50 protein-coding genes and 1 pseudogene (2 of these 51 running past the window's edge) are annotated in these 55,556 nt (G+C 64.7%); 24 read left to right on the forward strand and 27 right to left on the reverse strand.

The genetic code is table 11. From position 1 onward, the window contains the following. The 3 genes from ACROSR_RS04330 to ACROSR_RS04340 form a co-directional block, all read right to left on the reverse strand. Positions 1–1,943 carry the 5' portion of a sarcosine oxidase subunit alpha family protein gene (locus ACROSR_RS04330; protein ID WP_432682547.1) on the reverse strand. Its footprint begins 991 nt before the window's first position, so 1,943 of the gene's 2,934 nt are visible here — the first part of the coding sequence; the start codon lies at positions 1,941–1,943; its stop codon lies beyond the left edge, outside the window. Next, positions 1,940–2,227: a sarcosine oxidase subunit delta gene (locus ACROSR_RS04335; RefSeq protein ID WP_432682548.1), complete on the reverse strand. Its 288-nt coding sequence runs from the start codon at positions 2,225–2,227 to the stop codon at positions 1,940–1,942. The genes ACROSR_RS04330 and ACROSR_RS04335 overlap by 4 nt, the downstream gene beginning before the upstream one ends. 69 nt (positions 2,228–2,296) lie before the next feature. Next, complete coding sequence (locus ACROSR_RS04340) at positions 2,297–3,547, reverse strand: sarcosine oxidase subunit beta family protein (protein ID WP_432682549.1); 1,251 nt, start codon at positions 3,545–3,547, stop codon at positions 2,297–2,299. Between the two features lie 156 nt (positions 3,548–3,703). Here ACROSR_RS04340 and ACROSR_RS04345 point away from each other — a divergent pair, with 156 nt between their 5' ends. Continuing rightward, on the forward strand, positions 3,704–4,597 hold the full coding sequence (locus ACROSR_RS04345) for a GlxA family transcriptional regulator (protein ID WP_432682550.1): 894 nt from the start codon (positions 3,704–3,706) through the stop codon (positions 4,595–4,597). Here ACROSR_RS04345 and ACROSR_RS04350 read toward each other — a convergent pair. The 3 genes from ACROSR_RS04350 to ACROSR_RS04360 form a co-directional block, all read right to left on the reverse strand. Then, positions 4,582–5,373 carry an ion transporter gene (locus ACROSR_RS04350; RefSeq protein ID WP_432682551.1) on the reverse strand — a complete coding sequence of 264 codons (792 nt, stop codon included), beginning with the start codon at positions 5,371–5,373 and terminating at the stop codon, positions 4,582–4,584. The genes ACROSR_RS04345 and ACROSR_RS04350 overlap by 16 nt on opposite strands. A 79-nt stretch (positions 5,374–5,452) precedes the next feature. After that, positions 5,453–5,833, reverse strand: a complete 381-nt coding sequence (locus ACROSR_RS04355; RefSeq protein ID WP_432682552.1) for an HIT domain-containing protein — start codon at positions 5,831–5,833, stop codon at positions 5,453–5,455. Between the two features lie 8 nt (positions 5,834–5,841). Next, complete coding sequence (locus ACROSR_RS04360; protein ID WP_432682553.1) at positions 5,842–7,419, reverse strand: DUF5928 domain-containing protein; 1,578 nt, start codon at positions 7,417–7,419, stop codon at positions 5,842–5,844. A 156-nt stretch (positions 7,420–7,575) separates the two neighbouring features. On the opposite strand from ACROSR_RS04360, the gene ACROSR_RS04365 reads away from it, so the two are divergent. The 8 genes from ACROSR_RS04365 (at position 7,576) to ACROSR_RS04400 (ending at position 19,023) form a co-directional block, all read left to right on the forward strand. Beyond that, positions 7,576–8,394: a sulfotransferase family protein gene (locus ACROSR_RS04365; protein ID WP_432682554.1), complete on the forward strand. Its 819-nt coding sequence runs from the start codon at positions 7,576–7,578 to the stop codon at positions 8,392–8,394. Positions 8,395–8,704: 310 nt separating this feature from the next. Further along, entirely contained in the window at positions 8,705–8,968 is a 264-nt protein-coding gene (gene rpsT / locus ACROSR_RS04370) for a 30S ribosomal protein S20 (protein WP_432682555.1), read from the forward strand. A 482-nt stretch (positions 8,969–9,450) separates the two neighbouring features. Continuing rightward, positions 9,451–10,809 (forward strand): chromosomal replication initiator protein DnaA, encoded by a 1,359-nt coding sequence (gene dnaA, locus ACROSR_RS04375; protein WP_432682556.1) that lies wholly within the window; start codon positions 9,451–9,453, stop codon positions 10,807–10,809. Between the two features lie 146 nt (positions 10,810–10,955). Continuing rightward, positions 10,956–12,074, forward strand: coding sequence for a DNA polymerase III subunit beta (gene dnaN, locus ACROSR_RS04380; RefSeq protein ID WP_432682557.1), 1,119 nt, complete (start codon positions 10,956–10,958; stop codon positions 12,072–12,074). A gap of 53 nt (positions 12,075–12,127) precedes the next feature. After that, complete coding sequence (gene recF, locus ACROSR_RS04385) at positions 12,128–13,237, forward strand: DNA replication/repair protein RecF (protein ID WP_432682558.1); 1,110 nt, start codon at positions 12,128–12,130, stop codon at positions 13,235–13,237. Further along, on the forward strand, positions 13,234–13,854 hold the full coding sequence (locus tag ACROSR_RS04390) for a LysE family translocator (RefSeq protein WP_432682559.1): 621 nt from the start codon (positions 13,234–13,236) through the stop codon (positions 13,852–13,854). The genes recF and ACROSR_RS04390 overlap by 4 nt, the downstream gene beginning before the upstream one ends. An 88-nt stretch (positions 13,855–13,942) precedes the next feature. Further along, the gene (gyrB, locus tag ACROSR_RS04395; protein ID WP_432682560.1) at positions 13,943–16,360 is read left to right on the forward strand and encodes a DNA topoisomerase (ATP-hydrolyzing) subunit B; all 2,418 of its coding nucleotides are present in this window, start codon (positions 13,943–13,945) and stop codon (positions 16,358–16,360) included. A 143-nt stretch (positions 16,361–16,503) separates the two neighbouring features. After that, complete coding sequence (locus ACROSR_RS04400) at positions 16,504–19,023, forward strand: heavy metal translocating P-type ATPase (RefSeq protein WP_432682561.1); 2,520 nt, start codon at positions 16,504–16,506, stop codon at positions 19,021–19,023. Positions 19,024–19,077: 54 nt separating this feature from the next. On the opposite strand, the gene ACROSR_RS04405 is transcribed toward ACROSR_RS04400, so the two are convergent. Next, complete coding sequence (locus tag ACROSR_RS04405; protein ID WP_432682562.1) at positions 19,078–20,409, reverse strand: ammonium transporter; 1,332 nt, start codon at positions 20,407–20,409, stop codon at positions 19,078–19,080. 19 nt (positions 20,410–20,428) lie between these two features. Then, on the reverse strand, positions 20,429–20,767 hold the full coding sequence (locus tag ACROSR_RS04410) for a P-II family nitrogen regulator (protein ID WP_432682563.1): 339 nt from the start codon (positions 20,765–20,767) through the stop codon (positions 20,429–20,431). Between the two features lie 256 nt (positions 20,768–21,023). Here ACROSR_RS04410 and ACROSR_RS04415 point away from each other — a divergent pair, with 256 nt between their 5' ends. Beyond that, positions 21,024–23,177 carry a transglycosylase domain-containing protein gene (locus ACROSR_RS04415; RefSeq protein WP_432682564.1) on the forward strand — a complete coding sequence of 718 codons (2,154 nt, stop codon included), beginning with the start codon at positions 21,024–21,026 and terminating at the stop codon, positions 23,175–23,177. Positions 23,178–23,222: 45 nt separating this feature from the next. Here ACROSR_RS04415 and ACROSR_RS04420 read toward each other — a convergent pair whose 3' ends face one another. Together ACROSR_RS04420 and ACROSR_RS04425 are read right to left on the reverse strand one after the other, a co-directional pair. Further along, complete coding sequence (locus ACROSR_RS04420) at positions 23,223–23,828, reverse strand: MlaC/ttg2D family ABC transporter substrate-binding protein (RefSeq protein ID WP_432682565.1); 606 nt, start codon at positions 23,826–23,828, stop codon at positions 23,223–23,225. Then, a complete protein-coding gene (locus ACROSR_RS04425) occupies positions 23,818–24,600 on the reverse strand; it encodes an MlaA family lipoprotein (protein WP_432682693.1) in 783 nt (260 codons plus the stop codon). The genes ACROSR_RS04420 and ACROSR_RS04425 overlap by 11 nt, the downstream gene beginning before the upstream one ends. A 300-nt stretch (positions 24,601–24,900) precedes the next feature. Here ACROSR_RS04425 and ACROSR_RS04430 point away from each other — a divergent pair, with 300 nt between their 5' ends. Genes ACROSR_RS04430 through ACROSR_RS04445 form a run of 4 tightly spaced genes read left to right on the forward strand, consistent with a single transcriptional unit; the run spans position 24,901 to position 27,657 of the window. Then, entirely contained in the window at positions 24,901–25,362 is a 462-nt protein-coding gene (locus tag ACROSR_RS04430; protein ID WP_432682566.1) for a RidA family protein, read from the forward strand. Next, positions 25,359–26,126 (forward strand): glycerophosphodiester phosphodiesterase family protein, encoded by a 768-nt coding sequence (locus ACROSR_RS04435; RefSeq protein WP_432682567.1) that lies wholly within the window; start codon positions 25,359–25,361, stop codon positions 26,124–26,126. Before ACROSR_RS04430 ends, ACROSR_RS04435 begins: the two co-directional genes overlap by 4 nt. A gap of 50 nt (positions 26,127–26,176) precedes the next feature. Further along, positions 26,177–27,364, forward strand: coding sequence for a GNAT family N-acetyltransferase (locus ACROSR_RS04440; RefSeq protein ID WP_432682568.1), 1,188 nt, complete (start codon positions 26,177–26,179; stop codon positions 27,362–27,364). Next, positions 27,361–27,657: a 4a-hydroxytetrahydrobiopterin dehydratase gene (locus ACROSR_RS04445; RefSeq protein ID WP_432682569.1), complete on the forward strand. Its 297-nt coding sequence runs from the start codon at positions 27,361–27,363 to the stop codon at positions 27,655–27,657. The genes ACROSR_RS04440 and ACROSR_RS04445 overlap by 4 nt, the downstream gene beginning before the upstream one ends. A 110-nt stretch (positions 27,658–27,767) precedes the next feature. Here ACROSR_RS04445 and ACROSR_RS04450 read toward each other — a convergent pair whose 3' ends face one another. Continuing rightward, positions 27,768–28,256 carry a peroxiredoxin gene (locus ACROSR_RS04450; protein WP_432682570.1) on the reverse strand — a complete coding sequence of 163 codons (489 nt, stop codon included), beginning with the start codon at positions 28,254–28,256 and terminating at the stop codon, positions 27,768–27,770. Between the two features lie 90 nt (positions 28,257–28,346). Here ACROSR_RS04450 and ACROSR_RS04455 point away from each other — a divergent pair, with 90 nt between their 5' ends. Further along, on the forward strand, positions 28,347–29,552 hold the full coding sequence (locus ACROSR_RS04455) for an NAD(P)/FAD-dependent oxidoreductase (protein ID WP_432682571.1): 1,206 nt from the start codon (positions 28,347–28,349) through the stop codon (positions 29,550–29,552). Continuing rightward, entirely contained in the window at positions 29,549–30,109 is a 561-nt protein-coding gene (gene rsmD, locus ACROSR_RS04460) for a 16S rRNA (guanine(966)-N(2))-methyltransferase RsmD (RefSeq protein WP_432682572.1), read from the forward strand. The genes ACROSR_RS04455 and rsmD overlap by 4 nt, the downstream gene beginning before the upstream one ends. 17 nt (positions 30,110–30,126) lie before the next feature. On the opposite strand, the gene ACROSR_RS04465 is transcribed toward rsmD, so the two are convergent. After that, a complete protein-coding gene (locus ACROSR_RS04465; RefSeq protein WP_432682573.1) occupies positions 30,127–31,344 on the reverse strand; it encodes a UbiH/UbiF/VisC/COQ6 family ubiquinone biosynthesis hydroxylase in 1,218 nt (405 codons plus the stop codon). Between the two features lie 88 nt (positions 31,345–31,432). Between ACROSR_RS04465 and ACROSR_RS04470 the strand changes: the two genes are divergently transcribed. After that, positions 31,433–32,782, forward strand: coding sequence for an amidase (locus ACROSR_RS04470; RefSeq protein ID WP_432682574.1), 1,350 nt, complete (start codon positions 31,433–31,435; stop codon positions 32,780–32,782). A gap of 42 nt (positions 32,783–32,824) precedes the next feature. On the opposite strand, the gene ACROSR_RS04475 is transcribed toward ACROSR_RS04470, so the two are convergent. Genes ACROSR_RS04475 through hisF form a run of 3 tightly spaced genes read right to left on the reverse strand, consistent with a single transcriptional unit; the run spans position 32,825 to position 34,194 of the window. Beyond that, a complete protein-coding gene (locus tag ACROSR_RS04475; protein ID WP_432682575.1) occupies positions 32,825–33,115 on the reverse strand; it encodes a Dabb family protein in 291 nt (96 codons plus the stop codon). A gap of 3 nt (positions 33,116–33,118) precedes the next feature. Beyond that, positions 33,119–33,433, reverse strand: a complete 315-nt coding sequence (locus tag ACROSR_RS04480) for a phosphoribosyl-ATP diphosphatase (protein ID WP_432682576.1) — start codon at positions 33,431–33,433, stop codon at positions 33,119–33,121. Beyond that, on the reverse strand, positions 33,430–34,194 hold the full coding sequence (hisF, locus tag ACROSR_RS04485) for an imidazole glycerol phosphate synthase subunit HisF (RefSeq protein WP_432682577.1): 765 nt from the start codon (positions 34,192–34,194) through the stop codon (positions 33,430–33,432). Before hisF ends, ACROSR_RS04480 begins: the two co-directional genes overlap by 4 nt. Positions 34,195–34,296: 102 nt before the next feature. Between hisF and ACROSR_RS04490 the strand changes: the two genes are divergently transcribed. Then, on the forward strand, positions 34,297–34,749 hold the full coding sequence (locus ACROSR_RS04490) for a DUF302 domain-containing protein (protein WP_432682578.1): 453 nt from the start codon (positions 34,297–34,299) through the stop codon (positions 34,747–34,749). 12 nt (positions 34,750–34,761) lie between these two features. On the opposite strand, the gene hisA is transcribed toward ACROSR_RS04490, so the two are convergent. Then, positions 34,762–35,484, reverse strand: a complete 723-nt coding sequence (hisA, locus tag ACROSR_RS04495) for a 1-(5-phosphoribosyl)-5-[(5-phosphoribosylamino)methylideneamino]imidazole-4-carboxamide isomerase (protein ID WP_432682579.1) — start codon at positions 35,482–35,484, stop codon at positions 34,762–34,764. Between the two features lie 239 nt (positions 35,485–35,723). On the opposite strand from hisA, the pseudogene ACROSR_RS04500 reads away from it, so the two are divergent. The 3 genes and pseudogenes from ACROSR_RS04500 to ACROSR_RS04510 all read left to right on the forward strand — a co-directional run. Then, a pseudogene (locus tag ACROSR_RS04500) lies at positions 35,724–36,005 on the forward strand (DUF2147 domain-containing protein); the annotation flags it as partial. 111 nt (positions 36,006–36,116) lie between these two features. After that, on the forward strand, positions 36,117–36,512 hold the full coding sequence (locus tag ACROSR_RS04505; RefSeq protein WP_432682580.1) for a DUF2147 domain-containing protein: 396 nt from the start codon (positions 36,117–36,119) through the stop codon (positions 36,510–36,512). Between the two features lie 63 nt (positions 36,513–36,575). Continuing rightward, on the forward strand, positions 36,576–37,010 hold the full coding sequence (locus tag ACROSR_RS04510; protein ID WP_432682581.1) for a VOC family protein: 435 nt from the start codon (positions 36,576–36,578) through the stop codon (positions 37,008–37,010). Positions 37,011–37,031: 21 nt separating this feature from the next. Here the strand turns inward: ACROSR_RS04510 and hisH are convergent, their stop codons facing one another. Further along, positions 37,032–37,670: an imidazole glycerol phosphate synthase subunit HisH gene (gene hisH / locus ACROSR_RS04515; protein ID WP_432682582.1), complete on the reverse strand. Its 639-nt coding sequence runs from the start codon at positions 37,668–37,670 to the stop codon at positions 37,032–37,034. Positions 37,671–37,733: 63 nt separating this feature from the next. Then, entirely contained in the window at positions 37,734–38,321 is a 588-nt protein-coding gene (gene hisB / locus ACROSR_RS04520) for an imidazoleglycerol-phosphate dehydratase HisB (RefSeq protein WP_432682583.1), read from the reverse strand. 239 nt (positions 38,322–38,560) lie between these two features. On the opposite strand from hisB, the gene ACROSR_RS04525 reads away from it, so the two are divergent. Beyond that, complete coding sequence (locus ACROSR_RS04525; protein WP_432682584.1) at positions 38,561–39,715, forward strand: MraY family glycosyltransferase; 1,155 nt, start codon at positions 38,561–38,563, stop codon at positions 39,713–39,715. A 150-nt stretch (positions 39,716–39,865) separates the two neighbouring features. On the opposite strand, the gene ACROSR_RS04530 is transcribed toward ACROSR_RS04525, so the two are convergent. From ACROSR_RS04530 to ACROSR_RS04540, 3 genes are all read right to left on the reverse strand, one after another. Further along, positions 39,866–40,261 carry a VOC family protein gene (locus ACROSR_RS04530; protein WP_432682585.1) on the reverse strand — a complete coding sequence of 132 codons (396 nt, stop codon included), beginning with the start codon at positions 40,259–40,261 and terminating at the stop codon, positions 39,866–39,868. A 177-nt stretch (positions 40,262–40,438) separates the two neighbouring features. Further along, positions 40,439–43,876: a pyruvate carboxylase gene (locus ACROSR_RS04535; protein ID WP_432682586.1), complete on the reverse strand. Its 3,438-nt coding sequence runs from the start codon at positions 43,874–43,876 to the stop codon at positions 40,439–40,441. Positions 43,877–44,030: 154 nt separating this feature from the next. Continuing rightward, the gene (locus tag ACROSR_RS04540) at positions 44,031–45,179 is read right to left on the reverse strand and encodes an alpha-hydroxy acid oxidase (RefSeq protein ID WP_432682587.1); all 1,149 of its coding nucleotides are present in this window, start codon (positions 45,177–45,179) and stop codon (positions 44,031–44,033) included. Between the two features lie 100 nt (positions 45,180–45,279). Here ACROSR_RS04540 and ACROSR_RS04545 point away from each other — a divergent pair, with 100 nt between their 5' ends. Then, entirely contained in the window at positions 45,280–47,616 is a 2,337-nt protein-coding gene (locus ACROSR_RS04545; RefSeq protein ID WP_432682588.1) for an ATP-dependent helicase, read from the forward strand. A 94-nt stretch (positions 47,617–47,710) separates the two neighbouring features. Here the strand turns inward: ACROSR_RS04545 and ACROSR_RS04550 are convergent, their stop codons facing one another. Together ACROSR_RS04550 and ACROSR_RS04555 are read right to left on the reverse strand one after the other, a co-directional pair. Then, positions 47,711–50,635, reverse strand: coding sequence for a valine--tRNA ligase (locus ACROSR_RS04550; protein WP_432682589.1), 2,925 nt, complete (start codon positions 50,633–50,635; stop codon positions 47,711–47,713). A gap of 144 nt (positions 50,636–50,779) precedes the next feature. Next, a complete protein-coding gene (locus tag ACROSR_RS04555; protein ID WP_432682590.1) occupies positions 50,780–51,214 on the reverse strand; it encodes an Lrp/AsnC family transcriptional regulator in 435 nt (144 codons plus the stop codon). A 115-nt stretch (positions 51,215–51,329) separates the two neighbouring features. On the opposite strand from ACROSR_RS04555, the gene ACROSR_RS04560 reads away from it, so the two are divergent. After that, positions 51,330–52,460 (forward strand): type III PLP-dependent enzyme, encoded by a 1,131-nt coding sequence (locus tag ACROSR_RS04560; protein WP_432682591.1) that lies wholly within the window; start codon positions 51,330–51,332, stop codon positions 52,458–52,460. Between the two features lies 1 nt (position 52,461). Here the strand turns inward: ACROSR_RS04560 and ACROSR_RS04565 are convergent, their stop codons facing one another. The 4 genes in view from ACROSR_RS04565 to ACROSR_RS04580 are tightly spaced (each overlapping or abutting the next) and all read right to left on the reverse strand, a layout consistent with a single transcriptional unit that may run on beyond the window. Then, positions 52,462–53,118: an adenosylcobinamide amidohydrolase gene (locus ACROSR_RS04565; protein WP_432682592.1), complete on the reverse strand. Its 657-nt coding sequence runs from the start codon at positions 53,116–53,118 to the stop codon at positions 52,462–52,464. Continuing rightward, positions 53,115–53,873 (reverse strand): ABC transporter ATP-binding protein, encoded by a 759-nt coding sequence (locus ACROSR_RS04570; protein ID WP_432682593.1) that lies wholly within the window; start codon positions 53,871–53,873, stop codon positions 53,115–53,117. The genes ACROSR_RS04565 and ACROSR_RS04570 overlap by 4 nt, the downstream gene beginning before the upstream one ends. After that, positions 53,870–54,853, reverse strand: a complete 984-nt coding sequence (locus tag ACROSR_RS04575) for a FecCD family ABC transporter permease (RefSeq protein WP_432682594.1) — start codon at positions 54,851–54,853, stop codon at positions 53,870–53,872. The genes ACROSR_RS04570 and ACROSR_RS04575 overlap by 4 nt, the downstream gene beginning before the upstream one ends. Continuing rightward, positions 54,850–55,556: the 3' portion of an ABC transporter substrate-binding protein gene (locus ACROSR_RS04580; protein ID WP_432682595.1), read on the reverse strand. It continues 136 nt past the right edge of the window; only the last 707 of its 843 coding nucleotides appear in the window; its start codon lies beyond the right edge, outside the window; the stop codon is at positions 54,850–54,852. The genes ACROSR_RS04575 and ACROSR_RS04580 overlap by 4 nt, the downstream gene beginning before the upstream one ends.

A 55,556-nucleotide genomic window follows, 5' to 3' on the forward strand; every position in this document is an offset into this window, starting at 1 on the left:
TCGATCTTGCCCAGGGTGGTGACGTCGCAAATCCCGACCGAGGCGCGTGTCGTGCGGACCTCGCGATCGACGGAATCGCGCCAGCCCGCCTCGCCCGGCCCCGCGAACCATTGCGCGCGCAGCCAATTGCCCACCTCGACGAATGTCGCGCCATTGGCCTTTGCCCAGTCATGCGAGGGTGTCAGGCGGTAGGGACGGAAATCACGACCGCGCGCGCGCCCGGCCAGCGCGCCGATGGGCACCGGCGTGTAGGGCGGGCGGAACATCGTCGTGCCGGTCTCGGGAATGGTCTTGCCAGTGCACTCGGCCATGATCGCCAGCGCCGGGATGTTGGCCGTCTTGCCCTGATCGGTGGCCATGCCGAGGGTGGTGTAGCGTTTCAGGTGCTCGACCGCGCGAAAGCCTTCCTGATGGGCCTGCTTCACGTCCTTGACGGTGACGTCGTTCTGCAGATCCAGCCAAGCGCGGGCGCGGCTGTCCTTGACGTGCCACATCGGCGCGCATTCGCGCGGTTCGTCCTCGGCCTCGGGCAGCGGGGCGGTGTCGGCATATCCCATGTCCTGGGCGGCGTCGCGCCCGGTGCGCAGCGCGGCGCCGAGTGTCATCGCACCATTCGCGGCGCCGGCCACGACCATGCCTGGCGGCAGATCGCCACCCGGCACGAAGGCCGAAAGGTCGTCGCGCCACGCGGGCCGCCCGCGCTGGTGGCAGGTGAGATGAACGTTCGGGTTCCAGCCGCCCGAGACGGCAAGGCAATCGACATCGATCATTTGCCCGTCGGTTAGCGTGATCCGCCGCAGGCCCTTGCGGCCTTGGGTGTTGGCCATCAGACCGGCGCGCACATGGCGGGTGCCGGGAAGGTCCATGGGTGGCAGCCGGTCGCGGCTGTCGATCACCGCGGGCACCTCGATGCCGCGGGCCATGAGGTCGGCGGCGGTGCGCCAGCCGTCGTCGTTATTGGTGAAGATCGCCACACGTCGCCCAGGTGCCACGCCCCAGCGGTTGGCATAGGCGCGCACAGCGCCGGCCAGCATCACGCCGGGCCGATCGTTGTTGCCAAACGCGATGGGGCGCTCTGTCGCGCCCGCTGCCAGCACCGCGCGCTTTGCGTAGATGCGCCACAGGATTTGCCTCGGCTTGCCGGCGCTGTTTGCAAGGTGATCGGTGCAGCGTTCCAGCGCGCCGTAGGTGCCGTGATCGTAGGCGCCATAAATGGTTGTGCGGGGCATCAGCCGGACATTGGCCATGGCGGAAAGTTCCGCAACGGTTTCCGCCGCCCATTCGGCCCCGGCGCGGCCGTCCACCGCCAACGTCTCTGCGTTGAGGCGCCCGCCCATGAGGAAATCCTCGTCGGCGAGAATAACGCGGGCGCCCGCGCGCGCCGCCGTCCGCGCCGCCATCAGACCCGCCGGCCCCGACCCGATCACCAGCAGGTCGCAATGCAAATATCCCTTGTCGTAGATGTCGGGATCGTTCTGTCCCGACAGCCGCCCGAGGCCGGCTGCGGCACGGATGGCCGGCTCGTACAGTTTTTCCCAGAAGGCGCGGGGCCACATGAAGGTCTTGTAGTAAAACCCTGCCGCAAGGAACGGCGACAGAAGGTCCGTCACCGCCATCAGGTCGAACCCGAGCGGCCCGCGATGGTTCTGGCTGCGCGCCTCGAGCCCGTCGAAGAGTTCGGCCGTGGTGGCACGGGTGTTGGGTTCCTGTGCGGCGCCGCGGCGCAGCTCCACCAGCGCGTTGGGTTCCTCGGATCCGGCGGTGAAGATGCCGCGCGGGCGGTGATACTTGAACGACCGGCCCACGAGGCGTTGCCCGTTGGCCAGCAGCGCCGAGGCCAGCGTGTCGCCGGGATGGCCGTGCATTGTTCGGCCGTTGAAGGTGAAGGTAATCTCTGTACTGCGGTCAATTTTGCCGCCGGTGATGCGGTTTGGTTGCATCATCTGCTGCGCCCCCGTGCGCGGGCCACATCGCGGGCCAGTTCGACCTGTGTGATCTCGTGGGTGACGGTGTCGCGGGTCACAACCAGCCACGACCGGTCGCCCTGCTCGTGATACCAGAGTTCGCGGTGCAATCCGGCCGGGTTGTCGCGCAGATATCCGTAGGCGTGGAACCGCTCGGCGGCGTCGGGCGCCTGCCAGTCGGGCCGGTCGATGAGGTCCGCATCGCCGAGATAGATGAATTCGGCGGCGTCACGCGGCCCGAGAAGGGGGTGGGCGATGATCATGACGCTATCCCAGTGGCCGGCGTGCCGTATTGAGTATTTTTGGAAAGATGAAGCCGCATGTCGCGTCCCTCAATGCAGGTTGGGCTGGTTGCCCATACCCTTTTCGTCGATGAGATTGCCGCGCGCGAACCGGTCGAGCCGCATCTGCGCGGCCACCGGGTGCGGCGCGTCGCGGGCCAGCAGATGCGCGTAGCAAAAGCCCGAGGCGGGCGTCGCCTTGAACCCGCCATAGCACCAACCGCCGTTGAAATAGAGCCCGTCGACAGGGGTGCGGTCGATGAAGGGCGAGCCGTCCATCGACATGTCCATGATCCCGCCCCATGACCGCAACAGCCGCGCGCGGCCGATCATCGGCATGATCGCCATGCCGCCTTCGGCCACATCCTCGACCACCGGCAGGTTGCCGCGCTGGGCGTAAGAATTATAGCCGTCGATATCGCCGCCGAAGACCAGCCCGCCCTTGTCCGACTGGCTGACATAGAAATGCCCGGCGCCGAAGGTGATGACGCCGGGGATGACCGGTTTGAGCCCTTCGGTGACGAAAGCTTGCAGGACGTGGCTCTCGATCGGCAGGCGCAGGCCCGCCTTTTCCATCACCCGGCTGGAGGAGCCCGCGACGCAGACCGCCACCTTGGCCGCGCGGATCGGGCCGCGGGTCGTTTCCACCCCGAGGCAGCGTCCATCGCGGATATCGAAGCCCGTCACCTCGCAGTTCTGGATGATGTCGACGCCGCGCGCATCCGCGCCGCGCGCGTAGCCCCAGGCGACCGCGTCGTGCCGGACCGTGCCGCCGCGCCGCTGATAGAGCCCGCCCTTGATCGGAAACCGTGCATTGTCGAAATCGAGGAACGGGAGGTCGGCGCGCAGTTGATCGGCGTCGGCCAGTTCGGCATCGGCACCCGCGAGCTGCATCGCGTTGGCGCGCCGTACGAAGGCGTCGCGCTGACCGTCGGAATGAAAGAGGTTCAGGATCGACCGCTGGCTGACCATCGCGTTGTAATTGAAATCCTGTTCCAGTCCCTCCCACAGCTTGAGGGACATCTCGTAGAACGGTTCGTTTCCCGGCAGCATGTAGTTGGAGCGGATGATCGTCGTGTTGCGCCCGATATTGCCCGATCCAAGCCAGCCCTTTTCGAGCACCGCGATGTTGCGCATCCCGAATTCGCGGGCGAGGTAATAGGCCGTGGCCAGACCGTGCCCGCCGCCGCCGATGATGACGATGTCGTATTCGGGTTTGGGCTCTGGCTCGCGCCAGACGGGGTTCCACCCCTTGTTGCCGGTCAATCCTTCGCGGAGGATCCTGAAGGCAGAGTAGCGCATGGCAGACATATCCGTTGTGTGACTTTGATCATTTCTGAAAGACGGTCACTAGACTTGTCCAAGAAAGTCAATAATATGTCATTTATGGACATATCGAATGAAGATTGCCCAGAGCCATACAGGATCGGCATTCTGCCCATCCCAGGATTTGCGCTGATGTCGCACGCGGCCACGACCGAACCCTTGCGCGGGGCGAACCTGTTGGCCGGGCGCAGGCTTTATGACGTGGTTCATGTCGCGCCGACGCGGGGTCCTGTCGCCAGCTCGGGCGCGGCGGTGGTCACGCCAGAGGCCTGTTTCGCCGACGATCTCGCGCTCGACTACCTGTTAGTCGTCGCGGGGGGCGATCCGGCTGGCTATCCGGGGCGCCCAGTCACGTCCTGGCTGTCGCGGCAGGCGCGCGGCGGTGTGATGATGGGGGGCGTGTCCGGGGGTCCGATCCTTCTGGCGCGGGCGGGGCTGATGCGCGACCGGCGAATGACCGTGCACTGGGAATATGCCGCGGCACTGGCCGAGGTGTCGCCCGACCTGCGGATCGAGCGCACCCTGTTCGTGATCGACCGCGACCGGATCACCTGTGCGGGCGGCACCGCGCCGCTGGACATGATGCATGCGTTGATCGCCTCGCATCACGGGGCCGGGTTTGCCCGCGCGGTCAGCGACTGGTTCATGCATACCGAGATCCGCCCTGCCGCCGGTCCGCAACGCGCCAGCCTGGTGGAGCGTGTCGGCTGCTGTGTGCCCGCGATCCTCGATGCGATCGAGGCGATGGAGGGCAACATCGCCGATCCGCTGACCTTGCCGCATCTGGCACGGATCGCCGGGCTGTCGCCAAGGCAGCTCAATCGGTTGTTCCAGCAGCATCTGGGCGAGACGACACAGGCGCATTACAGGCGGCTGCGTCTGGACCGGGCGCGCAATCTGTTGCGCAACTCGGCGCTGTCACTGACCGAGGTGGCACTGGCAACCGGATTTGCCAGCTCGTCGCATTTCTCGCGCGCCTATCGCGCGGAGTTCGGCGATCCGCCGTCGCGCTACCGCTCGTCCTGATCGTGGCGCTCGCGCAGCAGTTTTTCAAGTTCGTTCAGGCGCGTCAGGACCTCGTCGCGGTAGGTGTCGGTCTTTTCCATGTCCTCGGCGTGATGGGCGTCCTGCATCGAGTTAACGATCAGACCCACCAGCAGGTTCACCACCGCGAAGGTGGTGACCATGATGAACGGCACGAAAAACGCCCAGGCATAGGGGAACTGCTCCATCACCGGGCGAACGATGCCCATCGACCACGATTCCAGCGTCATGATCTGGAAGAGCGAATAGGCCGAGCTGCCTAGGTCGCCGAACCATTGCGGATAGGCGTCGCCGAACAGCTTTGTCGCCATGACCGATCCGATGTAGAACAGCATCCCCATCAGCAGGAACACCGAGCCCATGCCCGGCAACGCGTTGACCAGCCCCTCGACCACGCGGCGCAGCGAGGGCGCAACAGAGACGACGCGCAACAGACGCAGAATGCGCAGCGCGCGCAGCACCGACAGCCCCTGCGAGGCCGGCACGAGCGAGATGGCCACGATGATGAAATCGAAGATGTTCCAGCCGCGGCTGAAGAACCCCGCCAGCCCGCGGGCGTAAAGCTTTGCCGCGATCTCGATCACGAAGATCGACAGACACGCCGTGTCGAGCAGGGTGATGACCTCGCCGGCACGGTCCATGATCGGGTCCGACGTTTCCATGCCAAGGATCACGGCATTGAACAGGATCACGCCCAGGATCGTGTTCTGGAACAACGTGGTGTCGAGTATGGTGCCGATGCGGTTGCGAAATGTCATGGCCTGCCTGTGAGTTGTCGCTGCGATTGCGGATCATCTGGGCGCGACCCGACCGTGCCGCAAGCCGTGAACGACCGTGTCAGCCCTTTTGCAGCATCCGCCCGAGCGGACGCCCGCCAAGGATGTGCAGGTGGTAATGCGGCACCTCCTGCACGCCGTCGGTCCCGGCATTTGTGATTGCGCGAAATCCCCCACCGCCATCGCCCAAGGCGACGCCGGTACTGCGGCAGATCTCGGCCACGGCGCGGTTGAAATCGACGATTTCGGTATCCGACGCCTCGGCCGCGAAATGGTCGTAGCTGACATAGCGCCCCTTGGGGATCACCAGCACGTGCACCGGTGCCTGTGGCTCTATGTCCTCGAAGGCCAGCGTGTGGTCGGTGTCCAGCACGGTCTTGTTGGGGATATCGCCGCGCAGAATCTTGGCAAAGATATTCTCGTCGTCATAGGAATAGGGCATGGCTGTCCTCAGTCTGCAAACAGATTGTCGATCTGTGCGATCTCTTGCGCTTTCTGGGGCGGAATATCAAGAAAACGTGCCAGGAGATCAGGATAGCGCGCAGGATCGTCACCTTCGCGCAGGATGATGTGGTTTTCGAACCCCGCATCGCGGATCAGGTCGCTTTCATGCGTGATGTCACCCCGGATGGCGGGCAGCAGGCCCCCGAGGGTCTCGGGCCGCGCCTGTGCGCCAGCCAGGCCCAGGCGCATGGCATGACCCGCCAGATAGTCATCGGAGAAGCTGCACTGGATTTCGAGAACTCTCGTGATCGACCTGTCGCCGCAGAAGTCCTGCAACAGGTCGATATTGGCAGGGTCGATGCAGATCATCAGGCGATCGGTCCCGTAGTAGTTGAAAAGCATCCGCATCAGCGCGCGGCGGTGTCGTGTGCGCTTGCCGAGCGACGCCTGAATGCCGCCGAGGTCGGGCATCGATGTGGCGTCCTCGTCGAACAGGTATTCGACGCTTGGCAGATCCGTCAGGTGCCCGATGCGTCTGAGCAACCGCTTGGCGACATGCCATTTCTTGCAAACCACGATCATCAGGACCCGGTCACGGCCGAGGGATGATTCCGTGTCCCAGAAGCGGGGCGCGAAACGGCGGCCCTCGCGTCCGCGTTCGGTGAGGAACCGGAACAGTGTGCGACCCTCGTTGGAGATATGAAAGCGGGCGTCGCGGTCGTGGTAAAGCTCGCCGAGCCGGCGCTTGAGGTCATGCGCCTCTTGGCTGATCTTGCGTGCAAAAAGGCAATCCTGACCCAGCAGCATCTCGTAGTGGTCATTGTAGAACGTCACCGGCAGGCCGTAATCGGTGAACATCAGGAAAGTCAGCGTGCGCGTCTCGATCTCGGGCTCGGGGACAAGGTGGCGCACGAGGGTCTGGAAAAAGGTCTCGTCGGGAATCCACGTCGTGCGGAAAAACCGGACCACGTCGCGGCGATGCCGTATGAAGTCTAGGATTGCCTCGACGGTGCGCCGGCGCAGGCACCACCACTGGCTGCCGATCTGCACCCGGATATCCTGCGGGATCGCACGGGCCAGACGCAATTTGCGCTGCAGGTGATAGGATCCGTAGAAGCGTCTTGGCTGCGTCCTTTCGTTGAAGACGTGACGATAGATCAGGCGTTCTTCCTTCATTCCGGTCCTGATCCAGTCGCTTTCGAAGTAATCGAAGCTTTCGATGTAATCGACGGCGTGCGCGTCCAGGACATCATGCATGTAGCTGACGGATTTGATCGGCGCGCAATCGCCCGAAAGCATGTAGAAATGCGTGGCGCGTGGAAAGTGATCGATCGCGGCCTGAACGGCATGGAGCGTGGCCTGCACCAGCGACCATTCCCCCCACCCGCATTTGATCCGCTTTGTCGCGAAGGTCACGTTCGGGTTGTCCGCGAGGGCGTCGCGGATTCTTTCGAAGGCCCCGGGTGCGGCGCGCGCGTCGAAATGGATCGACATGCAGTCACCCGCGGTTGTCAGCATCTCGGCCTGCCGGATGATGGCGTCGGGATCCTTGTGACATAGCAGAATGAACGCGATTTTTGCCATGCCGGACCCCGTGACACCCTTTCTTCGGACTGTGTTTGTAGTACTATCGCCATAAATCATCTGGATAAACAGGTGTCTTCGGGTCTTTGACCGCACTGGGCCGTCCGGCGCGCGCATGATAATCCCCGGCAAAAGAGAAAGGCGAAAGTCAAGGTCATGGGGTTCCCGGGCACGTGGATGACGGAAAGCGAAAGCGTGGTGTATCGCGTGGTGCCGAAATGCGCCTGCTCTACCATCGGGCAGATCATGTACTATTCCGATCACGGCGAATTCTACGATGGCGACATCCACGACGCCACCACGGGGCTGCGCAAATGGGCGCGCGAGGACAACCAGAAGCGGATCGCGGCCAACGTGCGCGGCCACGAATCCTATGCGTTCACCTGCGTGCGCAACCCCTATACCCGCATCCTGTCGTCATTCTTCGACAAGGTTTGCGGCATTCAGCGCAATGGTCGGCGGTATCGCGGCAAGCTGGTGCCGACGATCATCCAGAAATACGGAATCGAGGTCGGCGGCGCGGACGGAACAGAGGAGTTCGACCAGATCAAGAGCTTTCGACGGTTCCTTCTGTTCGCACGCGACACGATCCGATGGAAGCGCCCGATGGAGCCGGACATCCACTGGTCCGCGATGTCCGCGCATATATCGACCTTCATCGTGAATGGCGGGACGTATGACAGGATCATCTGGACAGAGGATTTTCTCGACGGCATGGGCGCGGTGCTTCGGTCGATCGAGACGCGCCATCCGGTCGATCTTGCGTCCATTCCACGGTTCAACGAATCCGGGGGGACCGGCCCCAGCCGCGCGCATCCCGTCGAGGACTATTTCGATGACCTGTCGATGCACCTGGTCTATGAAATCTACAAACGCGATTTCGAGCTGTTCAAATACGATTTCGCCGACCCCTCCAACCGTCAGCCGGTCAGCGAAATCGACCTTGACGAGGTTCATGCCAAGCTGGGCACATGATAGGGTGTCTGGATGATGGGCGCCTGCGGCGCGCAGCCTGTCTCGGCGTCGCCCTCCGGGCTCTGCCTCGGGGGCGGCGACCTTTTCGGGGGATGAGACGCCGATCCGGCGATAAAGGTGCGTTTTTCCTGTCAGGACGCGCCGGGCACTGGATGCAGGGGCTTGAATTCCTGGCGCCATTGCGTCAAACGCCCACCATACATGCGCGTGATGCCCGCTCAGGCACGACTCATCCCCCGGCAGGCCGGGGTCTGTTCGGGATTACGTGTGACACCAGTAAACACCGAACCACGAAGGGGTCCTGAGCCAGATGGCCAATACAGTTCAATCGAAGAAGCGCGCACGCCAGAACGAGAAGCGGTTTGCAATCAACAAGGCCCGCCGCTCGCGCATCCGGACCTATATGCGCAAGGTCGAAGAGGCGATCGCCTCTGGCGACAAGGAAGCGGCCGCGGCCGCGCTGCGCACGGCTCAGCCAGAATTGATGCGCGGTGTGACCAAGGGCGTGTTCCACAAGAATACCGCGGCGCGAAAGATCTCGCGCTTTGCCGCTCGGGTGAAGGCGCTCGACTGATCGGTCGTGCCAAGTTGTTGAAATTGAAAGGCACCGCAATCACGCGGTGCCTTTCGCGTTTCAGCGCCCGTGTGACAGCGCCGGATTCTTTTCATGGAAAGCTGCTGTCAAGCGCAATGATAAGTTGCCCGCGCTCACATGACGTTGCTAATTTCAGCCAGCGATTCACGCTTGGGGGGACAGGCTGGACTGGCGCCGGGTGACGTGGCTGTCACGCGAGCTGGCACCGGAACGGGATCAACTGGTCTCGGCCTTGTCCATGACGATGTGTCTTGACGGCTTTGTATCGGGGACGGGTGACCGTCCCTTCCGGTGCTTTCGGGACTGATGACGACTTGCAGATGGCCGGTTCGACCGTTGCAGCGTTGCATCGGTGCGGGTTGCTATGTGCCCCCAGATCCGTCGATCGCGCGAAGAGGTAGAGATTACGCGCGGGTTCAGCCGTGTGGTCGGCGGCGACAAAGCAGCGGAAACGGGGTATCATGACGCAGGATCAATGGGGGCGGCTGAAGGAAAAGATTCAGCAATCCATCGGGCACAGCAATTTCAGGAACTGGATCGAACCGCTTGAGTTCGCGGACGTGACCGAGGGCGTCGCGCGGTTCAACGTGCCGACGAGTTTCATCGGCAATTACGTGTCGCGGCATTACGGCGACCTGATCCTGTATGAGATCGCAAGCCTCGACTCGCAGGTGCGCAAGCTTGATTTCCAGGTGGCGGCGAATTGTGCCGCACGCCCGTCGCAGTCCGAGGCCACGCGCGCCGATGCCGCCCCGCAGCCCGCCCAGCGTGACATCAACCTGCCATCCGCACCGCTTGATGACCGGTTCCGCTTTGAGACGTTTGTCGTCGGCAAGCCCAACGAGCTGGCACATGCGGCGGCCAAGCGCGTGGCCGAAGGCGGGCAGGCGACATTTAACCCGCTGTTCTTCTACGGCGGTGTCGGCCTTGGCAAGACGCACCTGATGCATGCGATCGCGTGGGAATTGACCACGACGCGGCCTGACCTGCACGTTCTGTACCTGTCGGCCGAACAGTTCATGTATCGGTTCGTGCAGGCGTTGCGTGACCGAAAGATGATGGACTTCAAGGAGATGTTCCGGTCGGTCGACATCCTGATGGTCGATGACGTGCAATTCATCGCGGGAAAGGACAGCACGCAGGAAGAGTTTTTCCATACCTTCAACGTGTTGGTGGATCAGAACAAGCAGATCGTCATTTCCGCGGACCGTGCGCCGGGCGAGATCGCCGGGCTCGAGGACCGGATCAAGTCGCGACTGCAATGCGGGCTTGTCGTGGACCTTCATCCGACTGATTACGAACTGCGCCTCGGCATCCTGCAATCCAAGGTCGAGCGCCACCGCGAACAATATGCCGATCTGCATCTTGACGATGGCGTTCTCGAATTCCTCGCCCACCGGATCAGCACCAATGTGCGCGTGCTCGAGGGTGCGCTGACACGGCTTTTCGCCTTTGCGTCGCTGGTGGGCCAGCCCATCACCATGGAGCTGACGCAGGATTGTCTGGCAGATGTCCTGCGCGCCTCCGAGCGCAAGGTGTCCGTCGAGGAAATTCAGCGCAAGGTGTCGGATCACTACAACATCCGCCTGTCAGAGATGATCGGTCCAAAACGACTGCGTGCCTTTGCGCGGCCACGGCAGGTGGCAATGTACCTGTGCAAGCAGATGACAAGCCGCTCGCTGCCCGAGATCGGCCGCCGCTTTGGCGGTCGCGACCACACGACCGTGATGCATGGCGTCAAACGTGTCGAGGAATTGCGCATCCAGGATGCGCAGATCGCCGACGACCTCGAGATCCTGCGCCGGACTCTCGAAGGCTAAGGGGGCCGCTGGCCCCCATGATCGCGCGTCGGCCCGTCAAGATACCGGATTTCGGTCATATATCGGCATAAAGCGCTTGAGCCGCGTTGGGAAATTGCTACCGTGCCCCTCCCGGCGCAAGATCGGCAGATGACAGGAGCGAGGGTATGAAATTCAGCATCGAACGCGGCACGTTGCTCAGGGCCGTGGCGCAGGCCCAATCCGTGGTCGAGCGGCGCAACACCATCCCGATTCTTGCAAATGTCCTGATCGAGGCCGAAGGCGAGGCGGTGCATTTCCGCGCTACGGATCTGGATATAGAGGTGGTCGACCGCGCGCCGGCGCAGGTCGAACGCGCGGGGGCCGTGACGGTGTCGGCGGTGATGCTGCACGAGATTGTGCGCAAACTGCCGGACGGCGCGCTCGTGTCGCTGGCCGATGACGGCGTGTCCGGGCGCTTGTCGGTGCAGGCCGGGCGGTCGAACTTCAACCTTGCGACGCTGCCGAAGGAGGATTTTCCGGTGATGGCATCGTCGGAATATGCCAGCAATTTCACCGCCCCGGCGCCGGTGCTGCGGCGTCTGTTCGACAAGTCGAAATTCGCGATCTCGACCGAGGAGACGCGGTACTATCTCAACGGCGTCTACCTGCATGTCGCGGAGTCCGATGGTGCTCGCGTGCTGCGGGGGGTTGCCACGGACGGGCACCGCCTCGCGCGGATCGACGCCGATCTGCCGGACGGCGCGGAAGAGATGCCCGGCGTGATCGTGCCGCGCAAGACGGTGGGCGAGCTGCGCAAGCTGCTCGAAGATGACGACATGAAGATCGCGGTCTCGGTGTCCGAGACCAAGATCCGGTTCGCCACACCGGACATCACGCTGACCTCGAAGGTGATCGACGGGACGTTCCCCGATTACACACGGGTCATTCCGCAGGGCAACACGCGCCGGATGGAGGTGGATGCGGCCGAGTTTGCCAAGGCCGTCGATCGTGTGGCGACCGTCAGCTCGGAACGCTCGCGGGCGGTCAAGCTGACGATAGACGAGGATCGGCTTGTCCTGTCGGTCAACGCGCCGGACAGTGGTGCCGCCGAGGAAGAGGTGGTCGTGGCTTATGGCGACGAGCGGTTGGAGATCGGGTTCAATGCGAAATACCTTCTGGAGATCGCCAGCCAGGTGGATCGCGAGAACGCCGTCTTCCTGTTCAATTCCTCGGGCGATCCGACGCTGATGCGCGAAGGCGATGACATGACGGCGGTCTACGTGGTCATGCCGATGCGCGTGTGACAGGGTTCGGAGCCTCCGGCGGGAGTATTTCGGGAAAGATGAAAGGGCCGTGAATGGCCGCCCTTTACCTGTCGGACCTGACGTTGTCGCATTTCCGGTCGCATAAATCGGCGCGGCTGGATCTGGACGCGCGACCGGTTGTCGTTCATGGGCCCAACGGGGCGGGCAAGACCAACCTGATCGAGGCGGTGTCGCTGTTTTCGCCCGGGCGCGGGCTGCGGCGGGCGGCGGCGCAGGATCTGGCGCGGCGGCCCGAGGCGCTTGGCTGGAAGATCACGGGCCTGCTTCGGTCGGCGGGTCGTGTGCACGAGGTCGAAACCCTGTCCGAAGATGGGGGATCGCGGCAGGTGCGCATCGACGGCAAACCCGCGGCCCAACTTGCGCTTGGCCGGATCGCGCGGGTGCTGTGGCTGATCCCCGCGATGGACCGGCTATGGATCGAGGGGGCCGAGGGACGTCGCCGGTTTCTAGACCGCATGACAATGAGCTTCACGCCCGGCCATGGCGACGTGTCGCTGGTCTATGAAAAGGCCATGCGTGAGCGTAATCGACTACTGAAGGACCAGGTGCGCGACGGGCATTGGTACATGGCGCTGGAGCGGCAGATGGCCGAGGCCGGTGCAGAGATCCACGCCAACCGCAAATCCGCGCTGGCGCGGATCATGGAGGCACAAAGGCAAGCCGAGACGGTGTTTCCCACAGCGGAGCTGGATCTGACGCAGACCGAGGGAGAGATGCCGGAGACCGAAGAGGATCTGCGTGCGGCGCTGGCCGAGAGCCGGTTCCGCGATCTTGTCGCCGGGCGCACGCTGGTCGGGCCGCACCGCGCGGATCTGTACGGCAGTTATTCCGCCAAGGGTGTGCCGGCCGCCGAGTGTTCCACTGGCGAGCAGAAGGCCCTGCTTGTCTCGCTGATCCTCGCCAATGCGCGCGGGCTGGCCCGCGATTTCGGTGCGCCCCCCATCCTGTTGCTCGACGAGGTCGCCGCGCATCTCGATGCGGGGCGGCGCGCGGCGCTTTATGACGAGATCTGCGCGCTTGGTGCCCAGGCATGGATGACCGGGACCGGACCCGAGCTTTTCGCCGAGCTGGGGTCGCGCGCGCAGCATGTTCATGTCACCGATACTGACGGTACAAGCCATGTCGAGCAGCACGCCCCATGACCCTCGCCTTTGCAGATCTCGCCCTTTACGCAGTGGCGATTTTCGTTCTTTTCCTGACGCCCGGCCCGGTCTGGCTGGCGCTTGTGGCGCGGGCGATGTCGGGCGGATTTCATGCCGCCTGGCCGCTGGCCCTCGGCGTGGTGGTTGGCGATGTGCTTTGGCCTTTCCTGGCGATACTCGGGGTCAGCTGGATCGTGTCGATGTTCTCGGGATTCATGCTGGCGCTGCGCATCGTCGCCACGGCGATGTTCGTGGTGATGGGGATTCTGCTCATTCGTAACGCGGACCGCACCATAAGCGCCGACAGCCGCCTCACACGGCCGGGGATCTGGGCGGGATTCATGGCCGGGCTTGCTGCCATCCTTGGCAATCCCAAGGCGGTGCTATTCTACATGGGCGTGCTGCCGGGCTTTTTCGATCTGTCGCGCATCACGCCCTGGGACATGGCGGCGGTGGTGGGCATTTCCTTTGCGGTGCCGCTTGTCTGCAACCTTGCGCTGGCGGTTCTCGTGGATCGGATCCGGCGTGTCATCACCTCGCCCCGGGCGCTGCGGCGCACCAACGTGATCTCGGGTGCTCTGCTGATCCTCGTCGGGCTCGTCATTCCCTTCACCTGAGAATGAAAGGCCGCAAAATATAGCGGTTGGGCGTGACATTGCCCCCAATAAACCGTATAAAATGACGAAATCACGAAGGAAGTCACGCATGTCCGAACCCGCCCTCGCACCCGACGAATACGGCGCCGATTCCATCAAGGTTCTCAAGGGGTTGGAGGCTGTCCGCAAACGTCCCGGCATGTATATCGGCGATACCGATGACGGGTCTGGCCTGCATCACATGGTCTACGAGGTCGTGGATAACGGCATCGACGAGGCGCTGGCCGGTCATGCCGATGCCGTCAATGTCACGATCCATGCGGATTCCAGCGTGTCCGTGCGCGACAACGGTCGTGGTGTGCCCGTGGATATCCACGAGGGCGAAGGCGTGTCGGCCGCCGAGGTCATCATGACCCAGCTACATGCCGGCGGCAAGTTCGACCAGAATTCCTACAAGGTTTCGGGCGGTCTGCACGGTGTTGGCGTGTCGGTCGTCAATGCGCTGTCGGACTGGCTGGAACTGCGGATCCGGCGCAACGGCAAGGAATATCTTGCCCGGTTCGAGGGCGGCTTCACCACCGAACATCTGCATGTCGTCGCCGATGCCGAGGGTCGCACCGGGACCGAGGTGCGGTTCCTGGCCTCGACGGACACGTTCAGCAACCTCGACTACAGCTTCGAGACGCTGGAAAAGCGGCTGCGTGAATTGGCGTTCCTCAATTCTGGGGTGCGCATCATCCTGCGCGACGAACGCCCTGCCGAGCCGCTGGAGGCCGATCTGTTCTACGAGGGCGGCGTCAAGGAATTCGTCAAGTATCTGGACCGCCACAAGACACCCGTGATGCCCGAGCCGATCTTCATCGGCGGCGAGCGCGACGGGATCACCGTCGAAGTGGCCATGTGGTGGAATGACAGCTACCACGAGACGGTTTTGCCGTTCACCAACAACATCCCGCAGCGTGATGGCGGCAGCCACATGGCCGGGTTTCGCGGGGCGCTGACCCGCACGATCAACGCCTATGCACAGACCACCGGCATCGCCAAGAAGGAAAAGGTCAGCTTTACTGGCGACGACGCCCGCGAGGGGCTGACCTGTGTCCTGTCGGTCAAGGTGCCTGATCCGAAATTTTCCAGCCAGACCAAGGACAAGCTGGTGAGCTCCGAGGTGCGTCCGGCGGTCGAGGGGCTGGTGAACGAAAAGCTGGGCGAGTGGTTCGAGGAGAACCCGCAAATCGCCAAGTCTGTCGTCAGCAAGGTCATCGAGGCCGCCCATGCCCGCGAGGCGGCGCGCAAGGCGCGCGACCTTACCCGGCGCAAGAACCCGATGGACGTGAATTTCCTGGCGGGCAAACTCAAGGACTGCTCGTCCAAGGACCCGTCGAAGACCGAGCTTTTCATCGTCGAGGGGGATAGCGCCGGCGGCTCGGCGCAGACCGGGCGCGACCGGGGTACGCAGGCGATCCTGCCGCTTAAGGGCAAGATCCTGAATGTCGAGCGGGCGCGGTTCGACCGGATGCTGGGCAGCCAGGAGATCGGCAACCTGGTGATGGCCCTCGGCACCGGCATCGGGCGGGACGAGTTCGACATCTCGAAACTGCGCTACCACAAGATCGTGCTGATGACCGATGCCGACGTGGACGGCGCGCATATCCGCACGCTTCTGCTGACCTTCTTCTACCGGCAGATGCCCGAGCTGATCGAGGGCGGGTATCTCTATATCGCGCAGCCGCCCCTCTACAAGGTGATGCGCGGCAAGTCCGAGGTCTATCTCAAGGATCACCCGTCGCTCGAGGATTACCTGATCGACCAAGGCACCACCGACGCCGCGCTGCGCCTCGGCAGCGGCGAGGAGATCGCGGGACCGGATCTGGTGCGCGTGGTCGAGGAGGCGCGGCACGCCAAGCGCATGCTGGAGTCGTTCCCGACGCATTACCCGCGCCACATCCTTGAACAGGCCGCGATCGCCGAGGCGTTCGTGCCGGGTCGCGTGGATGCCGACCTGCAAGGCGTGGCCGATACCGTCGCGGCCCGCCTTGACATGATCTCGAACGAGTATGAACGCGGCTGGCAGGGGCGCCCGACGCAGGATCAGGGCCTGCGCCTGTCGCGCACCGTGCGCGGCGTCGAAGAGGTGCGCACCCTCGACGGCCCCGTGCTGCGCGGCGGCGAGGCCCGCCGGCTTGCCCAGATCACCGAGCAATTGCGCGAGGTCTATCGCGATCCGGCCACCCTCGTGCGCAAGGAACGCGGGCAGCCCATTTTCGGCCCGCTCGACCTGCTGGCGGCGATCCTGAAAGAGGGTGAAAAGGGTCTGACCCTGCAACGCTACAAGGGCCTGGGCGAGATGAACCCCGATCAGCTGTGGGAAACCACGCTTGATCCGGACGCACGGACATTCCTGCAAGTCAAGATCGACGATGTGGCCGAGGCCGATGATCTTTTCACCAAGCTGATGGGCGATGTCGTGGAACCGCGCCGCGAGTTCATCCAGACCAACGCGCTTAACGTCGCCAACCTTGATTTCTGAGATCGTGTCGCCGGGCGGGGTCGTGTCGCACCGATAGCGTCGCCGCACGAGGGGCGAGGCCGTGCCCCGACGCGGGACCCCTTGACCCCGGCGCTTTGCGACGCCTTATCTGTATGGTCTGACAACAGATCCGAGGAGTCGGTATGACCAATCAGCGACAGGTGACACTATCCGTCGACGGCATGCATTGCGGGTCCTGTGTCGGACGGGTCGAGGCCGCGCTTCGGCCGGTTGACGGGGTCGAGGACGTTTCGGCGAACCTCGCCTCTGAATCCGTGCAGCTCGACATGGCCGACGGGGGCGACCTTGACGAGGTTCTCGCGACGCTTGACCGGGTGGGCTATCCCGTACGCCGGCAGACCGTGCGGATGACTATCACGGGCATGTCCTGCGCGTCCTGCGTGGGTCGGGTCCAAAGGGCCCTTGGCGAAGTGCCCGGTGTTATTGAGGCCGATGTGAACCTGGCCTCGGAAAGCGCCACGATCCGCTATGCCGAGGGTCTGACGCAACCGACCGACCTGATCGCGGCGGCGCGGGACGCGGGCTATCCGGCACAGATCGCCGATACCGGTGACAGTGCCGGCACCGCCGACCGCAAGGCGGACGAGGCGCGGCAGATCCGTCGGAACACCCTGATCGCGACAGTGCTCGCCCTGCCCGTATTCCTGATAGAGATGGGCGGTCACCTGATCCCCGGCCTTCAGACGCTGATCCACGACACGATCGGTCAGCAGGCAAGCTGGCTGGTGCAGTTCGTGCTGACCACGCTGGTTCTGGCCGGGCCGGGACGGATGTTCTATGCCAAGGGGGTTCCGGCGCTGCTGCGTGGTGCGCCCGACATGAACAGCCTTGTCGCGGTCGGCACGGGCGCCGCATATCTCTATTCTGTGGTGGCAACCTTCCTTCCCGGTCTTCTGCCCGATGCGGTTCGCGCCGTCTATTTCGAGGCGGCGGCGGTGATCGTCGTGCTGATCCTTGTCGGTCGGTATCTGGAGGCGCGCGCCAAGGGCCGCACCGGCGCCGCGATCCAGCGACTGATCGGGCTGCAGGCGCGCACCGCGCGGGTGATCCGTGATGGCACGCCGCAGGATGTTGCGATCGACGAGATCGCGATCGGCGACACCCTGCTGGTGCGTCCGGGCGAGCGGATCGCCGTGGACGGCGAGGTGACCTCGGGCGAGACCCGTGTCGACGAGTCGATGATCACCGGCGAGCCGGTGCCGGTGACCAAGGCCGAGGGCGACACCGTGACCGGTGGTACGGTCAACGGCACCGGCAGCTTGCAGTTCCGCGCGACGCGGGTCGGCGCGGACACGACGCTGGCACAGATCATTCGCATGGTCGAGGCGGCGCAGGGCGCGAAACTGCCCATCCAGGGGCTGGTGGACCGCGTCACGCTGTGGTTCGTGCCGGCGGTCATGGCCGTGGCGGCGCTGACCGTCGCGGTATGGCTGATGATCGGCCCGGACCCGGCGCTGACGCTGGCGCTGGTCGCCGGCGTGTCGGTCCTGATCATCGCCTGTCCCTGCGCCATGGGGCTGGCGACGCCCACATCGATCATGGTCGGCACGGGACGCGCGGCCGAGATGGGCGTGCTGTTCCGCAAGGGCGACGCACTGCAGCAGCTGGCCTCGGTCGATATCGTGGCGCTGGACAAGACCGGCACGGTGACCGAGGGCCGCCCCGAGATGACCGACCTTGTGCTGGCCGATGGGTTTGACCGCGCCGAGGTTCTGTCGCTGGTGGCCGCGGTCGAGGCGCAGTCCGAGCATCCCATCGCCGAGGCGATCATGCGCGCGGCCAAGGCCGAAGGCGCCGTGCGGGCCGAGGCTGACAGCTTTCGTTCGATCACCGGGCACGGGGTGGCCGCGAACGTGGCGGGCTGCGAGGTTCTGGTGGGCGCCGACCGGCTGATGGTGCGCGAGGGGCTGGACACCGGCCCGCTGGCCGGGACCGAGGCCGACCTCGCCGAGGCCGGGCGCACCGTGCTTTATGCCGCCATCGACGGGCAGGTGGCGGCCGTCATCGCAGTGGCCGATCCGGTGAAGGCGTCGAGCGCTGCGGCTATCGCGGCGCTGCAGGCCAAGGGGCTGCGCGTGGCGATGATCACCGGCGACAAGCGCGAAACGGCCCTCGCCATCGCACGCGAGACCGGCATCGACGAGGTGATCGCGGGCGTTTTGCCCGACGGCAAGGTCGCGGCGCTCGACGATTTGCGCAAGGGCGGCGGGCGTCTGGCCTTTGTCGGGGACGGGATCAATGATGCGCCAGCCCTGGCCCATGCCGATGTCGGCGTCGCCATCGGTACCGGTACGGATGTCGCCATCGAATCCGCCGATGTCGTGCTGATGTCCGGTGATCTGCGCGGCGTCGTGAATGCGCATGAGGTATCGCGCCGGACGATGCGCAACATCAAGCAGAACCTGTTCTGGGCGTTCGGCTACAACACGGCGCTGATCCCGGTCGCGGCGGGTGTGCTTTATCCGGCGTTCGGGATGCTCTTGTCGCCGATGCTTGCGGCGGGGGCCATGGCGCTGTCTTCGGTCTTTGTCGTCTCGAACGCCTTGCGCCTGCGCCGCGTCCGTCCGGCCATGGACGAGCGTGGACCCGCGACGCGCGAGGTCGCACCGGACCCTGCACCCCGCGCGAGGGCTGCGACATGAAAAACCCCCGGGCGCGGACGCCCGGGGGTAGTCGTGCTGTCGCGGGTGAACCGATCAGCTCTTGGAGAACTTGGGATAGGCTTCCATGCCCATCTCGCTCATGTCGAGGCCGTTGATCTCGGTTTCTTCGTCGACCCGCAGGCCCATCACTGCCTTGATGATGAACCAGAGTATCAGGCTGCCGACGAATGTGAACACACCATAGGCGGCGATCCCGGTCAGCTGCGTGACGATGTTCGCGCTGCCATAGAAGACCACGGCGATGGTGCCCCAGATCCCGGCCAGCAGGTGCACGGGGATCGCGCCGACCACGTCGTCGATCTTGAACTTGTCCAGCAACGGCACGGTGAAGACGACGATCACGCCACCGACGGCACCGATCCAGAGCGCGCCGAACAGTGTGGGCGCCAGCGGTTCGGCCGTGATCGAGACGAGACCGGCAAGCGCGCCGTTCAGAACCATCGTGAGGTCGGGCTTCTTGTACATCACCTGGGTCAGGATCAGCGCAGTGACGGCGCCGGCCGCGGCGGACATGTTGGTGTTGGCAAAGATCCGCGACACGTCCGACACGTCACCGACGGTGCCCATGGCCAGCTGCGAGCCGCCGTTGAAGCCGAACCAGCCAAGCCACAGGATGAACGTCCCAAGCGTGGCCAGTGCAAGGTTCGAGCCGGGGATCGGGTTGACCTTGCCGTCCTTGCCGTACTTGCCCAGACGCGGACCCAGCACGATGGCGCCGGCAAGCGCCGCCCAGCCACCGACGGAGTGCACGACGGTGGAGCCGGCGAAGTCCGAGAACCCGGCCTCGGCCAGCCAGCCGCCGCCCCACTGCCACGACCCGGAGATGGGATACATCACGCCGGTCAGCAGGATGACGAAGATCAGGAACGGCCAGAGCCGGATCCGTTCGGCCAGGGCGCCCGACACGATCGAAGCCGTGGCCGCGACGAACACGAGCTGAAAGAAGAAATCCGACCCGACCGAGGCATAGCCAAGGTCGGCATCCGCCGCGGCCACGCCAACCGGATCCAGCACCGTTTGAGAGAAGAACGGGCCGACCCAGCCGGCGATTGTCCAGCCGTCGCCGGGATACATCAGGTTGAAGCCGATCAGCCAGTACATGATCGCGGCGAGGGAGTAGAGGCCGATATTCTTGGTCATCTGCATCGTGACGTTCTTCGAGCGCACAAGGCCGCCTTCGAGCATCGCAAAGCCTGCTGCCATGAAGAAAACGAGAAAGCCCGCCATGCAGAACAGCAGTGTCGTCATGATATACGGGCCGACCTCGTCAAAGCTGGGTGCCGCATCCTGCGCGAGCGCCAAAGACGGCAGCGCGATCAGTGCCCCGGCGGTCAGACCGGTCTGAGTAAAGCGTTTCATGTCCATTATCCTTTCCCTTGCGCCGTCACAGCGCATCGTCGTTGGTTTCGCCCGTGCGGACGCGCATCGCTTGCTGAAGGTCGAGTACGAAGATCTTGCCGTCGCCGATCTTGCCGGTCCGTGCGGCCTTGGTGATCGCATCGACGACCTGGTCGGCCATTCCGGCGGACACGGCGATCTCCAGCTTGATCTTGGGGACGAAGTTCACGGCATATTCGGCGCCGCGGTAGATTTCGGTATGGCCCGATTGAGAGCCAAAGCCCTTGATTTCGGTGACCATCATGCCGCGCACGCCGATGTCGGTCAGCGCTTCGCGGACCTCCTCGAGCTTGAACGGCTTGATCGTTGCAATGATGAGTTTCACGTTGACCCCTTTCGGTTTCCTTGACGCAGCGACGGTTTGCAGGGACAGGAAAATGGCTTGGTGCCCGGTTCGAAAGGGACAAGCCGACAATCGACCGGCGCGAGGAGCTTTTGGTGGGTAGAAAATAGGCAGAAAATAATTAATGCCTATAAAATATGCACACCGAAAACCTCTGCGTGAATGTGGGTCGGGTCTCTACATTCGGTCACTGCCGCTGTAAAACGTGACAGGGACAAGACGGCTAAGCAGGGCGAGCATGAGTAATTCGGGACGGCGAAAGCCGCCATTGACCGCACCCAAACGTGGCCCCAAGGCGGCCAAGGGAAAGGTGACGCGCCGCCGCGCGACGACCGGCACATCGCGCCGCACCTCGCAGCGACGCGCCCGATCACGCAATCCGGTCGTGCGCCTGTTCCGTGCCCTGTTCGGGTGGGCGTTCCGCATCTTGTGGGCGATCGGCTGGCGGGTGACGGCGGTTCTGGCGATCGTGACGGGGGTGGCCGTGGCCTATGTCTACACCACGCTGCCCGCGTATCAGGCGCTTATGGATGGGCGCGCGCGCGGCTCTGTCACGTTTCTGGATCGCGGCGGCGATGTATTCGCATGGCGCGGCGACCAGTTCGGCGGGGTGGTGACGGCGGACACGGTCAGTCCGAATCTCAAGAATGCCGTCATCGCCACCGAAGATCGGCGATTTTACATGCACCCGGGCATAGATCCGATCGGCATCGCGAGTGCCGTCCGCATCAACCTCAGCGAGGGTCGGGGGCCGCTATCGGGCAATGGCGGGTCGACCATCACGCAACAGACCGCCAAGCTGCTGTGTTTCGGTGTCGAGTATGACGAAAGCCAGTGGGACAGCGAAGCCGACTACATCGCCGATTGCCGCCGCACGTCGATCTGGCGCAAGGTCAGGGAGGCGGTCTATGCGATGGCGATGGAGGCGAAATATACCAAGGACCAGATCCTGTCGATCTACCTCAACCGGGCTTATCTGGGTGGGGGGGCCTACGGGGCCGAGGCCGCCGCGCAGCGCTATTTCGGAAAATCCGCGGCCAACCTGAACCCCGCGGAGGGGGCGATGATCGCGGGACTTCTTACCGCACCCTCGACGCTCGCCCCGACCGCCAATCTCGAACGGTCGCAAAACCGGGCCTCTGTTGTGGTGTCGTTGATGCGGCGCCAAGGCTATCTCAGCGATCAGGAGGCCGCTGTCGCGCTGGCCAATCCCGCCGTGCTTTCGGATGCGGCGGCACAGCAGGCCGGGGGGTACTTCGCCGATTGGGTGATGGCCTCGGGCCCCGAATTCTTTACCCGCGACACGACCGAGGACGTGATCATCCAGACGACCCTTGACCAGCGTTTGCAGCGCGCCGCGGAAGACGCGTTGCGCACTGTCTTCAAGGAAAAGGTGCGCGACGGGTCCGAGGCGCAGGCGGCCATCGTGGTGATGAGCGCGGACGGGGCCGTGCGCGCCATGGTCGGCGGGCGTGATCCCACAGTGATCGGCGCGTTCAACCGTGCCACTCAGGCCAAGCGGCAGACAGGCTCCGCGTTCAAGCCCTTCGTCTACGCCGCCGCGCTCGATCTCGGTTACGGGTACGATTCGGTCGTGGTGGATGAGCCTTATTGTCTTGACGTTCCGGGGTCCGGGCGCTGGTGCCCGAAGAATTACACGCGCGATCACAAGGGGCGCGTGACCCTCACACAGGCCTTGGCACAATCGATCAATGTGCCGGCCGTGAAGGTGTCGGAAAGCGTGGGGCGCGATCTGGTGCGCAAGGTGGCCGGCGATTTCGGCATCGACAGCGACCTGGCGGCGGGGCCGGCCCTTGCGCTCGGCGCGTCCGAGAGCACGCTGCTCGAGATGACCGGCGCCTATGCCGGCATCCTGAACGGCGGCTCATCGGTCACGCCGTACGGATTGACCGAGTTGAAACTGCTGGGCGAAACCGAGCCGATGATGGGTCTCGGCGGCGGCATAGGCGAGCGCGTGATCCGGGAAAGCGCGGCGCAAGAGCTGACATACATGATGAGCCGCGTCATCGAAAATGGCACGGGCGGCCGCGCCAAGCTGCCGAATCGCGAAGCCGCCGGCAAGACAGGCACCACACAAGCGGCGCGCGACGCCTGGTTTCTGGGCTTTACCGCCGATTACGTGGCCGGGGTCTGGATGGGATATGATGACAACACACCTCTGACAGGTGTTACCGGCGGGGGCCTGCCGGCCGAAATCTGGCAAGAGACCATGCGCCGCGTGCACGAGGGGATGCCACCCACGCCGCTGCCCATGATACGCCCGGCGCCGCGTCGCGCGCCACAGCCGCAGGCCGACATTCCGCGACATTCCGGGTCTGTCAGGACGAACAACCCGATCGAGACCATCCTGCGCGGTATCTTCGGGAATTGACGCCCGCGCGGCACAGGCGCGGCCCGATGGTCGTGCCTGCCCGGCTTAGCCCGCGCTGCGGAGGTCGCGGATCAGCGCATCAATATCCCCGCTGCGACGGTCCAGCATCGCACCGATCTCGGTCCGTTCGCTCAGCCGCAGGCTGATGCCTTCGATCACCATGTCAAAGAACCGGTCCTGTCCCGATCGGTCCGAGACCAGGAAGCTTACCCCGAACGGGGCCTGGCCGGGCAGGTAGGCCGTGGACCTCACCTCGTGCCAGGACTTGACCTCGCGCACGCCGTTGACCTCGATCCGACCGCCCCGGAATTCATCGAAGCGTTTGCCGTATTTGCGTGCGACATAGCCGCGAAAGGCGTCCGTGAAGGCGCGCAATTGTGCCGCCGACGCGCGGCGCGCATCCGCCCCGAGCGTAGAGCGGGCGATGATGTTCACATCCGCGTAGCGACTGAAGATCCGTTCGAATTCCCGGATCATGGCCGACTCCGAACCGCTGGACGCGATCGCCCGGTTGATGTCGGTCACCACCTGGTCGATCAGGGATCGGGCGCGCGCTTCGGTCAGCGCCCATGCGCGCACGGGCATCACCGCGGCGCCGGTCACGGCAAGCGCCGACACCACGAACTGGCGGCGGGATGTGTTACTGATCATAGGGATCCTCCATGACGGCGGTTGCGGGGCCGTTTGCATATGGATCATCATAGGCCGCGCCTGTGGATCCGCCCAGTTCGAATCGGCGTTGTTGCAGGTAGATGGAGCGGACCTGCGCGTAACTGTCGGCGCTTTCATACAGGATCTGGTCGATCGTGCCCGAAAACTTGCTGCGCTGCGACAGGCCTTCGACAACGGCCGCCCCGCTCAGGATCGCGATCTCGGAGGTCCCGCGGATGTAGGTCAGCGGATCGGTGAAAAGATCCACGAAAAGACCGTATGTGTCGCGTTGTGTCGACGGCCCGAGCAGCGGCAACGCGATATAGGGGCCTTCCCCGGCCCCCCAGACATGCAGAGTCTCGCCGAAATCGGTGTCCGTGCCCGGCGGCATCCCCATCTCGGTTGCGGGATCGAACAGCCCGCCCAGACCCACGGTGGTGTTCACGAACAGTCGCGCGGTGTCCTGTATCGCGCCGCGCATGTTGAGCTGAAGCGCGCTGTTGACGATGTCGCTTGGCAACGAGACGTTCGTGGAAACGCGCACTAGGGCAGTCTCGATATCGTCCGGGATCGCGGCATCATAGCCCTTGGCAAGCGGACGAACGAGCGCGCGGTCAAGGTCGCGATTGAAGTCGTGCACCGCCCTGTTTTGCTGTTCGTAGGGATCGAAGGTGCCGCGCGATGCCTGCGGCTCTTGACCGGCGCAGGCTGCCAGCAAAAGGACGAGCGCCGGCGCGGTGATCCGCGCAAGACGACGAAAGAAATAAGGCATCTTTTGCAACACTTGACCATCCGCGTTTTTGAGAGAACTACGATGACATACACGATCATGCGACAAAACCCAGTCCCGTGACCAAGGCTGTCACAACCATGTGGCATGATGGCGACAAGTCACGACACCCGGCGCAACAGGCCACCAAGGGGCATGGAGCCAACGCCTGACCAGGGACACCTTTCTTGTAGCGCAGTCGCACCTTCGGCGTCCGGGCATTGCCGGTATCGACGATTTTCGATTTCCTTCGCGCGTGCCAGCCGGTAGCGTCCCGGCAAATGTACCGCGAAAGGGATCACCATGAGCCAATTCGAGACGACACTTGCCCAGATGGGTGTCACCCTGCCCGACGCGCCGGCCCCGGCTGCCAATTACGTGCCCTATGTCAGGGCGGGGGACATGCTCTACGTGTCCGGTCAGATCGCCAAGGATGGCGATACACTGCTGACTGGCAAGCTGGGGGATGACATGGACGTCGCGGCGGGTGCCGCCGCCGCGAAAGTGTGCGCGATCGCGCTTCTGGCGCAGGTCAAGGCAGCCTGCGACGGTGATCTCGACCGGATGGTGCGGGTTGTCAAACTGACCGGGTTCGTCAACTCGACCCCGGATTTCACCCAGCAGCCACAGGTCATCAACGGCGCGTCGGATTTCATCGGCGAGGCCCTTGGCGAGGCCGGCAAGCATGCCCGTGCCGCCGTGTCCGCCCCCTCTTTGCCCTTCGGCGTCGCGGTCGAGATCGACGGGGTGTTCCAGATCAGATGACCTGCCTCTCCGACGAATTTCGCCGCGTGCCGCTGGCGCATCGCGGCCTGCATGATGTCACCCACGGACGCCCCGAGAATTCGCGCGCCGGATTGCGCGCGGCCATCGCGGCGGGCTACGGGATCGAGATTGATCTGCAACTCAGCCGCGATGCGCACCCCATGGTGTTTCATGATTACGACCTGTCGCGTCTGACCGGGGAAACGGGCCCCGTCCGGCAGCGCGATGCGGCAGAGCTTGCGACGATTCCGCTTGCCGGCGGGGACGAGGGTATTCCCGACCTGCCCGAGATACTGGCGCTCGTCGCGGGGCGCGTTCCGCTGCTGGTGGAGCTCAAGGACCAGCACGGGCAGATGGGCGACGCAGGCGGCGCACTCGAAGAAGCGACCGCACGCGCGCTCGACGGCTATGCCGGGCCGGTCGCGGTGATGTCGTTCAATCCCTCGATGGTCACGCGCATGGCGAACCTTGCCCCGGACGTTCCGCGCGGGATCGTGACCTGTGATTTCAGCGCCAAGCACTGGCCGCATCTGACGCCCGAGACCCGGGCACGGCTGCGGGGCATCCCGGACTACGAGACCAGCGGCGCGCAGTTCGTCAGCCACCAGTTCCGCGATCTGCATATCCCCCGGATCGCTGCGCTGCGCGCCGACGGGGCCATGATCCTCAGCTGGACCATACGCTCTGCGGCGGATGAAAAAATGGCCCGCGCAGTGGCTGACAATATCACCTTCGAGGGGTATTTGCCCGAGATCCCGGCTTGATCCCGCGTGCGGACGGCCCACGTGAAGAATGGGCAAACGGGACCGACGCGATGGATGGCAACGAGATCAAGATCAGCCTGCACGAACGGATCGCCGATATTCCGGCCCCGGTCTGGGACGCCTGTGCCTGCCCCGAAGAGGCCATCGGCGGGCGTCCCGAGGACCCGTTCACGACGCACCGCTTCCTCAAGGCGCTGGAGGACAGCAGGTCCGTCGGCACCGGCACCGGCTGGCATCCGCATTACATGACCGCTGAACTCGCCGGCGAGGTGATCGCCTGCGCGCCGCTTTACCTCAAGTCTCACAGCCAGGGCGAATACATCTTCGACCACAACTGGGCGCATGCCTACGAGCGGGCGGGCGGGCGGTATTACCCGAAATTCCAGGTGGCCGTGCCGTTCACCCCCGTCACCGGCAGGCGTTTCCTCACCCGTCCGGGGTTCGAGGAGGCGGGCCGCGCCGCCCTCGTGCAGGGCGCCACAGAGGTGGCCGAACGCAACGGAATCTCATCGCTGCACCTGACCTTCTGCACCGAGGCGGAATGCGAGGCGGGCAGCGCGCTTGGCCTCATGCCGCGACGCACGCAGCAATATCACTGGCACAACCGGGACTACGCGGATTTCGACGCGTTTCTTGCCGATCTGTCGTCGCGCAAGCGCAAGACCATACGCAAGGAACGCGCCCGCGCGCAGGAATTCGGCGGCGAGATCGTGGCGCTTTCCGGCGATGCGATCCGCCCCGAGCACTGGGATGCGGTCTGGACCTTCTACCAGGATACCGGGGCACGCAAATGGGGCACGCCCTACCTGACCCGCGCGTTTTTCGACGAGGCGCACGCGCATCTGCGCGACGATATCCTGCTGGTGCTTGCCTTGCGCGATGGCCACCCGGTGGCCGGGGCGATGAACATGATCGGCGCACAGGCCTTGTACGGCCGCTACTGGGGCTGCGTCGAGGATCACCCCTGCCTGCATTTCGAACTCTGTTATTATCAGGCGATGGAATTCGCCATTGATCATGGCCTCGCCAGGGTAGAGGCTGGCGCTCAAGGCGAGCACAAGCTGGCCCGCGGATACCTGCCGGTGCCCACGCATTCGCTGCACTGGCTGCGCGATCCGGGCTTTGCCGAAGCCGTCGCCCGGTACCTAGAGGCCGAGCGTGCCGCCGTGAACGAGGATATCGAAATCCTCACCGGCTACGGGCCGTTCCGAAAATCCCAGATGGAGGATCATCAATGACCGAGAAACTCAGCGATACCGCCCGCGAGACGACCTTGCAGCCGCTGCTCGAAAACGGCTGGTCCATGGTCGAGGGGCGTGATGCGATCCAGAAGTCGTTCAAGTTCGGGGATTTCACCGAGGCCTTCGGCTTCATGACCCGCGCCGCGATCTGGGCCGAGAAATGGAACCACCATCCGGAATGGTTCAATGTCTACAACCGCGTCGAAATCACGCTCAGTACGCATGATGTCGGGGGTCTCAGCTCGCTGGACGTCAAGCTGGCGCGCAAGTTCGACGGGCTTGCGGGCTGACAGCCCCGGATTCGGGTATTTTGGCCAAGAAGAAATCAAACGGTCTTTCTTCTTGGTACAAATACCCCGGGGAGCGCGAGGGGCTGGCCCCTCGCACCGAGGTCCGCGGATCAGAGTTCCGCCAGAAGCGACTCACCGGCCGATACCTCGCATGTGCCGGGGCTGTCCTCGACATGGATCACCTTGACCGTGCCGTCATCGACGATCATCGCGTAGCGCTTGGACCGCCCGATCAGGCCGGCGGGCGGGGCGTCGAAATCCATGCCAATGGCCTTGGTGAACGTGCTTTGCGGATCGCAGAGCATGGTTATCCCCGCCGTGCCGGCGCCGGTGGCCTCGTCCCAGGCGCCGATCACGAACGGGTCGTTGACGCTGACGCAGATGACCTCGTCGATGCCCTTCGCGTCGAAGTCGGACTTGGTGCGCACGAAGCTGGGGACATGGGACGAATGGCAGGTCGGGGTGAACGCACCGGGCACGGCGAAGATCACCACTTTCCGGCCTTTGGTCTTGTCGCTCAACGATACCTCTTCGGGGCCGTTATCGCCAAGGCGCAGCAGGGTGGCCTCGGGCAGGTTGTCGCCGGTGGAAAGAGTCATGGTCGCTCCTTGTCATTCAGGTGGACGGTTCGTGGGCTTGGGTATAATCGCATGCACGATGCGTGGCCACGATAAAATCGGGAGAGCGGGATGACAGGTGTTGTGGTGATAGGCGCGGGCCAGGCGGGGGCATCCTTGGTGTCGAAACTGCGGGGCGACGGGTATCGGGGTGCCATCACACTGATCGGGGACGAACCCGTGCCGCCCTATCAGCGACCGCCACTTTCGAAGAAATACCTGCTGGGCGACATGCCGGCAGAGCGGCTCTACCTGCGGCCGGAAAGCTTTTATTCCGATACCGATGTCGATCTGCGCCTCGGAGCGCCCGTCACCGGGATAGACCCCGTGGCGCGCTTGGTCATGCTGGGTGCCGCGCGTCTGCCCTACGAACATCTCGTGTTGGCGACCGGATCGATACCCCGCCGTCTGCCACCCGCGGTCGGGGGCGACCTGGACGGCGTGCATGTGGTTCGCACGCTTGCGGATGTCGACGAGATTCGGCCGGGGTTCGTCCCGGGGGCACGGGTCCTGATCGTGGGCGGTGGCTATATCGGGCTGGAGGCCGCTGCGGTGGCGGCGGCACGCGGCATGACGGTGACATTGGTCGAGATGGCAGAACGTATTCTTCAAAGGGTCGCTGCGCCGGAAACCTCGGCGTATTTTCGTGACCTTCACGTCCGCCATGGCGTCGATCTGCGCGAGGGCGTGGGCCTGGACCGTCTGTCGGGTGACGGTCGGGTGCGGGCGGCCCGGCTCGACGATGGCACCGAGATCGCGGTCGACATGGTCATCGTCGGTGTTGGCATCGTGCCGGATACGAGGCTGGCGGAGGCGGCCGGTCTCGATATCGACAATGGCGTTGCCGTGGATGCGCAGGGGCGCACGTCGGATCCGGCGATCTGGGCGGTTGGCGATTGCGCCTCGTTTCCGCATGACGGTGCGCGGCTGCGCCTTGAAAGCGTGCCCAATGCCATCGACATGGCGGAATGCGTGGCGGGCAACATCATGGGCGCCGGGACGCCCTATGTGCCAAGGCCCTGGTTCTGGTCCGACCAGTATGATGTGAAATTGCAGATCGCCGGCCTGAATACCGGCTACGACCGGGTCGTCACCCGTGAGGCGGGGGCCGCTGTCTCATTCTGGTATTTCAAGGAGGACAGGTTGCTGGCGGTCGACGCCATGAACGATCCCCGCGCCTACATGGTTGGCAAGCGCCTGATCGAGGCCGGGAAAACCGCCGATCCGGACGTCGTGGCAGATGCGGCGGCCGATCTGAAATCTCTTCTTGCGCCATGAGGATCATCGGGGGCACGAATCGCGGGCGCGCGCTGGCCGGGTTGGGCAAGGGCGATGCGGCGGCCCATCTTCGGCCCACCTCGGATCGCGTGCGCGAAAGCCTGTTCAATGTACTGGCAGGGGCATATGACGATCCGGTCACCGGGGCGCGGGTTCTAGATGTCTTTGCCGGCACCGGTGCGCTTGGGCTAGAGGCGCTGTCGCGCGGCGCGGCGTCCGTCACCTTTGTTGAAAGCGAGCGCACCGCGCAGTCGCTGTTGCGCCGGAATATCGAGATTTGTCGCGCAGAGCCGCATGTCCGCCTCATGTCGTCTGATGCGCGCCGGCCCGGTGTATGTCCTGAATGGCCGCATGATCTTGTCTTTCTCGACCCGCCCTATGGCAAGGGTTTGGGGGAAAAGGCGCTTGCCGCGATGCTGGAAAGCGGGTGGATCGCCGCAGATGCCTTGATCCTCTGGGAGGAAAGCGCAGGGGTTCTGCCGCCAGACGGTGTGCAGCTAATCGAAGAGCGGCGCTATGGCGACACGATGATCCGGTTCCTGCGCTACACCCTGTAGCCCGGCATGCCCGCGTGCTACGAGCGCATCAGCGCCGGAAGATCCCCGGTCAGGCCCGCCGCCTCGCGGATGAAACCGCGCCGCAGGGCCGGCATGTGGCCGATTGCCCCCATGCCCAGTTCACGCGCCACGCGCAGCAGCGGATTGTCGTTTGAAAACAGGCGATTGGCCATGTCCGTCGTCAAAGCGAGGGTCGCGGTATCGAAGCGCCGCCACTGCTGATAGCGGGCAAGAACGTCCGCCGCCGCAATATCCTCGCCGCGATGCCCTGCCTCATGCAGCACCTGCGCAAGGGCGGCAACGTCGCGCAGCCCGGCATTCAGCCCTTGTCCGGCGATCGGATGCACCCCGTGCGCCGCGTCACCGATGAGGGCAAGGCGATCTGACACGAAGCTGTTGGCGATGCTCAGGCTCAGCGGATAGGTGTAACGAGCGCCTCGCAGCGCGATCTCGCCCCGGAAATCACCGAAGCGCGGGCGCAGCACCTCGATGAAATCCGTGTCCGACAGTGCGGCGAACTGCGCGGCGGTCGTGTCCGTCTCGCTCCAGACGATGGAGCTGACATTGCCGGGCAGTGGCAGGATCGCCAGCGGACCCGTGGGCATGAAGAATTGGTGTGCCGTGCCGTTATGCGGCAATTCGTGCTCGATCGCCGCGACAAGCGCGGTCTGGCCGTACCTCCAGCCGGTGCGCCGGATCCCCGCGCGCGACGCTGTTCCGGAACCGCGCCCGTCGGCCCCGACAAGCAGCCGACCGTGCAGGGACTGCCCCGAGGCAAGCGTGACGGTGACGCCGGTCCTGTCCACGTTTTGCGCGACGACGCTGTCGCCGGAGGTTTGCGTGATCTGCGGGACCTCGTCCATCGCCGCGATCAGGGCGCGGCGCAGAAAGCGATCCTCGAGCATGTGGCCCATCGGCCCGTCCTCGATCTCGGCATGATCGAAATGCATGAAGAACGGCGCCGGGCCTTCGCCTGCGCGCCCGTCGGACACCTTGATGTCCAGCATCGGCTGCGCGTTCGCCGACACCCTGTCCCAGATACCGAGGTTTTGCAGCATCCGCACGGATGACAAAGCGAGTGCATAGGACTTTCCGTTAAAGCCCGAATCCGTCCGCGTGGCGTCGGGCAGGGCGTCGATCACCGTACTGGACAGCCCGGATCGTGCCGCCGCGAGCGCGAGAAGCGGACCGTTCAGGCCACCGCCGACAATCAGGATATCGCTGTCATGCCTCATGTCTTCCAATATGTCAGTTCAAGCGGGATTGTCCATGCGCCGCTCTGCCGCTAGCAATGGGAGGATCGAAAAAGCAGGGAGCGGCGCGATGCAGGGTTGGTTGGACATGACCGCAGGCGATCTGGGACGCGGCAACGCGCGCGGCGATATCGACCCCGAGGCGCTGTGCGACACCTACCTCGCCGCGATTGCGGCGCATCCCCTGCGCGACCGGATCTACAGCGTGGTGACCGAAGATCGTGCCCGCGCCGAGGCGGCGGCCTCTGCCGCGCGCGCACGGGCGGGGCAGAGGCGTGGCCCGCTTGATGGTGTGCCAATCAGCTGGAAAGACCTTTATGACAGCGCGGGCATCGTGACAGAGGCGGGATCGGCGCTGTTGAAAGGCCGCGTGCCGGACCGCGATGCAGAGGTCCTGCGCAACGCGACGGCGGCGGGGCTTGTCTGCCTCGGCAAGACGCACATGAGCGAACTGGCATTTTCCGGGCTCGGGCTCAATCCGGTCACGGCGACGCCGCCCTGCGTGAACGACGCCGATGCGGTGCCGGGCGGGTCCTCGTCGGGGGCCGCGGCCAGTGTGGCGTTCGGTCTTGCCGCGTGCGGAATCGGCTCTGACACCGGTGGATCGGTGCGGATCCCCGCCGCCTGGAACGATCTCGTCGGGCTCAAGACCACCACGGGGCGGGTGTCGCTGTCGGGTGTCGTGCCGCTTTGCCTGCGATTCGACACGGTGGGGCCGCTGGCACGGTCGGTCGAGGATGCCGCCCTGATGCTCGCGGCGCTGGAGGGGGGCAAGCCTGCCGATCTGCGCGGCTCGTCCCTGAAAGGCATGCGATTTGCCGCCCTGCGCACCGGCGTCATGGATGACATCCGCGCCCAACCCGAGGCAGGCTATGCCGCCGCTGTCGCCCGGCTGCGGGAGGCCGGTGCGACGATCATCGAGATCGATGCCCCGGAAGTGGCCGAGGCGTTGCCGCTGTCGCCCACCTTGTTCACTGGCGAGGCATATGGCCTGTGGCGCGATGTCATCGAGGCGTCTCCGGAAAAGATGTTCCCCCCGATCCTCGAACGATTCCGTGGAGGCCAGTCCGTCTCGGCAGCCGATTATGTGTCGGCCTGGCAAAAACTGGAGGGCCTGCGCGCGGACTGGCGGGCGCGCGTGGCAGGGTATGACGCGGTGCTGATGCCCACGGCCCCCAACATGCCCCCCGATCATGACCGCCTGATGGAGGATGACGCCTATTACGTCACCGAAAACCTGCTGACGCTGCGCAACACGCGGGTGGGCAACCTGATGGGGCTTAGCGCGGTGACGCTGCCCACCGGCACACCCAGTTGCGGGATCATGCTGTGCGGCGCGGCCTTCCAGGAGGAACGGCTGTTGCGCGTGGCCAGTGCGGCGGAAAAGGTCCTTGGGGGCGGCGCGCCACCGGAAAATTGAACATTTTCCGGTCCGGAATTTCCGAAAAATTCCGGCCTGGCCTCATCCGGATTTGAAATCGGCGGCGATTCGCAATTCGCGCATGGGGCGTACGCGGGCAATGCATTCAGCATAGATGGGATGGGCCTTGTAGGCGGCGAGCGCCGCCTCGTCGGCAAATTCGCCGTATACCACCAGATCGACACGATTGCCGGGGATGGCATCGCTTTGCAGGTTGTGACCCACCTCGAAATGGCTGGAATGCGGGATCTCGGCCAGCATCATCAGGCCCTCTCGGACGCGCTCGATATCTTGCGGATCAGCCGCTGAGAAAAAGACGATATGCCGGATCATGGGTTACTCTTTCTCGCGCGACGCTTTTTCGGACAGGCCTGATCGTGCCTGCCGGTCGGACAGTTCGGCCATCACGTCGGCCAGGGCCACATCGCGCGATTGCAGCATCACCAGCAGGTGAAACAGGACATCGGCGGCCTCTGATGTAAGGCGGGCGCGGTCACCCTTTACCGCCTCGATGATCGCTTCGACCGCTTCCTCGCCGAATTTCTCGGCGCATTTCTCGGGGCCTTTGGCCAGCAGTTTGGCCGTCCAGCTTTGGGATGGATCGGCGTTGGCGCGGGCTTGGATGGTGCGGGCGAGATCGTCGAGTGTCATGCAGCGAGCCTTACGGGAATACCTGCAAGGGCCATATGGTTTTTGGCCTCTTGAATGGAATAGGTGCCGTAATGAAAGATCGACGCGGCCAGCACCGCCGAGGCGTGCCCCTCGATCACCCCTTCGACCAGATGGTCCAGCGTGCCGACGCCACCCGATGCGATCACCGGCACCTCCACCGCGTCGGCGATGGCGCGGGTCAGGGCGATGTTGAACCCGGCCTTTGTCCCGTCGCGGTCCATCGAGGTCAGCAGGATCTCGCCCGCACCTTTCGCCGCCACGGTCCGCGCAAATGCCACGGCGTCGATGCCCGTCGGCTTGCGCCCGCCATGGGTGAAGATCTCCCACTTCCCCGGACCGGTGGTCTTGGCGTCTATGGCGACGACAATGCACTGGCTGCCGAAACGGTCGGCGGCGCGCGCCACCACATCCGGATCGGCCACGGCGGCGGAATTGAAGCTGACCTTGTCCGCGCCGGCCAGCAGCAGGGCGCGCACGTCCTCTGCCGTGCGCACGCCGCCACCCACGGTCAGCGGGATGTAGCAGGCCTCGGCCGTGCGGCGGACCACGTCGAACATGGTGCCGCGATTTTCATGCGTGGCGTTGATGTCGAGAAAGCAGAGCTCGTCCGCGCCGGCCGCGTCATAGGCGCGGGCGGCGTCCACGGGATCGCCCGCATCGCGAAGATCGACGAAATTCACACCCTTGACCACGCGGCCATCGGCGACGTCCAGACAGGGAATGATACGGGTTTTGAGCATGTTATCGCTAATATATCGAAGTCACGTCATTGTTTATGGGCAAAGCGCCCAAGATGCCAGAGGATGCCGACATAATCTGTCTCGAAACTCAAGGAGTCCGATATGATACGTTTGCTTGCCGTCGTGGCGATCTGTTTGGCGGGACTACCCGCGCTTGCCAGCAATGACGACCTGATGATGGTCGAATCGTCGTCCGACGTGGCCACCACCATGGACCGCCTCGAGGCCGCGGTGACCGGGGCCGGGGCGAGTGTCTTTGCCCGTGTCGATCATGCCGAAGGTGCGGCATCGGTGGACATGGATCTTGGCCCGACGCAGGTGTTGATCTTCGGCAACCCGAAGATCGGCAGCCGCGCCATGCAGGACGACCCCCGCGCGGGGCTGTTTCTGCCGATGAAGGTGCTGGTCTACGAGGACAGCGACGGACAGACATGGCTGGCCTATCAGGATCCCGAGGAGATGTTCGACGATCTCGATATCGACGATGACGCGGAGTACATCAAGATGATGTCCGGCGCGCTTGGCAAGCTGACGGCCAAGGCCGCCGGTAACTGAGGCAGGCCGCGCTTAACCTGCGAGCGCGGCAAGCGCCTGTCGCAGGTCGAGCGCCCCGTCGTAAAGCGCGCGTCCCGAGATCGCCCCGTTCAGGTGCGCCCCGCAATCGCGCAGGGCGATCAGGTCGTTCAGCGATGATACCCCGCCCGAGGCGATCACGGGGATGCTCACGGCGCGCGCCAGCGCCGCCGTGGCGTCGATATTGGGGCCCTGCATCGCGCCGTCGCGGTTGATGTCGGTATAGATGATCGCGGCCACGCCCGCGTCCTCGAAGGATTTTGCAAGCTCGGTCGCGTCCACATCGGTCGCCTCGGCCCAGCCCTTGGTCGCGACCAGACCGTCCCGCGCGTCGATGCCAACAGCGATCTGTCCGGGGAAGGTGCGCGCCGCCTCGCGGACAAGCGCCGGGTTCTCGACCGCCACGGTGCCGAGGATCACGCGGGCAAGCCCTTTTGACAGCCACGTCTCGATGGTCGCCATGTCGCGGATGCCACCGCCCAGTTGCGCGGGCACGTCGCATTCGTTCAGGATTGCCTCGACCGGGGCGCCGTTGACCGGCTGGCCCGCGAAGGCGCCGTTCAGATCCACCAGATGCAGCCACTCGCAGCCCGCATCCACGAAGGCGCGCGCCTGCGCCGCGGGGTCGTCGTTGAACACCGTTGCCTTGGCCATGTCGCCACGCAACAGCCGCACGGCCTTGCCGTCCTTGAGGTCGATGGCAGGATAAAGGATCATGGCCGGGCGCTTTTCTGGTTGAGACAGGCGTCGTTTGGCATGTGCCCAATAGAAATGCAACGCGACCCGACGTCAGACTTGATCCGAAACGTGACGGTACGGCACCCTATCGCCCCAGGGAGGACAACATGATGCGATATCTTGCGATGACGACGATGGCGTTTGGCCTGTGGGCGGGCATGTCCATGGCGGAACCGCTTGTCGGGCTGTGGTAGACGGCCAAGGACGATAACGGCGATTCCGGGCTGATCGAGGTCACGCCATGCGGTGACGCGCTGTGTGGTGAACTGGTCAAATCCTACAATGCCGCGGGCCAGGAGATCGAGAGCACGCATGTCGGCCGCAACATCATCTCGGATACCGTGCCGACCGGCGATGGCGCATACCGGGGCAAGATCTACAGCCCCGACCGCGACAAGACCTACAATGCGCGGCTGCAACTCGACGGGGACCGGCTTGATGTCAGCGGGTGTGTTTTCGGCATCTGCCGGGATGGCGGACGTTGGAAGAAGATCAGATGACACGGGCCGTGCGCTGAAATCCGCGCAAGCGGGCACCACCCCCATGATCATGGCACGATGAACGCTTATCTTGGACGCAAAGCGAATTTTCTCATGAGAGGAGCAACCGCGATGCGTTCTATGTTTCTGACAGCACTGATGGGCATTTTCACGACGTTTGGCACCGTCGTCAGCGCGGAACCCGCCCTTGGCACGTGGCAAACCGAGGCGGACAAGAAAGGCCAGGTCGCGCATGTCGAGGTGACACGGTGTGACAAGGCGCTTTGTGGCGAAATCGTGCGCACCTACGATTCCGAGGGCCAGCGCATCACCACCGAAAATGTCGGCAAGCGCGTGTTCTGGGACGTCACCCCGACCGGCGATGGAGAGTATCGTGGACGGGCCTGGGTCCCGGCGCATGATCGCGAATACGCCGCCCGTATGGATCTCAAGGGCAAGGACCGGCTGAAGGTCAGCGGTTGCGTCGGGCCGCTGTGTCAAAGCCAGATGTGGGCGCGGGTCGAATAAACCGCGTCTAATAGGGGGTCGTGCATGTGTTGCGCGACGCGCGCTTTGCGGTACGATACAGGCATGACCGACAAAGCCCTGCCTGACGCGATCCGACCCCAGGCAATACTCGAGGCCGCGCTCTATGCTGGCGATCTGGATGCGGCCGAGCGATTTTATGGCGATTTGCTGGGTCTGGAGCGCATCGTCCGCGTCGCGGACAGGCACGTTTTCTACCGCGTGGGGGAGGGCGTGCTATTGATCTTCAACCCGGCGGAAACCTGCAAGATGCCTGACAATCCCGACCTGCCCGTGCCGCCGCATGGCGCCGAGGGGCCGGGACATTTCTGTTTCGCCGTCGATGGATCGGCGCTTGATGACTGGTGCGCGCGACTGCGCGCGGCAGGTGTGGGAGTCGAGGCCGACTTTTTCTGGCCCAACGGCGCGCGTTCGATCTATTTCCGTGATCCTGCGGGGAATTCGATCGAAATGGCGGAACCACGCCTGTGGGCCCGCTGAGCGTACGGGACCGCCGGTGGTTCAGGGCCGCCAGGTCAGGAAATTGGCAATCATCCGCAGCCCGGTGTGCTGGCTTTTCTCGGGATGAAACTGGGTGCCGACGATCGTGTCGCGCCCCACCACCGCCGTGACCCGCTCGCCATAGTCGGCATGTGCCAGAAGATGCGCCGGGTCGTTCACGCGGAAGTGGTAGGAGTGGACGAAATAGGCGTGATCGCCGGTTGCGATCCCGTCCAGTACCGGATGCGGAACGTCGATCACCAGATCGTTCCACCCCATATGCGGCACCTTGAGCGTGGGATCGGATGGCTGGATATGCGTGACCGTTCCGCCGATCCAGTCAAAGCCGGGCGTCTCGGTGTATTCCATGCCGCGGGTCGCCAACATCTGCATGCCGATGCAAATGCCCATGAAGGGCCGGCCAGAGCCGAGCACGGCCTCTTCGATCGCGTCGAAGACGCCGCGATGGTCGTAAAGCTCGGTGCGGCAGGCGGGAAAGGCCCCGTCGCCGGGCAGGACGATGCGATCGGCGCGGCGGATGGCGTCAGGATCGGACGTGACGACGACCTTGCCGGCGTCCGCCTCCTGCGCCATGCGCTGAAAGGCCTTCTCGGCCGAATGCAGGTTGCCGCTTTCGTAATCGACGATGACGGTTGTCATGGCTGTCTGTCCTTTGTCGCACATCCTGTTTCGAAAAACCGGGTTCCAGTGTGCGGGATGTGCCTAGAGACTGCCCTTGGTCGACGGGATCGCATCGGATTTGCGCGGATCGCGTTCCACCGCCTCGCGCAGGGCGCGCGCCACAGCCTTGAAGGCGGCTTCGGCGATGTGGTGGCTGTTCAGGCCCGACAATGCCTCGACATGCAGGGTAATGCCGCCATGGCTGCTGAACGCCTGAAAGAACTCCCGGATCAGCTCGGTGTCGAATGTCCCGATCTTCGGCGTCGGCAGATCCACGGCCCAGACAAGATAGGGCCGCCCCGAAAGATCGAGTGCGGCCCGCACCAGCGCGTCATCCATCGGCAGCAGGCATGACGCATAGCGGCGGATGCCCCGCTTGTCGCCAAGCGCCTCGCGCAGCGCCTGACCCAGAGCGATGCCGACATCCTCGACGGTGTGGTGATCGTCGATATGCGTGTCGCCGGTGCAGCGGACGGTCATGTCGATCAGCGCATGGCGCGCAAGCTGGTCCAGCATGTGATCGAAAAAGCCGACACCTGTGACGTTGTCGTAGGTCCCTGTGCCGTCGAGACACAGTTCGACGGTGATGTCGGTCTCGGCGGTTTTACGGGTGATCGTGGCGCTGCGCATCGGGCCTCCGTTCGGATATGTCCGCTCTATACTGTGCCATGCGGCGCAGGCCAAGGCCTTGTACACCGCCGCCCGGCAGTGATGGCGCGCCGCGCGTCGGTAGCGTTGCCGTTTCGCCGCATTTTTGCGATTGTTCGCGAAAGGTTTTGAAAACCCGGTGCGGTGCACATAGGGCTACGCACAGTGGGCCTTGTGTGCTGCGAGGCTGTTCCCGGCACTCATACCAAGAGAATTTCGTCATGCTGCCCGTTCCTTCCCTGATCCCTTTTGCCGCCGACAGGCCCGCCGATTTCGGGATGCTTGTGCTGGCCTGTGCCCTGGTCACGCTGGTTTCGGGTCTGCTGATCATCCTTGGACGTCGTCCGTTGTCTCGACTTATGCGCGCGCGCGATGATGCACGGGCCGTTCAGGCGTCGCATGTGGGCGATCCGCTGAGGTTGGGCGGCGTGGCGATCTTCGCCGGTCTGCTGGCGGGTGCGGCCCTTGCCGACTGGCAGAATGCAGCCCTGCCCTTACTTTTGATCCTGTCCGCCGGACCGGCCTTTCTGGCCGGTCTTGGCGAGGATCTGGGATTCTGCGTCCCGCCCTTGCGCCGGCTGCTGGCGGCGGCGGTGTCGGCCGGTCTCGCGGTCCTTTTGCTTGGGGTCTGGGTGACGCGGGCGGACCTGCCGGGGCTGGATCAGGTGATGGCCTTCGCGCCTGCGGCGGTTCTGCTGACTGTCGCGCTGTCCGGTGGATTCTGTCATTCGACCAATCTCGTGGACGGGATGCATGGGCTGGCAACGACCGTGATTCTGGCGGCCGCCGTCGGGCTGATGCTGCTGGCGCAGGACGCGGGGGATCGCGACCTTGCCCTTGTAGCCGCTGTCCTGGGGGCTGCCATGGTCGGGTTCCTGGTGCTCAACTGGCCGTTCGGGACGGTGTTCATGGGTGACGCGGGATCTTACGGGGTCGGGCATGTGCTGATCTGGATCGGGATCCTGCTGGCCTGGCGGGTACCGGATATCGCGATTCCCGCGTTGCTGCTGATCCTGTTCTGGCCGTTCGCCGACACGTTTCACTCGATCACGCGCAGGCTGGCGCGCCGTGCACCGGTCTTCGAGCCGGACCGCATGCATCTGCACCAGAAACTCCGCCGGTGCATCGAGATCGTGTTTCTGGGCGGTGCCCGCCGTAGATTGTCAAACCCGCTCGCGACGCTGTGTCTGGCCCCGATGATCGTGATGCCGGTGGTTGCCGGGGTGCTTCTGGCCGGGGATGCGCGCGCCGCGTGGGCGTCGCTCGTGGCGTTCAGCGTGCTGTTCGGCGTGACCAATGTGCTGGTCACCCGATTCGCCTGCGCGCGGCGCCGCCGGTTCCGGCCCATGTCTGCGCGTCTGACCCACGCCGAATAGCGCCTGTCAGGCGGGTTGGTCCGCTGTACCGGGCCGTAATTCGTGGTGCCGTCGACGGCCTTGACGATCCACGAGGGCAGGTTGGCGAGATCGTCTCTTGTTCCGGGAAAAAAGGCGCGACCCTTCCCGGTCGCGCCCATGCCTATCCCGTCATTTGAAGCGCCCGCCGCGTTCCAGCACCTCGATCTCGTAGCCATCCGGATCGGCGACGAAGAAGAACTTGCCGACAAGCTTGCCGTCGGGGGCGAACTCCACGATCTTGCGGGGATTCAGGCCTTCCGCCTCGAACCGGGCATGCTCGCTTTCTAGATCCTCGACCAGCACGGCGAGGTGGCCGTATCCGTCACCCAGATCGTAGGGTTCGGTGCGGCCCTTGTTGACGGTCAGTTCGACCTCGAACGGGCTTTCGCTGTTGGACAGGTAGACAAGTGTGAAGTTCTCGAAATCGAGCCTGTCGGCGATGTCGAGCCCGAACGCGCGCTTGTAGAAATCTGTCGATCGCGTCTCGTCGAGAACGCGGATCATGCTGTGAATGGCTTTGGCCATCAGTCCCTCCAGAACGTTGCAATTGGCCCGAAACGGGTACCTGCGGGCGCCAGGCGCGGGTAGTAAAGGGATACCACGCGCGGTTTTCCTTATTCGGCCGCGATAGGGCGGGCCTCGGCGTGCAGTTTCGACACGAAGGCGGGCGTTGACACCCTTTCGGACGCGGCACGGTCGCGCCTATTCCAGCTCGATCAGCAGATCCTTGGCGTCGATCTGTCCGCCGGGCTGGACATGCACGGCCTTCACCACCGCGTCGCGTTCGGTGTAGATGCCTGTCTCCATCTTCATCGCCTCGATGGTCAGCAGCATGTCATCCTTGCGCACCTTCTGACCCGCCTGCACCGCGACGCTTGCCACCACGCCGGGCATCGGCGCGCCGATATGATCGGGGTTGCCTTGCTCGGCCTTGGGGCGTGTGGCGGTCTGTGACTTTACCAGACGGTTGGGCACTCGGGTCACGCGGGGCTGGCCGTTGAGTTCGAAGAAGACCTTGACGTCGCCTTCCTCGTTGGTCTCGCCCACGGCCTGCAGCCGGATTTCAAGGATCTTGCCGGGGTCGATCTCGACGCTGATCTCCTCGCCTGGTTCCATCCCGTAGAAGAAGCACCGCGTCGGCAGTGTGCGGACCGGGCCGTACTGCCTGTGACGTCCCATGTAGTCGAGGAAGACCTTGGGATACATCAGGTAGCTGTTGAGATCCTCGCGGTCGATGGAGGCTCCCTCGACCTGCGCGATGAGGTCCTTGTGCGTCGCCTCGATATCGACGGGGTCGAGATGTTTTCCCGGACGCTCGGTGTTCGGCTTCTCGTCCTTGAGCACCTTCTTGACGATGCCTTGCGGAAAGCCGCCCGGTGGCTGGCCGAGATTGCCGCGCATCATGTCGATCACCGAATCGGGAAAGGCCATATCCGTTTCCGGGTCTTCGACATCCGCGCGCGTCAGGCCCTGGCTGACCATCATCAGCGCCATGTCGCCCACGACCTTCGAGCTTGGCGTGACCTTCACGATGTCGCCGAACATCTGGTTCACTTCCGCATAGGTGCGGGCGATCTCGGGCCACTTGTCCTCAAGGCCCAGGCTGCGGGCCTGCGCCTTGAGGTTGGTGAACTGCCCGCCGGGCATTTCGTGCAGGTAGACCTCGGATGCGGGGGTTTGCAGCCCGGCCTCGAAGGCCACGTATTGCGCGCGGACCTGTTCCCAGTAGTTGGACAATTCGCGGATCCGCTCGATCGGCAGGCGGGTGTCGCGGGGCGTGTTCTGTAGCGCCGTGACGATCGACCCAAGGCAGGGCTGCGACGTGCCGCCCGAAAATGCGTCCATCGCCGCGTCGACCGCGTCGACACCCGCCTCGGCCGCGGCGAGGATCGACCCGCCGGCAATGCCCGAGGTGTCGTGGGTGTGGAAATGCACGGGGATGTCCAGCTCGTCCTTGAGCGCCTTCACGAGGACGCTGGCCGAGGCCGGCTTGAGCAGCCCGGCCATGTCCTTGAGGCCCAGCACATGCGCGCCGGCATCCTGCAATTCGCGCGCCATGCCGACATAGTATTTCAGGTCGTACTTGGCGCGGTCGGGGTCGAGGATATCGCCGGTATAGCAGATCGTGCCTTCGCAGATCTTGCCCGAGTCTATCACCGCATCCATGGCCACGCGCATGTTCTCGACCCAGTTGAGGCTGTCGAAGACGCGGAACACGTCCACCCCGGTCTCGGCGGCCTGTCGCACGAATTCCTGCACCACGTTGTCGGGGTAGTTGGTGTAGCCCACCCCGTTAGAGGCGCGCAGCAGCATCTGCGTCAGCAGGTTGGGCATCGCGGCACGCAGGTCGCGCAGGCGTTGCCACGGGCATTCCTGCAGGAACCGGTAGGCCACGTCGAAGGTTGCACCCCCCCAGCATTCCACGCTGAACAGACCGGGCAGGTTGGCGGCATAGGCGGGCGCGGCGCGCACCATGTCGATCGACCGCATCCGCGTGGCCAGCAGCGACTGGTGCCCGTCGCGCATCGTGGTGTCGGTCAGCAGCAGCTTGTCCTGCGCCAGCATCCAGTCCGCGACCGCCTTTGGTCCCTTGTCGTCCAGCAGCGTCTTGCTGCCGGGGGCCGGATCGCCCTGCAGCGCGGGCGGGCGCGGCAGTTTGAGATCGGCCGGCTTGGCCCGTCCGGTGGTTTCGGGGTGCCCGTTCACCGTTATGTCGGCGATATAGGTCAGCACCTTGGTGCCCCGGTCGCGCCGCTTCGAGAACTTGAAAAGCTCGGGCGTGGTGTCGATGAACTTGGTGGTGTATTCGTTGTTGAGGAATGTCGGGTGCTTCAGCAGGTTCTCGACAAAGGCGATATTGGTGCTGACGCCGCGGATCCGGAACTCGCGCAGCGCGCGGTCCATCCGCGCGATGGCGGCCTCGGGCGTCGGCGCCCAGGCGGTGACCTTGGTCAGCAGGCTGTCATAGTAGCGGGTGATGACCCCGCCCGAATAGGCCGTCCCGCCATCAAGACGGATGCCCATGCCCGTTGCCGACCGGTAGGCGGTGATGCGGCCGTAATCCGGGATGAAGTTGTTGAGCGGGTCCTCGGTGGTGATCCGCGTCTGCAGGGCATGGCCGTTGAGCGTGATGTCGAATTGGCTGGCCTTGCCGGTCGCGTCGATCAGCGTTTTTCCCTCGGCGATCTTGATCTGCGCCTGAACGATGTCGATGCCGGTGACCTCTTCGGTCACGGTATGTTCGACCTGTACGCGGGGATTGACCTCGATGAAGAAGAAATCGCCGGTGTCCATGTCCATCAGGAATTCGACGGTGCCGGCGCATTCGTAATTCACATGCTTGCAGATCCGGTGGCCAAGCTGACACAGGTCCTCGCGCTGCGCGTCCGACAGGTAGGGGGCGGGGGCGCGTTCCACGACCTTCTGGTTGCGCCGCTGCACCGAGCAGTCCCGCTCGAACAGGTGATACATGTTGCCGTGCTTGTCGCCGAGGATCTGAACCTCGACGTGGCGGGCGCGCAGGATCATCTTTTCAAGATAGCCCTCGCCGTTGCCAAAGGCGCTCTCGGCCTCGCGCCGGCCCTCTTGGACCTTTTCCTCCAGCTCGTCCTCGTTCTCGATGGGGCGCATGCCGCGCCCGCCGCCGCCCCATGACGCCTTCAGCATCAGCGGATAGCCGATCTCGCCAGCCGCCTTGCGGATGGCGGTCATGTCATCGCCCAGCACCTCGGTCGCGGGGATGACCGGCACGCCGGCCTCTATGGCAACGCGCCGCGCGCTGGCCTTGTCGCCAAGCGCGCGCATCGTCTCGGCGCGCGGTCCGATGAAGGTGATCCCGGCGGCGTCGCAGGCATCGACGAAATCGGGGTTCTCGCTCAGCAGGCCATAGCCGGGATGGATCGCGTCCGCGCCGCATTCGCGCGCCACGCGGATGATCTCGTCGATGCTGAGATAGGCGGCGACAGGCCCCATTCCGTCACCGATGCGGTAGGCCTCGTCGGCCTTGAACCGGTGCAGGCTCAGCTTGTCCTCTTCGGCGAAGATGGCGACGGTGCGTTTGCCCAGCTCGTTGGCGGCGCGCATCACGCGGATGGCGATCTCGCCGCGATTGGCGATCAGGATCTTCTTGAACTCGGCCATGCCTGTCCCCCGGGTGGTCCGTTTCGTGGTGTTGCGACGGCCATGCTGCGCTGCCGCAGTCCCACCTTTCTAGGATTTGCAACCCGTTTGCGCAATCCGGCATTCCCGGTATTCGCCCGTGGGGCGAATTTGCTGCCGTGCCGGGTGGGGCGGACTACCCGTCCGGGATCAGCCGGGCGCGCACATCGGTCAGCTTGCGGGTGCCAAGCTGCCCCATGTTGGCGCGCAGATCCTCGGCCAGGATATCGGCCAGATGCGCGGGGCCGGCATCCCCAAGCGCCCCGAGCGCGAAATGCCACCCGCGCCCCATCATCACGAAATCCGCGCCAAGCGCGATGGCGCGCAGGATGTCGAGGCCCCCCTCGATCCCGCCATCCATGATCAGCGGCAGCGTGGTGGCGTCGCGTATTGCGGGCAGGGCCTCGACCGTGGCGGGGGCGGCGTCGAACTGCCGCCCGGCGTGGTTCGACGCCCAGATCGCATCGACGCCCGCCTGCTCCAGCATGGCGGCATCATCGCCGCGCAACACGCCCTTGACCACCAGCGGCCCGTCCCACGCGTCGCGCAGCCAGCGCAGATACTCCCAGTCCGGCGAGGTGCGCAGCAAGTAACCCGCGTGCTTGTTCGACGGCATGCCGCTGGTCTTGCCGGCATAGTCGTCGATCAGCCGCATGCGCGGCAGTCCCAGCCGCGCCATGCCCGCGGCCCAAGCCGGGCACCGTGCCACCTGCGCCATAAGCCGCGGGGTCAGTCGCGGAGGTTGCGTCAGCCCCGACCGCGCCTGTCTTTCGCGGCGGCTGCCCACGGGAACATCGACGGTCAGCACCAGAACGCGGAACCCTGCGTCGCGCGCCCGCCGCAACATGTCGCTGCGGATCTCGGGATCTCGGGGCGGGTACATCTGGAACCAGCCCTCGCCGCCCATATGCGGGGCCACGTCCTCGGGCGTTTGGCTCGCCACGGTCGACAGCGCGTAGGGAATGCCCGCGGCTGTGGCTGCGCGCGCCAGACGCCGCTCGGCGTCGGGCCAGATCAATCCCGACATGCCCACCGGTGCGATCCCGACGGGCAGAGCATGCGTCTGCCCCAGCAGCGTCGCCGAGATATCCGCATCAAACTCGCCATGCAGGATCGACGGCGACAGCTGTACCCGGTCCAGCATGATCCGGTTGCGTGCCTTCGTGGCCTCGGCCCCCGTGCCGCTGTCGAGATACTCCCAGACGAAACGCGGAATGCGAGACTGCGCACGGGCGCGCAGATCGCCGAGGGCTGGGTATCGGGTGTGCAAGGTCATGATCTGCATCTGCACGCGTTTTCAGGTGTTTGTCCAGTGCCGTACCCAGTTTGGAACAATCCCCGAACATCCCTTTATCTCCGGTCTGCCCCGCGCTAATATCGCATCCATGAACAGCTACGACGAATCCGACGCCTTCGAGGGGGCGGGCCTTGCCGCCCGCGCCATGGCCGCAAGGCCCGCGCCCTATCTCGACGACCTCAACCCCGAACAGCGCCGCGCGGCCGAGACGCTCGACGGGCCGGTTCTGATGCTTGCTGGGGCGGGCACCGGCAAGACCAAGGCGCTGACCACGCGGATCGTGCACCTTCTCAACACCGGACGCGCCCGCCCGAACGAGATCCTCGCGGTGACCTTCACCAACAAGGCCGCGCGCGAGATGAAAGAGCGTGTCTCGCGCCTGATGGGCCAGCCGGTCGAAGGCATGCCGTGGCTGGGCACCTTTCATGCGATCTGCGTCAAGCTGCTGCGGCGGCACGCGGAACTGGCCGGTCTCAAATCGAATTTCACGATCCTCGACAAGGACGATCAGCTTCGCCTGCTCAAGCAACTGGTGCAGGCCGCCAACGTCGACGACAAACGCTGGCCGGCGCGGATGCTGGCCGGTATCATCGACAACTGGAAGAACCGCGCGCTGACCCCCGAGAACCTGCCTGCATCCGAAGCAAGCGCCTATGACGGCAAGGGTCCGGCGCTTTACCGCCAGTACCAGATCCGGCTGCGCGAACTGAATGCGGTCGATTTTGGCGATCTGCTGCTGCATGTCGTCACGATATTCCAGAACAATCCGGATGTGCTGGCGCAATATCAGCGTTGGTTCAGATACATCCTAGTGGACGAGTATCAGGACACCAACGTCGCGCAGTATCTGTGGCTGCGCCTGCTGGCGGGCGGGCACAAGAACATCTGTTGCGTGGGCGACGACGACCAGTCGATCTATGGCTGGCGCGGCGCCGAGGTGGGCAACATCCTGCGGTTTGAGAGCGACTTTCCCGGCGCCGCCGTCATCCGGCTGGAGCAGAACTACCGCTCCACCCCGCATATTCTCGCCGCGGCCGGCGGCGTGATCTCGGCCAATAGCGGCCGCTTGGGCAAGGAGTTGTGGACCGAAGCCGAGACCGGCGAGAAGGTGCGCCTGATCGGCCACTGGGATGGCGAGGAAGAGGCCCGCTGGATCGGCGAGGAAGTGGACTCGATGCAGCGCGGCACACGCGGCGTTCGGGCCATGTCGCTCGACGAGATGGCAATCCTCGTTCGGGCCTCCCACCAGATGCGCGCGTTCGAGGATCGGTTTCTGACCATCGGCATGCCCTACCGCGTTATCGGCGGCCCGCGCTTCTACGAGCGGCAGGAGATCCGTGATGCCATGGCCTATTTCCGCCTCGTCACCTCGCCCGCCGACGATCTGGCGTTCGAGCGGATCGTCAACACCCCCAAGCGCGGCCTCGGCGACAAGGCGCAGCAGAAGATCCAGGTGATCGCGCGGCAGAACAGCGTGCCGCTGATCGAGGGCGCGCGGATGCTGCTCGACCAGAAGGGCCTGACCGGCAAGGGCGCAGCGGAACTGGCCAAGCTGCTGGACGGCCTCGCCCGCTGGGGCCGCATGGTGGGCGACGATGATATCAGCCATATCGAGCTGGCCGAGATGATCCTCGATGAAAGCGGCTATACCGGCATGTGGCAGAACGACAAGACACCCGAGGCGCCGGGCCGTCTGGAAAACCTCAAGGAACTCGTCAAGGCGCTGGAAGGCTTCGAGAACCTGCAGGGATTTCTCGAACATGTCAGCCTGATCATGGATAACGAGAACGAAGAGGCTGGCGAAAAGGTCACCCTCATGACGCTGCACGCTGCCAAGGGGCTGGAATTTCCGGCGATCTTCCTGCCGGGCTGGGAAGACGGTCTTTTCCCCTCGCAACGCTCTATGGATGAAAGCGGCACGCGCGGCCTCGAGGAAGAGCGGCGCCTCGCCTATGTCGGTATCACCCGCGCCGAGGAGGTCTGCACCATTTCCTTCGCCGGCAATCGCCGCGTGTACGGGCAGTGGCAATCGCAGATGCCCTCCCGCTTCATCGACGAATTGCCCGAGGCGCATGTCGAGGTGCTTACGCCGCCGGGGCTTTACGGCGGTGGCTTCGGCGCGACGGCCTCCGGGATCGAAACCCGCGCGGCCGAGGCCAACGTCTATAATTCTCCGGGCTGGCGGCGGTTACAATCGCGCAGCGGCGAACGCCCGCTCAGCCAGCCGCGCGAATCGAAATCACCCGTGATCGACGCCCACGCCGTCAGCGCGCATACCGTGGGCGAGCGCGTCTTTCACCAGAAATTCGGCTACGGCGCGATCCTGGGTATCGAGGGCGACAAGCTTGAAGTCGAGTTCGAGAAGGCCGGCGTCAAGAAAGTGGTCGCGCGCTTCATCTCCGGCGCAGACGACGTACCGTTCTGATACTGACAGCCCGGCGGAATTTGAGTATTTTTGGAAAGATGAAACTGCCTCGGAATTTCATCTTTCTCCAAATACTCCCGCCGGAGGCGTCCTGTCAGCCAAGCTCGGCCAACCGCTGAAGTGCCGCGCGCAGCTTGGTTTCTTCCTCTTCTCGCAGGCCAAGATTCTCGCGGGTCTCTTCCACGACGTCCTCTGGCGCGCTTTCGACGAATTTCGGGTTGTTGAGCCGGCCGCGCAGCCCACCGAGTTCTTTTTCCAGCTTGGCCAGCGTCTTTTCCAACCGCGCCTTTTCCACGTCCACGTCGATGATATCGGCCAGCGGCAGACCGAAGCTGCCGCCCTCGACGGTCACGGTGGCGCAGCCCTTGGGGAAACTGTCGACCTGCGTCAAGACGTCGATCCGCGCGAGGCGCTTGATCATCACCTCGTTATGCGCCCATGCATGACGCCCGGCCGCGCTGAGATCGGTCACCAGTAGCGGCACGTGAAGCCCCGCGGGGACATGCATTTGCGCGCGGGCCGAGCGGATCTGCTCGATCAACGTGATCACCCAGTTCATCTCGCGGTCGGCCTCGGGATCGACGAGATCCATGCCGTAATCTGGCCAGTCGCCATGCACCAGCATCTTTTGCCGGTTCGCCAGCGTGCCCCAAAGTTCCTCGGTCACGAATGGCATGATCGGGTGCAGCAGGATCAGGCACTGGTCGATGACCCACGCCATGGTTTCCTGCGTTTCGGCGCGGGTGGCGTCATCGCCATCCATCAGCAGTGGCTTGGAAAACTCGACATACCAGTCGCAGACCGTACCCCAGACGAAGCTGTACAGCGTGTTCGCTGCATCGTTGAAGCGGAAATTCTCGAGTGCGGCGTCGACGGTGACGCGCGTCTTGGCGGTTTCACCGATGATCCACTTGTTGACAGTGGCGTGCGGCGCGGGGATCGTGCCAGTGCTGCCCACGGCCTCGTTCATCTCGGCAAAGCGGGCGGCATTCCATAGTTTCGTGGTGAAATTGCGGTAGCCCGCGATGCGGTCCTTCGACAGCTTGAGATCGCGCCCCATGGCGGCCATCGCCGTCAGGGTGAAGCGCACGGCGTCCGCGCCATACTCGTCGATGAGATCCAGCGGGTCGAGGACGTTGCCCAGGGATTTCGACATCTTCTTGCCCTTTTCGTCGCGGACGAGGGCATGGACATAGACGTGGCCGAAGGGTTTCTGCCCGACAATGGCGTATTGCATCATCATCATCCGGGCGACCCAGAAGAAGATGATGTCAAAGCCGGTGATCAGAACCGAGGTCGGGAAATAGCGGCGCAGTTCCTCGGTATCCTCGGGCCAGCCGAGCGTGCCGATGGGCCAGAGGCCGGACGAGAACCACGTGTCTAGCACGTCGGGATCACGTGTGAGCGTTCGTCCTTCCGCCAGCTCCTGTGCCTTGGCCTCCGAGGTCGCGCAAAACTGGTTGCCGTCTTCGTCGTACCACACCGGGATCTGGTGCCCCCACCAGAGCTGACGTGAAATGCACCAGGGCTCGATATTCTCCAGCCAGTGGAAATAGACCTTGCGGTCGGCCTCGGGCAGGATCGTCACCTCGCCCGAGCGCACGGCATCGAGCGCGGGCTGGACGATCTGCTTCGTGTCAACGAACCACTGGTCGGTCAGCATCGGTTCGATCACCACTTTCGAGCGGTCGCCGAAGGGTTGCATCATCGGCTTCGCCTCGATCAGCGGGACAAGGCCCTCGACCGGAACCTCACCGCCCTCTTCGGGCGCGGCGGGGCGCGCTGCCGCGCTGCCAAGGCGCGGGTCATCGGGGCGCGTCATCATCGCCAGCCCTTCCGCCGTGATCTCGGCGACGACCCGTTCGCGGGCCTCGAACCTGTCCAGACCGCGCAGGTGGTCCGGGATCAGGTTGAGGCTATCGACCTCCTCAATGGTGAAATCGGCGCCCTCGGCGATCGCCTGCGCACGGGCCGCGGCCTCAGCGTAGGGCGCGCCATCGTCGCGCAGGTATGCGCGCGTGTCCATCAGCCGGTACATCGGGATGTTGCCGCGCTTGGCGACCTCGTAATCGTTGAAATCATGCGCGCCGGTGATCTTCACCGCTCCAGAGCCGAACTCGGGGTCGGGATAGTCGTCGGTGACGATCGGGATCAGGCGGCGATGCGCCTTGGGACCGACCGGTATCTCGCAAAGTTTCCCGACGATCGAGGCGTACCGGGCGTCAGAAGGATGCACCGCGACCGCGCCGTCGCCCAGCATCGTCTCGGGGCGTGTTGTCGCGATCGAGATATAGTCGCGTTCTTCCTCCAGCACCACCGTGCCATCCTCGTCACGCTCGACATAGGTGTATGTCTCGCCGCCCGCCAGCGGATACTTGAAGTGCCACATGTGGCCCGCGACCTCGACATTCTCGACCTCCAGGTCCGAGATGGCCGTCTCGAAATGCGGGTCCCAGTTCACAAGGCGCTTGCCACGATAGATGAGGCCCTTTTCGTACATCTCGACGAAGACGCGGATCACGGCGTCGTGGAAATTGCCCTCCTCGCCCTCGGGCGCCTCTGGCGCGCCCGACATGGTGAAGGCCTCGCGCGACCAGTCGCAAGAGGCGCCGAGTCGCTTGAGCTGCCCGATGATTGTGCCACGCGACTTGATCTTCTGCTGCCACACGCGGCGCTCGAAGGCGTCCCGGCCCATCTCGACGCGCGTCGGCTCGCCGTTCGCCGCCATCTCCTTTTCGGTGACCATCTGCGTGGCGATGCCGGCGTGATCCGTGCCCGGCTGCCACAGCGTGTCATGTCCGCGCATCCGGTGCCACCGTACGAGGATATCCTGCAACGTGTTGTTGAACGCATGCCCCATGTGCAACGAACCCGTCACGTTGGGTGGCGGGATCATGATGCTGAAACTCTCGGCGCCGGGCTGCGCATTCGCGCCGGCCTCGAACGCGCCGGCCTCCTCCCACGCGTGGTAGAGTCGCTCTTCGGCCTCGGCGGCGTTGAATGTCTTGTCCATCGTCATGGCGTCTCATTCCTGCAGGATCGGATCTGTCGTCGTGTAACGAATGTGTATACGAAGGAAAAGCCACAGCACTCTGAAAAACCTCAGAGCAGAACCGCATCACCGTTTCTTCTTGGCAAAAATACCCAAATTCAGTTGCTTGCATCATGCGCCGCGGTCGAGCTTCGTGGCCAGGTGAATAAGGCTTTCCGAGGCTTTGACGCCCTTGGCCTCGCCGATCCGGTCGAGTGTCTCGTCCAGTGCCTCGGTGGTGTCGGCCTCGATCGTCACGATCAGGTCGAAGCGCCCGGATGTCGTGTGCACGCGCTGCACCGCGCGCAGCGATTTGAGACGGGCAAGGACGGCCGGACCGGCGCGCGGTTCGATGCTCAGCAGGGCGGTGGCATGCAGCGCAGGGCGCGCGATCTGCCCAAGCCGAAGCGCGTAACCCGTGATGACCCCTGACCCCTCCAGCCGGTCGAGCCGGGCCTGCACGGTGGTGCGCGCAAGGCCGAGGCGGCGCGCAAGCGTGGTCACCGGAAGACGGGCATTGTCCTGCAAGAGCGCGATCAGTCGTCGGTCGGTTTCGTCGATTTGCATGATGGCTACGTCGTTATGTCTATTCAGGATGCCATTATATACATATTGACGCGATGATTCGACGTGTTTCTGCGGCAAACTTGTCTGGAAAGAGTTGATCGAAGGAAATCCCGTCATGCGCAACCGCCCCGATAGCCCTGATCCGCGCGCCCATCTGCGGCGCCATGCCCCGGATGCGCCGGTGCTTTATTTTTGCCCCGCGCGGCTTCAGGCCACGGCGCGTGACTTTTTGGCAGGATTTCCAGGACTTGTGACATATGCGGTGAAAGCCAATCCCGGCGAGGAAGTGCTGGCCAATCTCGTGCATGCAGGGATCGACAGCTTCGACGTCGCCAGCCCCGAAGAGATGCGCGCGGTGCGGGCCGTCGCCCCCGAGGCGGCGCTGCACTACAACAATCCCGTGCGCTCGCCGGCCGAGGTGGCGGTCGCCGCCGAGATGGGCGTGCGCTCTTTCTCGGTGGATTGCATGTCCGAGCTATCCAAGTTGCGGGGACATGTCCCGCCAGAGTCCGAGGTCAGTGTGCGGCTCGCCCTGCCGGTATCCGGCGCGGCCTATCATTTTGGTGAAAAGTTCGGTGCGGACCCCGACAGCGCCGCGGAACTGCTGCGCGCGGTGGTGGCACAGGGGTTCACCCCGTCGATCACGTTCCACCCCGGCACGCAATGCGCCGACCCGCAGGCCTGGGCCAGCTACATCACCGCCGCGGCCGAGGTCGCGCGCGCCGCGGGGGTACGGCCGCGCCGGCTCAACGTGGGCGGCGGGTTCGCCTCGCATCGTACTGGCGCCCTTCCCGATCTTGGCGCGATCTTCGCGCGCATCCGGACCGAGGTCGCGCAGCATTTCGGGGCCGAGGCGCCGCAGCTTGTCTGCGAGCCGGGGCGCGCCATGGTGGCCGAGGCGTTCAGCCTCGGGTTGCGCGTCAAGGCGCTGCGCGACACCGGGGCGATCTTCGTCAACGACGGCGTCTATGGCGGCCTGACAGAGATCCGCGATATCGGTGCGCCTGACCGCATCACGGTGATTGCCCCCGATGGCACGCCGCGCACCGGGGCGCTGCGCCCGCGGGTGGTTTATGGCCCGACCTGCGACAGTATCGACCGTCTGCCCGATCCGCTGCCTCTGCCCGAGGACATGGAAGAGGGCGATCACATCCTCATCGCCGGCATGGGGGCCTATACGCGCAGCCTGAGCACCGCGTTCAACGGCTACGGGTTGCGCGATGTGGTGACGGTCGCGCGGCTTTGACTCAGCGTTGTCGCATGGCATCCTGGTACATGGCCCAGCCCCGTGCGCCGCACGCCACGGCGTCATGCACCGCGCGCCCGACGGCCTCGCCCGTATCCGTGTGCAGCCCGGCATAGCGCAGCCCCCCCGCCGGGGCGGCGACCGCGATGCAGTCCGTGCCGGTTCCGGTCGCGATGCCGGTGGCAAGGTGCAGCCCGGCCTCGGCGATGGCTACGGTGCGCGCCTGCGTCGCGATGCTCAGCGCCTCGATCCGGGCTGCATCGGTGAGGCCGGTGTCGATCGCGACCGCGATGTTGATCGTGCCCCACGCGCGGGCGGTGGCGGGCAGCCGCGTGCCCACGCGTTCGGCATTCGACAGCCCCACAGTGGCCACGGCGCGCGCCGTGACGGTGCCCGCGGTGGCGCTGCGGTCCACATGCGTGCCGATATCGCAGGAGGTGAGAAAACACACAGCATCGCGGGCGCGTCGCGCGGTCAGCTCGCGGTCAAGCCACGCCTCGACATCCAGATCCTCGGGCAGATCGGCATTGCGCACCTCGCGCCACAGGATGCGGCGCGCCGTGACCTGACCGGGACGGTTGATCGCCCAGCTGAGCACCGGCATCTCGTGGTCCAGATCCAGGCAGAGCCACGGGCGCGCCAGGTTCAGGCCGCTCATCGCGTGACATCCATCGGCTGAAAGACCGGGCCCTGCGCGGTTTGCGCATAATGCGCCGAGACATGGAAGATGCGCGCAAGGTTGCCGGGCGTCAGCACTTCGGCCGGTGGGCCGTCTGCGGCGACACCGCCCTCGCCGAGCAGGATCAGCCGGGTGCAGTGCCGCGCGGCCAGCCCCAGATCGTGCATAGAGACGATGACGGCGCGACCGTCCCGCGCAAGGTCGGCGAAGACCTGCATGGTCGAGATCTGGTTTGCCGGATCAAGTCCGGCGATCGGCTCGTCGGCCATCAGCAGCGGGGTGTCCTGCGCCAGCGCGCGGGCGATCAGCGCCATCGCCTGTTCGCCGCCCGACAGCCGCGTGGCGGCGCGGTGGCGCAGCGCGTCCAGCCCCATCGTGGTCAGCGCGGCGTCCACATGGCGCCGGTCGGCATCGGTCAGCGATTTCAGTCCACGCAGATGCGGGGTGCGGCCAAGGGCCACGAGGGTTTCCACGCTGACCGGCCAGGCGATGTCGCGCGATTGCGGCATCCACGCACAGGCGCGGCCGCGCGCGTCGGGCGACAGCGCGGCAAGGCTGCTATGCCCCGCATGTGGCACCAGCCCGAGGATCGCGCGCAGCAGCGTCGTCTTGCCCGCGCCGTTGGGCCCGATAAGGCCGATACATTCCCGTGGTTCCACGGTCAGGTTCACGTCCCCAAGCACGGGCCGTCCGCGCAACTGCACCGACAGGTTCTCGACGCGCAGTTCCGTCATGCCATGTCCGCCCGCGTCTTGTAGATCAGGTGCAGGAACAGCGGCGCGCCGACAATCGCGGTCAGGACGCCAAGTTTCAGATCGCGCTCGGGCAGGATCAGCCGGGTTGCCAGATCGGCGGCCAGCACCATCGCCGCCCCGCCAAGCGCCGACGCCCACAGCAGACGCGAGGGTTGTGCGCCGGTCAGCGGCCGCAGCAGGTGCGGGACCACAAGCCCGACGAAACCGATCGCGCCCGCCACGGCCGTCGCCGCCCCCACCACGCAGGCCGTGCCGAAGACCAGCGTCAGCCGCAGCGCGCGCAGGCGGATGCCCATGGCCGCCGCCGCATCCTCGCCCAGGGTCAGCGCATCGAGGCCGCGCCCCAGCGTGGCCAGCGCCCCCCAGCCGAGGATCATCAGCGGCAGCGCCAGCCAGACATGCGTCATCGACCGGTCGGCCAGCGATCCCATCATCCAGAACACGATCTCGCTGGCCGCGTAGGGATTAGGTGACAGGTTCAGCACCAGAGATGTGAGCGCGGCGGCGAGCGAGGAGATCGCGATCCCGGCAAGGATCAGCGTGATCGACGCCCCGCGCGGGCCGGCCAGCAAAAGCACCAGCAACACGCCTGTCCCGGCCCCGGCAAGGGCCGCCAGCGGCAACGCAAGGGTGAAGGCCGCGGCAAGCCCGGTATGGATCGCCAGCACCGCGCCCAGGGCGGCCGAGCCTGAAACGCCGATCAGCCCCGGTTCGGCCAGCGGGTTGCGCAGGTAGCCTTGCATCGCAGCCCCGGCAAGCCCGAGGCTGACACCGATCATCAGCCCCAGAAGCGCACGCGGCAGGCGGATCTCGCGCATCACCAGCGGCAGCGGGCCGTCGCCGCCGAAGATCAGCGCGCGGAGATCCTCGGTCACGGTCGTTTCAGCCGGACCGACGGTCAGCGAGGCCGTGAACAGCGCCGCGACCACCGCCAGAAGGATCAGCGCAAGGCGGCTCATTCAACGTGCTCCGCCATGCGCTTGCGCGTCTGCACAAGGCGGTCCACCGCGTCTAGCGCGTGCGGCGTGCCGCAGATCCAGCTGGGCGAGGTGATCTGCATCCCGGCACGCGTTGCCCGCAGAATGTCGAGCGCGGGATGATCCAGCACCGCCTCGGATCGCGATTCTCCGGGCAGGGGCGTGCCGCTGATCAGCAGGTCCGGCGCGGCCATCACCAGCGTCTCGACCGGCACCGTGCCCCCGCCCCGAAGACCCATCTCGCGGGCGAGGTTGCGAAATCCGGCGGCCTGCAGGATGTCATTCGACAGCGTGCCACCCCCCAGGGTATAGCCATTTGGGTGATAGATCGCGGCACGCGGGCGGTTCGCGCCGGTTTCCGACAGCGCGTCGAGGCGCGCGTCGAACTTGGCGATCAGGGCCGCGCCGCGCGCCTTGTGTCCCAGCACGCGTGCCATCTTCGTGATGCGGTCGCGCGTATCGGCCAGCGAACTGGCCGGGGCGAACTGCACCACCTCGATCCCGACGCCGCGCAGCATCTCGACCGTGGCACGGGCGGTATAGGCCCCGGCAAGCACCAGATCGGGATCCAGCAGATAGACCTCTTCGGCGCGCCCGTGATTGACCGGATAGGCGCGGGCGGCCTCGGCCATGGCCGAACTGTGCGGATCGCTTGCCAGGTCAGAGACGGATATCAACTGACCGG

Origin of the sequence: Roseovarius tibetensis (genome assembly GCF_050896375.1) — a bacterium.
GTDB lineage: Bacteria > Pseudomonadota > Alphaproteobacteria > Rhodobacterales > Rhodobacteraceae > Roseovarius > Roseovarius tibetensis.

What these genes read in the sequence shown, in the direction of transcription:
- ACROSR_RS04455 (WP_432682571.1), top strand. Translation starts at nt 28,347, where the DNA reads ATGACAGGTGTTGTGGTGATAGGCGCGGGCCAGGCGGGGGCATCCTTG.
- ACROSR_RS04355 (WP_432682552.1), bottom strand. Translation starts at nt 5,833, where the DNA reads ATGCCCTATTCCTATGACGACGAGAATATCTTTGCCAAGATTCTGCGC.
- ACROSR_RS04390 (WP_432682559.1), top strand. Translation starts at nt 13,234, where the DNA reads ATGACCCTCGCCTTTGCAGATCTCGCCCTTTACGCAGTGGCGATTTTC.
- ACROSR_RS04535 (WP_432682586.1), bottom strand. Translation starts at nt 43,876, where the DNA reads ATGGCCGAGTTCAAGAAGATCCTGATCGCCAATCGCGGCGAGATCGCC.
- hisB (WP_432682583.1), bottom strand. Translation starts at nt 38,321, where the DNA reads ATGCGCAGCGCCACGATCACCCGTAAAACCGCCGAGACCGACATCACC.
- gyrB (WP_432682560.1), top strand. Translation starts at nt 13,943, where the DNA reads ATGTCCGAACCCGCCCTCGCACCCGACGAATACGGCGCCGATTCCATC.
- ACROSR_RS04545 (WP_432682588.1), top strand. Translation starts at nt 45,280, where the DNA reads ATGAACAGCTACGACGAATCCGACGCCTTCGAGGGGGCGGGCCTTGCC.
- dnaN (WP_432682557.1), top strand. Translation starts at nt 10,956, where the DNA reads ATGAAATTCAGCATCGAACGCGGCACGTTGCTCAGGGCCGTGGCGCAG.
- ACROSR_RS04550 (WP_432682589.1), bottom strand. Translation starts at nt 50,635, where the DNA reads ATGACGATGGACAAGACATTCAACGCCGCCGAGGCCGAAGAGCGACTC.
- ACROSR_RS04445 (WP_432682569.1), top strand. Translation starts at nt 27,361, where the DNA reads ATGACCGAGAAACTCAGCGATACCGCCCGCGAGACGACCTTGCAGCCG.
- ACROSR_RS04540 (WP_432682587.1), bottom strand. Translation starts at nt 45,179, where the DNA reads ATGCAGATCATGACCTTGCACACCCGATACCCAGCCCTCGGCGATCTG.
- ACROSR_RS04340 (WP_432682549.1), bottom strand. Translation starts at nt 3,547, where the DNA reads ATGCGCTACTCTGCCTTCAGGATCCTCCGCGAAGGATTGACCGGCAAC.
- ACROSR_RS04335 (WP_432682548.1), bottom strand. Translation starts at nt 2,227, where the DNA reads ATGATCATCGCCCACCCCCTTCTCGGGCCGCGTGACGCCGCCGAATTC.
- ACROSR_RS04415 (WP_432682564.1), top strand. Translation starts at nt 21,024, where the DNA reads ATGAGTAATTCGGGACGGCGAAAGCCGCCATTGACCGCACCCAAACGT.
- ACROSR_RS04440 (WP_432682568.1), top strand. Translation starts at nt 26,177, where the DNA reads ATGGATGGCAACGAGATCAAGATCAGCCTGCACGAACGGATCGCCGAT.
- ACROSR_RS04435 (WP_432682567.1), top strand. Translation starts at nt 25,359, where the DNA reads ATGACCTGCCTCTCCGACGAATTTCGCCGCGTGCCGCTGGCGCATCGC.
- ACROSR_RS04475 (WP_432682575.1), bottom strand. Translation starts at nt 33,115, where the DNA reads ATGATCCGGCATATCGTCTTTTTCTCAGCGGCTGATCCGCAAGATATC.
- ACROSR_RS04365 (WP_432682554.1), top strand. Translation starts at nt 7,576, where the DNA reads ATGGGGTTCCCGGGCACGTGGATGACGGAAAGCGAAAGCGTGGTGTAT.
- ACROSR_RS04425 (WP_432682693.1), bottom strand. Translation starts at nt 24,600, where the DNA reads ATGCCTTATTTCTTTCGTCGTCTTGCGCGGATCACCGCGCCGGCGCTC.
- ACROSR_RS04470 (WP_432682574.1), top strand. Translation starts at nt 31,433, where the DNA reads ATGCAGGGTTGGTTGGACATGACCGCAGGCGATCTGGGACGCGGCAAC.
- ACROSR_RS04565 (WP_432682592.1), bottom strand. Translation starts at nt 53,118, where the DNA reads ATGAGCGGCCTGAACCTGGCGCGCCCGTGGCTCTGCCTGGATCTGGAC.
- hisF (WP_432682577.1), bottom strand. Translation starts at nt 34,194, where the DNA reads ATGCTCAAAACCCGTATCATTCCCTGTCTGGACGTCGCCGATGGCCGC.
- ACROSR_RS04480 (WP_432682576.1), bottom strand. Translation starts at nt 33,433, where the DNA reads ATGACACTCGACGATCTCGCCCGCACCATCCAAGCCCGCGCCAACGCC.
- ACROSR_RS04530 (WP_432682585.1), bottom strand. Translation starts at nt 40,261, where the DNA reads ATGGCCAAAGCCATTCACAGCATGATCCGCGTTCTCGACGAGACGCGA.
- ACROSR_RS04430 (WP_432682566.1), top strand. Translation starts at nt 24,901, where the DNA reads ATGAGCCAATTCGAGACGACACTTGCCCAGATGGGTGTCACCCTGCCC.
- rpsT (WP_432682555.1), top strand. Translation starts at nt 8,705, where the DNA reads ATGGCCAATACAGTTCAATCGAAGAAGCGCGCACGCCAGAACGAGAAG.
- recF (WP_432682558.1), top strand. Translation starts at nt 12,128, where the DNA reads ATGGCCGCCCTTTACCTGTCGGACCTGACGTTGTCGCATTTCCGGTCG.
- ACROSR_RS04345 (WP_432682550.1), top strand. Translation starts at nt 3,704, where the DNA reads ATGTCGCACGCGGCCACGACCGAACCCTTGCGCGGGGCGAACCTGTTG.
- rsmD (WP_432682572.1), top strand. Translation starts at nt 29,549, where the DNA reads ATGAGGATCATCGGGGGCACGAATCGCGGGCGCGCGCTGGCCGGGTTG.
- ACROSR_RS04555 (WP_432682590.1), bottom strand. Translation starts at nt 51,214, where the DNA reads ATGCAAATCGACGAAACCGACCGACGACTGATCGCGCTCTTGCAGGAC.
- ACROSR_RS04575 (WP_432682594.1), bottom strand. Translation starts at nt 54,853, where the DNA reads ATGAGCCGCCTTGCGCTGATCCTTCTGGCGGTGGTCGCGGCGCTGTTC.
- ACROSR_RS04510 (WP_432682581.1), top strand. Translation starts at nt 36,576, where the DNA reads ATGACCGACAAAGCCCTGCCTGACGCGATCCGACCCCAGGCAATACTC.
- ACROSR_RS04560 (WP_432682591.1), top strand. Translation starts at nt 51,330, where the DNA reads ATGCGCAACCGCCCCGATAGCCCTGATCCGCGCGCCCATCTGCGGCGC.
- ACROSR_RS04525 (WP_432682584.1), top strand. Translation starts at nt 38,561, where the DNA reads ATGCTGCCCGTTCCTTCCCTGATCCCTTTTGCCGCCGACAGGCCCGCC.
- hisA (WP_432682579.1), bottom strand. Translation starts at nt 35,484, where the DNA reads ATGATCCTTTATCCTGCCATCGACCTCAAGGACGGCAAGGCCGTGCGG.
- hisH (WP_432682582.1), bottom strand. Translation starts at nt 37,670, where the DNA reads ATGACAACCGTCATCGTCGATTACGAAAGCGGCAACCTGCATTCGGCC.
- ACROSR_RS04490 (WP_432682578.1), top strand. Translation starts at nt 34,297, where the DNA reads ATGATACGTTTGCTTGCCGTCGTGGCGATCTGTTTGGCGGGACTACCC.
- dnaA (WP_432682556.1), top strand. Translation starts at nt 9,451, where the DNA reads ATGACGCAGGATCAATGGGGGCGGCTGAAGGAAAAGATTCAGCAATCC.
- ACROSR_RS04350 (WP_432682551.1), bottom strand. Translation starts at nt 5,373, where the DNA reads ATGACATTTCGCAACCGCATCGGCACCATACTCGACACCACGTTGTTC.
- ACROSR_RS04405 (WP_432682562.1), bottom strand. Translation starts at nt 20,409, where the DNA reads ATGGACATGAAACGCTTTACTCAGACCGGTCTGACCGCCGGGGCACTG.
- ACROSR_RS04570 (WP_432682593.1), bottom strand. Translation starts at nt 53,873, where the DNA reads ATGACGGAACTGCGCGTCGAGAACCTGTCGGTGCAGTTGCGCGGACGG.
- ACROSR_RS04465 (WP_432682573.1), bottom strand. Translation starts at nt 31,344, where the DNA reads ATGAGGCATGACAGCGATATCCTGATTGTCGGCGGTGGCCTGAACGGT.
- ACROSR_RS04360 (WP_432682553.1), bottom strand. Translation starts at nt 7,419, where the DNA reads ATGGCAAAAATCGCGTTCATTCTGCTATGTCACAAGGATCCCGACGCC.
- ACROSR_RS04450 (WP_432682570.1), bottom strand. Translation starts at nt 28,256, where the DNA reads ATGACTCTTTCCACCGGCGACAACCTGCCCGAGGCCACCCTGCTGCGC.
- ACROSR_RS04400 (WP_432682561.1), top strand. Translation starts at nt 16,504, where the DNA reads ATGACCAATCAGCGACAGGTGACACTATCCGTCGACGGCATGCATTGC.
- ACROSR_RS04420 (WP_432682565.1), bottom strand. Translation starts at nt 23,828, where the DNA reads ATGATCAGTAACACATCCCGCCGCCAGTTCGTGGTGTCGGCGCTTGCC.
- ACROSR_RS04505 (WP_432682580.1), top strand. Translation starts at nt 36,117, where the DNA reads ATGCGTTCTATGTTTCTGACAGCACTGATGGGCATTTTCACGACGTTT.